At 65.9% G+C, this 57671-nt stretch carries 49 protein-coding genes (2 of these 49 cut by a window edge); 30 read left to right on the top strand and 19 right to left on the bottom strand.

Features of this window, described 5'->3' with window-relative positions:
- Positions 1-1213, top strand: partial view of a methyl-accepting chemotaxis protein gene (locus AM586_RS08870; RefSeq protein WP_047823722.1) — the 3' portion only. The gene continues 497 nt to the left of window position 1, outside the view; 1213 of the gene's 1710 nt are visible here — the last part of the coding sequence; its start codon lies beyond the left edge, outside the window; it ends in the stop codon at positions 1211-1213.
- A gap of 102 nt (positions 1214-1315) precedes the next feature.
- Here AM586_RS08870 and AM586_RS08875 read toward each other — a convergent pair whose 3' ends face one another.
- Positions 1316-4504, bottom strand: coding sequence for an error-prone DNA polymerase (locus tag AM586_RS08875; RefSeq protein WP_082439719.1), 3189 nt, complete (start codon positions 4502-4504; stop codon positions 1316-1318).
- A 92-nt stretch (positions 4505-4596) separates the two neighbouring features.
- On the opposite strand from AM586_RS08875, the gene AM586_RS08880 reads away from it, so the two are divergent.
- Positions 4597-5388 carry a PhzF family phenazine biosynthesis protein gene (locus AM586_RS08880; protein ID WP_047823720.1) on the top strand — a complete coding sequence of 264 codons (792 nt, stop codon included), beginning with the start codon at positions 4597-4599 and terminating at the stop codon, positions 5386-5388.
- Positions 5389-5460: 72 nt separating this feature from the next.
- On the opposite strand, the gene AM586_RS08885 is transcribed toward AM586_RS08880, so the two are convergent.
- A complete protein-coding gene (locus AM586_RS08885; RefSeq protein WP_229412954.1) occupies positions 5461-6150 on the bottom strand; it encodes a FadR/GntR family transcriptional regulator in 690 nt (229 codons plus the stop codon).
- 142 nt (positions 6151-6292) lie between these two features.
- On the opposite strand from AM586_RS08885, the gene AM586_RS08890 reads away from it, so the two are divergent.
- Both AM586_RS08890 and lldD read left to right on the top strand, forming a co-directional pair.
- A complete protein-coding gene (locus AM586_RS08890) occupies positions 6293-7999 on the top strand; it encodes a lactate permease LctP family transporter (protein ID WP_047823715.1) in 1707 nt (568 codons plus the stop codon).
- A gap of 9 nt (positions 8000-8008) precedes the next feature.
- Positions 8009-9142 carry an FMN-dependent L-lactate dehydrogenase LldD gene (gene lldD / locus AM586_RS08895; protein WP_047823713.1) on the top strand — a complete coding sequence of 378 codons (1134 nt, stop codon included), beginning with the start codon at positions 8009-8011 and terminating at the stop codon, positions 9140-9142.
- A gap of 9 nt (positions 9143-9151) precedes the next feature.
- On the opposite strand, the gene AM586_RS08900 is transcribed toward lldD, so the two are convergent.
- On the bottom strand, positions 9152-9562 hold the full coding sequence (locus tag AM586_RS08900) for a DUF1801 domain-containing protein (protein WP_047823711.1): 411 nt from the start codon (positions 9560-9562) through the stop codon (positions 9152-9154).
- A 104-nt stretch (positions 9563-9666) separates the two neighbouring features.
- Between AM586_RS08900 and AM586_RS08905 the strand changes: the two genes are divergently transcribed.
- Positions 9667-10437, top strand: a complete 771-nt coding sequence (locus AM586_RS08905) for a type 1 glutamine amidotransferase domain-containing protein (RefSeq protein WP_047823709.1) — start codon at positions 9667-9669, stop codon at positions 10435-10437.
- Positions 10438-10517: 80 nt separating this feature from the next.
- The gene (locus AM586_RS08910) at positions 10518-13805 is read left to right on the top strand and encodes an EAL domain-containing protein (protein WP_052233396.1); all 3288 of its coding nucleotides are present in this window, start codon (positions 10518-10520) and stop codon (positions 13803-13805) included.
- A 7-nt stretch (positions 13806-13812) separates the two neighbouring features.
- On the opposite strand, the gene AM586_RS08915 is transcribed toward AM586_RS08910, so the two are convergent.
- Positions 13813-14742 carry an ABC transporter substrate-binding protein gene (locus AM586_RS08915; protein WP_197416395.1) on the bottom strand — a complete coding sequence of 310 codons (930 nt, stop codon included), beginning with the start codon at positions 14740-14742 and terminating at the stop codon, positions 13813-13815.
- 156 nt (positions 14743-14898) lie between these two features.
- Here AM586_RS08915 and AM586_RS08920 point away from each other — a divergent pair, with 156 nt between their 5' ends.
- From AM586_RS08920 to AM586_RS08950, 7 genes are all read left to right on the top strand, one after another.
- Entirely contained in the window at positions 14899-15957 is a 1059-nt protein-coding gene (locus AM586_RS08920) for an AI-2E family transporter (protein ID WP_047823707.1), read from the top strand.
- Between the two features lie 79 nt (positions 15958-16036).
- A complete protein-coding gene (locus AM586_RS08925; RefSeq protein WP_047823705.1) occupies positions 16037-16360 on the top strand; it encodes a PilZ domain-containing protein in 324 nt (107 codons plus the stop codon).
- 100 nt (positions 16361-16460) lie between these two features.
- Positions 16461-18854: a TonB-dependent siderophore receptor gene (locus tag AM586_RS08930; RefSeq protein WP_047823703.1), complete on the top strand. Its 2394-nt coding sequence runs from the start codon at positions 16461-16463 to the stop codon at positions 18852-18854.
- Between the two features lie 280 nt (positions 18855-19134).
- Positions 19135-20097, top strand: a complete 963-nt coding sequence (locus AM586_RS08935) for a glycosyltransferase family 2 protein (protein ID WP_047823701.1) — start codon at positions 19135-19137, stop codon at positions 20095-20097.
- Positions 20090-20524 (top strand): GtrA family protein, encoded by a 435-nt coding sequence (locus AM586_RS08940; protein WP_052233395.1) that lies wholly within the window; start codon positions 20090-20092, stop codon positions 20522-20524. The genes AM586_RS08935 and AM586_RS08940 overlap by 8 nt, the downstream gene beginning before the upstream one ends.
- Positions 20494-22083: a glycosyltransferase family 39 protein gene (locus AM586_RS08945; RefSeq protein WP_047823699.1), complete on the top strand. Its 1590-nt coding sequence runs from the start codon at positions 20494-20496 to the stop codon at positions 22081-22083. Before AM586_RS08940 ends, AM586_RS08945 begins: the two co-directional genes overlap by 31 nt.
- A 93-nt stretch (positions 22084-22176) precedes the next feature.
- Positions 22177-23325, top strand: coding sequence for a diguanylate cyclase (locus tag AM586_RS08950; protein WP_156328133.1), 1149 nt, complete (start codon positions 22177-22179; stop codon positions 23323-23325).
- A gap of 4 nt (positions 23326-23329) precedes the next feature.
- Here the strand turns inward: AM586_RS08950 and AM586_RS08955 are convergent, their stop codons facing one another.
- The 4 genes from AM586_RS08955 to AM586_RS08970 all read right to left on the bottom strand — a co-directional run bounded on the left by AM586_RS08955 (position 23330) and on the right by AM586_RS08970 (position 27669).
- The gene (locus tag AM586_RS08955; protein ID WP_047823697.1) at positions 23330-24679 is read right to left on the bottom strand and encodes an ATP-binding protein; all 1350 of its coding nucleotides are present in this window, start codon (positions 24677-24679) and stop codon (positions 23330-23332) included.
- On the bottom strand, positions 24676-25338 hold the full coding sequence (locus AM586_RS08960) for a response regulator transcription factor (protein ID WP_047823695.1): 663 nt from the start codon (positions 25336-25338) through the stop codon (positions 24676-24678). The genes AM586_RS08955 and AM586_RS08960 overlap by 4 nt, the downstream gene beginning before the upstream one ends.
- 105 nt (positions 25339-25443) lie before the next feature.
- Positions 25444-26976 (bottom strand): Do family serine endopeptidase, encoded by a 1533-nt coding sequence (locus AM586_RS08965; RefSeq protein ID WP_047823693.1) that lies wholly within the window; start codon positions 26974-26976, stop codon positions 25444-25446.
- Between the two features lie 216 nt (positions 26977-27192).
- Positions 27193-27669, bottom strand: coding sequence for an Hsp20 family protein (locus AM586_RS08970; RefSeq protein WP_047823691.1), 477 nt, complete (start codon positions 27667-27669; stop codon positions 27193-27195).
- A gap of 230 nt (positions 27670-27899) precedes the next feature.
- Here AM586_RS08970 and AM586_RS08975 point away from each other — a divergent pair, with 230 nt between their 5' ends.
- Positions 27900-29825 carry a M61 family metallopeptidase gene (locus AM586_RS08975; RefSeq protein WP_047823689.1) on the top strand — a complete coding sequence of 642 codons (1926 nt, stop codon included), beginning with the start codon at positions 27900-27902 and terminating at the stop codon, positions 29823-29825.
- Between the two features lie 37 nt (positions 29826-29862).
- On the top strand, positions 29863-30348 hold the full coding sequence (locus tag AM586_RS08980) for a hypothetical protein (protein WP_047823687.1): 486 nt from the start codon (positions 29863-29865) through the stop codon (positions 30346-30348).
- Position 30349: 1 nt separating this feature from the next.
- On the opposite strand, the gene AM586_RS08985 is transcribed toward AM586_RS08980, so the two are convergent.
- From AM586_RS08985 to AM586_RS09015, 7 genes are all read right to left on the bottom strand, one after another.
- On the bottom strand, positions 30350-31000 hold the full coding sequence (locus AM586_RS08985; RefSeq protein WP_047823685.1) for a CatA-like O-acetyltransferase: 651 nt from the start codon (positions 30998-31000) through the stop codon (positions 30350-30352).
- Complete coding sequence (locus tag AM586_RS08990; protein ID WP_047823683.1) at positions 30993-31748, bottom strand: S9 family peptidase; 756 nt, start codon at positions 31746-31748, stop codon at positions 30993-30995. The genes AM586_RS08985 and AM586_RS08990 overlap by 8 nt, the downstream gene beginning before the upstream one ends.
- A 71-nt stretch (positions 31749-31819) precedes the next feature.
- Positions 31820-32101, bottom strand: a complete 282-nt coding sequence (locus AM586_RS08995) for a DUF3579 domain-containing protein (RefSeq protein WP_307163362.1) — start codon at positions 32099-32101, stop codon at positions 31820-31822.
- A 2-nt stretch (positions 32102-32103) separates the two neighbouring features.
- Positions 32104-33165 (bottom strand): porin, encoded by a 1062-nt coding sequence (locus AM586_RS09000; RefSeq protein ID WP_047823681.1) that lies wholly within the window; start codon positions 33163-33165, stop codon positions 32104-32106.
- A 95-nt stretch (positions 33166-33260) separates the two neighbouring features.
- A complete protein-coding gene (locus AM586_RS09005; RefSeq protein ID WP_047823679.1) occupies positions 33261-34277 on the bottom strand; it encodes an ABC transporter substrate-binding protein in 1017 nt (338 codons plus the stop codon).
- A gap of 22 nt (positions 34278-34299) precedes the next feature.
- Positions 34300-35190: an ABC transporter permease gene (locus AM586_RS09010; RefSeq protein ID WP_229411086.1), complete on the bottom strand. Its 891-nt coding sequence runs from the start codon at positions 35188-35190 to the stop codon at positions 34300-34302.
- Between the two features lie 10 nt (positions 35191-35200).
- Positions 35201-35989, bottom strand: a complete 789-nt coding sequence (locus AM586_RS09015; RefSeq protein WP_047823675.1) for an ABC transporter ATP-binding protein — start codon at positions 35987-35989, stop codon at positions 35201-35203.
- 86 nt (positions 35990-36075) lie between these two features.
- Between AM586_RS09015 and AM586_RS09020 the strand changes: the two genes are divergently transcribed.
- The 6 genes from AM586_RS09020 to AM586_RS09045 all read left to right on the top strand — a co-directional run bounded on the left by AM586_RS09020 (position 36076) and on the right by AM586_RS09045 (position 42476).
- The gene (locus AM586_RS09020; protein WP_047824628.1) at positions 36076-36741 is read left to right on the top strand and encodes a response regulator transcription factor; all 666 of its coding nucleotides are present in this window, start codon (positions 36076-36078) and stop codon (positions 36739-36741) included.
- Positions 36738-38138, top strand: coding sequence for a sensor histidine kinase (locus AM586_RS09025; protein WP_047823673.1), 1401 nt, complete (start codon positions 36738-36740; stop codon positions 38136-38138). The genes AM586_RS09020 and AM586_RS09025 overlap by 4 nt, the downstream gene beginning before the upstream one ends.
- A gap of 87 nt (positions 38139-38225) precedes the next feature.
- Complete coding sequence (locus tag AM586_RS09030) at positions 38226-38960, top strand: GntR family transcriptional regulator (RefSeq protein ID WP_047823671.1); 735 nt, start codon at positions 38226-38228, stop codon at positions 38958-38960.
- A gap of 68 nt (positions 38961-39028) precedes the next feature.
- A complete protein-coding gene (locus tag AM586_RS09035) occupies positions 39029-40342 on the top strand; it encodes an MFS transporter (protein WP_047823669.1) in 1314 nt (437 codons plus the stop codon).
- A 22-nt stretch (positions 40343-40364) separates the two neighbouring features.
- Positions 40365-41645 carry an MFS transporter gene (locus AM586_RS09040; RefSeq protein ID WP_047823667.1) on the top strand — a complete coding sequence of 427 codons (1281 nt, stop codon included), beginning with the start codon at positions 40365-40367 and terminating at the stop codon, positions 41643-41645.
- Positions 41646-41666: 21 nt separating this feature from the next.
- A complete protein-coding gene (locus tag AM586_RS09045; RefSeq protein ID WP_229411085.1) occupies positions 41667-42476 on the top strand; it encodes an amidohydrolase in 810 nt (269 codons plus the stop codon).
- A 9-nt stretch (positions 42477-42485) separates the two neighbouring features.
- Here AM586_RS09045 and AM586_RS09050 read toward each other — a convergent pair whose 3' ends face one another.
- From AM586_RS09050 to AM586_RS09060, 3 genes are all read right to left on the bottom strand, one after another.
- Entirely contained in the window at positions 42486-43973 is a 1488-nt protein-coding gene (locus AM586_RS09050) for a DNA polymerase Y family protein (protein WP_052233392.1), read from the bottom strand.
- Complete coding sequence (gene imuA, locus AM586_RS09055) at positions 43903-44631, bottom strand: translesion DNA synthesis-associated protein ImuA (protein WP_047823663.1); 729 nt, start codon at positions 44629-44631, stop codon at positions 43903-43905. The genes AM586_RS09050 and imuA overlap by 71 nt, the downstream gene beginning before the upstream one ends.
- Before the next feature lie 157 nt (positions 44632-44788).
- Positions 44789-46282: a PLP-dependent aminotransferase family protein gene (locus AM586_RS09060; protein WP_047823661.1), complete on the bottom strand. Its 1494-nt coding sequence runs from the start codon at positions 46280-46282 to the stop codon at positions 44789-44791.
- 129 nt (positions 46283-46411) lie between these two features.
- Between AM586_RS09060 and AM586_RS09065 the strand changes: the two genes are divergently transcribed.
- The 5 genes from AM586_RS09065 to AM586_RS09080 all read left to right on the top strand — a co-directional run bounded on the left by AM586_RS09065 (position 46412) and on the right by AM586_RS09080 (position 50668).
- Positions 46412-46981: a DUF1579 family protein gene (locus AM586_RS09065; RefSeq protein WP_047823659.1), complete on the top strand. Its 570-nt coding sequence runs from the start codon at positions 46412-46414 to the stop codon at positions 46979-46981.
- Positions 46978-47508 (top strand): hypothetical protein, encoded by a 531-nt coding sequence (locus tag AM586_RS09070; RefSeq protein WP_047823657.1) that lies wholly within the window; start codon positions 46978-46980, stop codon positions 47506-47508. The genes AM586_RS09065 and AM586_RS09070 overlap by 4 nt, the downstream gene beginning before the upstream one ends.
- Before the next feature lie 336 nt (positions 47509-47844).
- Entirely contained in the window at positions 47845-48432 is a 588-nt protein-coding gene (locus tag AM586_RS28070) for a hypothetical protein (protein ID WP_162600532.1), read from the top strand.
- A gap of 485 nt (positions 48433-48917) precedes the next feature.
- Positions 48918-49691: a hypothetical protein gene (locus AM586_RS09075; RefSeq protein ID WP_060567040.1), complete on the top strand. Its 774-nt coding sequence runs from the start codon at positions 48918-48920 to the stop codon at positions 49689-49691.
- Between the two features lie 548 nt (positions 49692-50239).
- Positions 50240-50668, top strand: a complete 429-nt coding sequence (locus tag AM586_RS09080; protein ID WP_047823653.1) for a bleomycin resistance family protein — start codon at positions 50240-50242, stop codon at positions 50666-50668.
- Between the two features lie 349 nt (positions 50669-51017).
- Here AM586_RS09080 and AM586_RS09085 read toward each other — a convergent pair whose 3' ends face one another.
- Complete coding sequence (locus tag AM586_RS09085; RefSeq protein WP_047823651.1) at positions 51018-53888, bottom strand: TonB-dependent receptor; 2871 nt, start codon at positions 53886-53888, stop codon at positions 51018-51020.
- Positions 53889-54190: 302 nt separating this feature from the next.
- Here AM586_RS09085 and AM586_RS09090 point away from each other — a divergent pair, with 302 nt between their 5' ends.
- The 4 genes from AM586_RS09090 to AM586_RS09105 all read left to right on the top strand — a co-directional run.
- On the top strand, positions 54191-55441 hold the full coding sequence (locus tag AM586_RS09090; protein WP_047823650.1) for a putative Na+/H+ antiporter: 1251 nt from the start codon (positions 54191-54193) through the stop codon (positions 55439-55441).
- 160 nt (positions 55442-55601) lie between these two features.
- Complete coding sequence (locus AM586_RS09095; protein ID WP_047823648.1) at positions 55602-56066, top strand: DUF86 domain-containing protein; 465 nt, start codon at positions 55602-55604, stop codon at positions 56064-56066.
- 63 nt (positions 56067-56129) lie between these two features.
- Positions 56130-56726 (top strand): DUF2760 domain-containing protein, encoded by a 597-nt coding sequence (locus tag AM586_RS09100; protein WP_060567042.1) that lies wholly within the window; start codon positions 56130-56132, stop codon positions 56724-56726.
- An 8-nt stretch (positions 56727-56734) separates the two neighbouring features.
- Positions 56735-57671: the 5' portion of an Hsp70 family protein gene (locus tag AM586_RS09105; protein ID WP_047823643.1), read on the top strand. The gene runs 923 nt beyond the window's last position; the window shows 937 of its 1860 coding nt (coding positions 1-937); it begins with the start codon at positions 56735-56737; its stop codon lies off the right edge, out of view.

Consider the following 57671-nt stretch of genomic DNA (forward strand, 5'->3'; position numbering starts at 1 on the left):
GGACCTGGTCAACATGCAGCGCACCAGCATGAACGATACCGCCGGCGCCATCGACGTTAACGCGGACAGCAGCACGAACCTGATCATGATCCTGTGCGCCTGCGCGGTCGCGCTGGGCAGCGTCATCTCCTGGATGCTCACCCGCGGCATCGTGCAGCCGATCCGCGAAGCGGTCGCCGTGGCCGAGACCGTGGCCGGCGGCGACCTGACCCACAACATCGAAGTTCGTAGCAGCGACGAGACCGGCGCCCTGCTGCGCGCCCTGCGCCACATGAACGACAGCCTGGTGGGCATCGTCAGCCAGGTGCGCGGCGGCACCGACACCATCGCCACCGCCTCGCGCGAAATCAGTGCCGGCAACCTCGATCTCTCAAGCCGCACCGAACAGCAGGCCGGCGCCCTCGAAGAGACCGCGGCCTCGATGGAAGAACTGACCACCACCGTGCGCCAGAACGCGGACAACGCGCGCCAGGCCAACCAGCTCGCCATCGCCGCCTCCGCAGTGGCGACCCAGGGCGGCGCCGTGGTCGGCGAAGTCATCACCACCATGGGTGCGATCAACGACAGCTCGCAGCGCATCGCCGACATCATCGGCGTCATCGACGGCATCGCCTTCCAGACCAACATCCTGGCGCTGAACGCCGCGGTGGAAGCGGCGCGCGCCGGCGAACAGGGTCGCGGCTTCGCGGTCGTGGCCTCGGAAGTGCGCAACCTGGCGCAGCGCTCGGCGGCTGCGGCCAAGGAAATCAAGGAACTGATCACCGCCTCGGTGGCCAACGTCGACGCCGGCACCAAGCTGGTCGACCGCGCCGGCGCGACGATGGAAGAAGTGGTGGGCAGCATCCGCCGCGTGACCGACATCATGGCCGAGATCACCAGCGCCAGCCAGGAACAGACCGGCGGCATCGAGCAGGTCAACAGCGCCATCACCCAGATGGACCATGTGACCCAGCAGAACGCGGCCCTGGTCGAAGAAGCGGCGGCCGCCGCCACCTCGATGCAGGACCAGGCCGCCAAGCTGGCCGACGTGGTCAGCGTGTTCAAGCTGGACCGTGCGCACGATCTCGGCGCCGTGGCTGCGCCCGTGCAGGCGAAAGCCGCCCCGGTCCGCCCGGCCCTGCCGCGCGCCGCGAAGCCGGTGGTGAAGGTGGCTGCGGCCAAGACGGTGAAACGCAACGAGCCGGTGGCTGCCGGGGATTGGGAAGAGTTCTAATCCGTGCCGTCGTTCCCGCGAAGGCGGGAATCCAAGTGCCGCCAGCGCAGTCGAAACGCCGCCGGACTTGGGTCCCCGCCTCCGCGGGGACGACGTTCAAGGCTAACAAAAATCCCTGCTCCGCGTATCCAGACTCCCCAGCAGGTGCGACATGTCCACCAGGCGCTTGGCCACCAGGTGCCTGACCTCTCCCTCCCTCTGCCAGATCCCGTACACGCCCAGCAGGTGCGCATTCAGCACTTCCCTGCGCTGCTGTTCGACCAGGCTGGCCCACACGATCACGTTCACGTTCCCGGTCTCGTCCTCGATGGTCAGGAACAGCACGCCCTTGGCCGTGCCCGGGCGCTGGCGCACGGTGACGATGCCGCAGGCGCGCGCCAGCTGGCCGTTGGCGAAATCCATCAGCACCTCGGCCGGCAGGAAGCGCCTGGCCAGTAGCTGCGGCCGCAGCAGCGCGAGCGGATGGCGGCCCAGCGTGAGCCCCTGCGCGCGGTAGTCGCCGACGATTTCCTGTCCCTCGCTCGGCGCCGCCAGGACCGGCGCCTCCTCTTCCAGTCCGGCCGGACGCAGCAGGTCCTTGTCCGGCACCGCTCCCACCGCCTGCCACAGCGCCTGGCGCCGGTGCCCGGCAAGCAGCGCCAGCGCATTCCCGGCGGCCAGCACCTGCAGGTCGCCGCGGTCCAGGCTGGCGCGCCGCGCCAGGTCGGCCACATCGAGGAAAGGCCGGATCGCGCGCGCCATCTCGATGCGTTCGGCGGCTTCGCGCGCCAGCCCGCGCAGCATGTGCAGGCCGAGACGCACCGCCGGCTGGGAAGCCCCGGTTTCCTTGCCTCGATCGTCGTGCTCCTCCAGCGCCGACTCCCAGCCGCTGACCGCCACGTCCACCGGACGCACCTCGATGCCATGGCGGCGCGCATCCTGCACCAGCTGCGAAGGGCTGTAGAAGCCCATCGGCTGGCTGTTCAGCAGCGCGCACAGGAAGGCCGCCGGCTCGTGGCACTTCAGCCAGGAGCTGGCATAGGCCAGCAGCGCGAAGCTGGCCGCGTGCGATTCCGGGAAGCCGTATTCGCCGAAGCCCTGGATCTGGCTGAAGATCTGCTCCGCGAAGCCGATGTCGTAGCCTTTCGCCAGCATGCCGCCGACGATGCGCTCGTAGTACTTCTCGAGTCCCCCCTTCCTCTTCCAGGCCGCCATCGCGCGCCGCAGCTGGTCGGCCTCGCCGGGTGTGAAGCCGGCCGCCAGGATCGCCACCTGCATCACCTGCTCCTGGAAGATCGGCACGCCCAGCGTGCGCTCCAGCGCCACCTTCATGTCCGGGCTCGGATACACCACCGGCTCCTTCTGCTCGCGCCGCTTCAGGTAGGGATGCACCATGCCGCCCTGGATCGGCCCCGGGCGCACGATCGCCACCTGGATCACCAGGTCGTAGAATGCGCGCGGCTTCATCCGCGGCAGCATGCTCATCTGCGCGCGCGATTCGATCTGGAACACGCCCACGGTGTCGGCCGCGCGGATCATGCGGTAGGTGGCAGGATCGTCGGCCGGGATGTCCTGCATCTCGAACACGGTGCCATGGCGCTGGCCGACCAGCTGCAGGGCGCGGCGCAGCATCGACAGCATGCCCAGCGCCAGCACGTCGACCTTCATCAGGCCCAGCTCTTCGAGGTCGTCCTTGTCCCACTGGATCACACTGCGCTCCGGCATGGTCGCGTTCTCGATCGGCACCAGGCGCGACAGCTTCCCGCGCGCCATCACGAAGCCGCCCGGATGCTGGGACAGGTGGCGCGGAAAGCCGAGCAGGCGCTGCGCCAGCGAAGCCCACTGCTGCGACAGCGGCGCTTCCGGATCGAGGCCGCTCTCGGCCAGGCGGTTCAGGAGGTCGGCCTTGCCGTCGAACCAGTGGTGCTGCTTGCAGACCTTCTCGACGATGGCGAGGTCGATGCCGAGCGCGCGCCCGCTGTCGCGCAGCGCGCTCTTGGGGCGGTAGCTGATGACGACCGCCGCCAGCGCCGCGCGGGTGCGGCCGTATTTCCGGTAGATGTACTGGATGACCTCTTCGCGCCGCTGGTGCTCGAAGTCGACGTCGATGTCGGGCGGCTCGTTGCGCTCCTTCGAGATGAAGCGTTCGAACAGCAGGCTGGCCCTGCTGGGGTCGACTTCGGTGATGCCGAGGCAGTAGCACACCGCGGAATTGGCGGCCGAGCCGCGGCCCTGGCAGAGAATGTGCTGCGAGCGGGCGAAGCGCACGATGTCGTACACGGTCAGGAAGTAGTGCTCGTAGCGCATCTCGGCGATCAGCGCCAGCTCGTGCTCGATCTGCGCCTGCACCCTGGCCGGGATGCCGTCGCGGAAGCGCCGGTGTGCGCCGATCCAGGTCTCGCTGCGCAGGTAGCTGCTGGCCGTATGGCCGGACGGGACCACCTCGTCCGGGTATTCGTAGCGCAGCTCGTCCAGCGAGAAGGTGCACAGCTTCGCCACGCGCAGGGTTTCATCGAGCGCCGCGCGCGGATAGATGTTCGCCAGCCGCACCCGCGAGCGCAGGTGCTGCTCGGCGTTCGGGGCGAGCTGGTAGCCGCATTCGGCAACCGGCTTGCCGATCCGCGTTGCGCTCAAGGTGTCCTGCAAGGGTTTCCTCGAACGGACGTGCATCACCACGTGGCCGAGCGCGACGATCGGCAGGCCGTGCTGCCAGCCGACTTCCTCGACGGTGGCGCGGTGGGCGTCGTCGAAGGCGCGGTGCAGCAGGTTCAGGCCGATCCAGGCACGGCCCGGGAAGGCCAGCGCCAGCCAGGCCGCCTGGGCGTGCAGGCGGTCGACCCCGGCCTGGTCGTGGCCGGGATAGACGGGCAGCAGGATCGCCAGGCAATCCTCCATGCCGCTTTCCAGATCGGCGGGACGCAGCAGGTAACTGCCCTTCTCGCTGCGGGTGCGCCCCAGCGTGATCAGCTCCGACAGGTTGCCGTAGCCATTGCGGTTCTGCGCCAGCAGGATCAGGGAAATCTCCGGCTGCGCCAGGTGGAAATGCGCGCCGATGATGAGCGGCAGCTTCGCCTGTTTCGCTTCCGCGTGCGCGCGCACGACCCCGGCCAGCGAGCACTCGTCGGTGAGCGCCAGCGCCGCATAGCCCAGCTGCACGGCCCGCGCCACCAGCTCTTCCGCATGCGAGGCCCCCTGCAGGAAGGAGAAGTTCGACAGGCAGAACAGCTCCGCATACTGGGGCAGGCCCAGGTGCAGTCCCTGCGGCGCCTGGATCGATGAAGGTGGCGGCGATGGCGGTGGTTCTGATGGCATCGTGCGTCAGGGCAAATGATCTACAATTGTCTTAACAAAAGAGAATACTGTATAAAAACACAGTATAACTGACGACTCGGCAATTGCGAAACATGCACGTACAAACATTCAAATGCTTCGGGGCGCAGCCGGGCGACGGCAACCCCGCGCTGGTGATCGAGAACGACGGCATGGACCTGGCCGCGCGCCAGGCCTTCGCTGGCGCGCGCAACACCACCTGCGTCTTTCTTGCCCAGGCCGGGGATGCGGTCGAGGTCGATTACTTCTATCCGCACATGCGCAGCCCGCTGTGCCTGCATGCGACGCTGGCGGTGGCCGCCCTGCTGCTCGGCCGCGGCTCCGGCCCCGGCCAGGCCGGCGCGGGGATCGCCGTGCGCACCGCCATGACGGGGCAAGTGCTGCCCCTCGCGCGCGAAGGCGCTGCGTATTTCGTGAAGCTGGCGCCGCAGCCGGCGCCGCAGCCCGTGGTCGCGCCGGAACAGGTGGCGGCCCTGCTGGGCGCGCCGGGCCTTGACCTGGCGTCGGCGCCGCGCGTGGCCTCGGTCGGCAGTCCCAAGCTGCTGGTGGAGCTGCAGGACCGGGACACGCTGTATGCACTGGCGCCCGACCTGGCCGGGATCGTCGCCTGGGGCCGGCGGGAGGGCGTGAACGGTGTCTATGCCTGGTGCCGGCTGGACGAGGGCACGGTCGAAGGCCGCAACTTCAACCATCTGGACCCGGCCCTGGAAGACAGCGCCACCGGCGTCGCGGCCGGCGCCCTCGCGGTGGCGCTGGGACGCGGCGTGAGCGTGCGCCAGGGACATGCGACGGGGCGCGACTGCCTGATCCGGACCCGGGTCGAGGATGGCGTCATCCTGGTGGGCGGCGCGGCCGAAGCAAGCTGAACAATAAACGGCAGCGCTCGGGACAAGCTGGTTTTTCGCCCTGGTTGGACCAGTTCCCGCCGATCCGGCGTCCTAGGCAATGCGCTTGCGCACGAAGTCGATATGGCTCTGCATGGCGGTGCGCGCTTCTTCCGGACGGCGTTCGCAAATCGCTTCGCACACGGAACGGTGCTGCGACAGCAAAGCTCCCGACACCTCTTCGTCCAGTTCGAGTTCGCGCAGGCTGGTGTTATTGATCGTGATGTGCTCGCGCAGCATGTTCAGGATGCTGCTGTGCAGGTGCAGGAACATGGTGTTGTGCGAGGCCAGCGCGATTGCCTCGTGCAGCTTCGAATCCACGCTCGCCTCGGCGGCCTTGTCGTCGGCGCGGCGGGCCGACTCCAGCTGGTCCAGCAGGCCGCGGATGCGTTCGTGGTCGTCCGCATTGCCGCGCAGCGCCGCGAAGTAGGCGGTCGCGCCCTCCAGCACCCGGCGAAACTCCAGGATGTCGTCGCGCACGGCCGGATGATCGGCAACCAGTTGGCCCCACGGCGAGGCGCTGCTGGTGCGCAGCTGGTCGGTCACGAAGGCGCCGGAGCCCGACCGGCTGCGCACCAGTCCGCGCGCAGCCAGGCGCTGGATCGCCTCGCGCACGGTGTTGCGCGATACCCCGTACTGCGCCGCCAGCGCGCGCTCGGAGGGCAGCCGCGCATTCGCCGGAAAGCTTCCGTCCAGCAGCGCCATCTCCAGCCGGCGCACGATTTCTTCCACGCGTCCGCGCATGTGTTCCCTCGCATTTCTTTCCATTACCAGCAACTGGTCCAACCAGTTTGTTATGCATCGCAGATGGTGGAATTATGCTGACAACAACAATAAAACGCAAAAAATTAGCAGTGACAATTCAATTTCTTCTGAGGAGACTGGCGTGCACCAAGCATGGAACCAGATTTACGCACCGCTCGGCAGCCTGGGGCTGTCCGCCCTGGCTGCCGGCATTCCCATCATTTTCTTTTTCATCGCCCTGGCCGCCCTGCGCATCAAGGGCCATGTGGCCGCGGCCATTACCCTGCTGCTGGCGCTCGGCGTCGCCATCTTCGCCTACGGCATGCCGGTGCCGCAGGCGCTGGCGGCGGCCGGCTATGGCTTTGCCTACGGCCTGTGGCCGATCGCCTGGATCATCGTCACTGCCGTGTTCCTCTACAAGATCGTCGACAAGACCGGGCAGCTCGAGATCATCCGCGCCTCGATCCTGTCGATCACCGATGACCAGCGCCTGCAACTGCTGCTGATCGGCTTCGCCTTCGGCGCCTTCCTGGAGGGCGCGGCCGGCTTCGGCGCGCCGGTGGCCATCACCTCGGCGCTGCTGGTCGGGCTGGGCTTCAACCCGCTCTACGCCGCCGGCCTGTGCCTGATCGCGAATACCGCGCCGGTCGCCTTCGGCGCGATGGGCATTCCGATGATCGTGGCGGGACAGGTCACCGGCATCGACCCGATGCAGATCGGCGCCATGGCCGGCCGCCAGCTGCCCCTGCTGTCGCTGCTGGTGCCGTTCTGGCTGGTGTTCATGATGGATGGCCTGCGCGGCATCCGCGAAGTCTGGCCGGCGGCCCTGGTCACCGGCGGCAGCTTCGCGGTGACCCAGTATCTGACCTCCAACTTCATCGGCCCCGAACTGCCGGACATTACCTCGGCGCTCGTCTGCCTGTTCTCGCTGACGGTCTTCCTCAAGATCTGGCAGCCGGCCAGCGCCAGGGCCGGCGCCCAGGTGGTCGCCAGCGGCGGCGCCGCGGCCCTCGGCGGCTTCCCCGGTGGTGGAGGCGGCGCCCGTCCGGCCAGCCGCAAGGCCTCGCCGTACTCGGCGGCGCAAACCGTCCGCGCCTGGGCGCCCTTCTTCATCCTGACCGCGGTGGTGACCGTGTGGAGCCTGCCGCCATTCAAGGCCCTGTTCGCAGCCAAGGGCGCGCTGGCCGGCACCATCCTCAAATTCAGGATCCCCTTCCTGGACCAGCTGGTCATGAAGACCGCACCGATCGTCGCGAGCCCGAAAGCCTACGACGCCGTGCTCAAGATCGACCTCGTCTCCGCCGTCGGCACCGCGATCCTGCTGACCGCGATCATCTCGGTCCTGCTGCTGCGCATGAAGCCGCGCGCCGCCCTGGCCGCCTTCGGCGAGACCCTGCTCGAGCTGCGCCGCCCGATCCTGTCGATCGGCCTGGTGCTGGCCTTTGCCTTCGTCGCCAACTATTCCGGCATGTCGTCGACGCTGGCCCTGGTCCTGGCCGGCACCGGCGCCGCCTTCCCCTTCTTCTCGCCTTTCCTGGGCTGGCTGGGCGTGTTCCTGACCGGTTCGGATACCTCGTCGAATGCACTGTTCTGCTCGCTGCAAAGCACCACCGCCCACCAGATCCACGTGTCCGACACGCTGCTGGTCACGGCGAACACCACGGGCGGCGTGACGGCCAAGATGATCTCCCCGCAATCGATCGCGGTCGCCTGCGCCGCCACCGGACTGGTCGGCCGGGAATCGGAACTGTTCCGCTTCACGGTCAAGCACAGCCTGCTGTTCGCCATCTTCATCGGTCTCATCACGCTGCTGCAGGCCTACGTCCTGACCGGCATGGTGCCTCAATAAGCCTCAGCCATGATCATCTCTTCCGCAACCGACTACCGGGAGGGCGCGCGGCGCCGCATTCCTCCCTTCCTGTTCCATTATCTCGACGGCGGCGCCGGCGCCGAGCAGACGCTGCGCGCCAACATCGACGACCTGCAGCAGGTGAAGCTGCGCCAGCGCGTGCTGAAGGGCTCGGAGCAACTGGACCTGTCGACCGAATGGTTCGGCGTGAAATACGACCTGCCGGTCGCGCTGGCCCCGGTGGGGCTGACCGGCATGTATGCGCGCCGCGGCGAAGTGCAGGCGGCCCGCGCGGCCGCCGAGCGCAACATCCCCTTCATCCAGTCGACCGTGTCGGTGTGCCCCCTGAAGGAAGTGGCTTCCGCATCGAAGCGGCCGATCTGGTTCCAGCTCTACGTGCTGAAGGACCGCGGCTTCATGCGCGACGTGCTGCAGCGCGCGCGCGAACTCGGCGCCACCACGCTGGTCTTCACCGTCGACATGCCGGTGCCGGGCGCACGCTACCGCGACGCCCACTCCGGCATGAGCGGCGCGTCCGGGCCGCGCCGCCGCATGTGGCAGGCGATGATGCATCCGCGCTGGGCCCTCGATGTCGGCCTGCGCGGCCGTCCGCACGACCTCGGCAACATCTCGGCCTACCGCGGCCATGCCACCGGCCTCGAGGACTATATCGGCTGGCTGGCCGCCAACTTCGATCCGGGCATCGGCTGGTCCGACCTGCAATGGATCCGCGACGAGTGGCAAGGCCCGATGGTGATCAAGGGCATCCTCGAAGCGCAGGATGCGCGCGACGCGAAGGCCTTCGGCGCCGACGGCATCGTCGTCTCCAACCATGGCGGCCGCCAGCTGGACGGCGCGCTGTCCTCGGCGCGTGCGCTGCCGGCGATCGCCGACGCGGTCAAGGGCGACCTGACGATCTTCGCCGACGGCGGCGTGCGCACCGGCACCGACGTCATCCGCATGCTGGGCCTCGGCGCCGATGGCGTGCTGCTCGGCCGCGCTTTCGTGTATGCACTCGCCACCCATGGCGAAGCCGGGGTGCGCAAGCTGTTCCAGCTGTTCGAGAAGGATATCCGCACCAACATGGTGCTGACCGGCGTGCGCTCGATCCGCGAGATCGGGCGCGACATCCTGGCCCTGTAGGCGCCGCAATCAGGCTGCTTTGGAGCGCTTCGGCTTCGCCTTGTTCGCAGCCGAAGCGGCGTTGAGCGCCGCCGCCGCCCGGATCAGCGCCTTGAAGGCCTCCGCATCGACCTGTTCGCCCTCGCGGATGTCGATCGCGCGCCGCGCATTGCCGTCCAGGCTGGCATTGAACAGCCCGGCCGGATCCTCCAGCGCGGCGCCCTTCAGGAAGGTCAGCTTGACCCACGACTTGTAGGATTCGCCGGTGCAGAGGATGCCGCCGTGCTCCCAGACCGGCGTGCCCATCCACTTCCAGCTTTCGACCACGTCGGGGATCGCTTCGCGGATCAGGCCGCGCATCCGGGCCAGGGCGGCGCCGCGCCAGTCGTCCAGGCCGGCGATGCGTTCGTCGATCAGTTGGGAGGCGCTTGTCGTCGTCATGAAAGAAATATAAGCGCGCCCTTATCAACCGGTCAAGCGGAACTAAAGCGCTGTCAGCCAACTCTGCTAGCAAGGAAGCGACAGCGTAGCAAGCGGAGGAATCGATGAGCGCAAGCGGAAAACTCGCCGGCAGGCGGATTGCCGTGCTGGCGGCGGACGGCGTCGAGCAGGCGGAACTGGACATCGCGCTGGCGGCGCTGAAGGAGGCGGACGCGCAGGTCACGCTGCTGGCCCTGCGCACCGGCCGCATCCGCGGCATGCACGGGCACCAGCCGGGCGACCTGGTGCGGGTCGACAGGAAGGTCGACGGCGCCCTCGCCGCCGATTACGACGGCTTGCTCATTCCTGGCGGCTACATCTCGCCCGACCTGCTGCGCCAGTCGGCCGCGGCGCGCGACTTCGTGCGCGGCTTCGATGCCGCCGCCAGGCCGATTGCGGCGATGTCGCACGCAGCCGTGGTGCTGGTCTCGACCGGCCTGGCCGCCGGGCGCACCCTGACCTCGTGGCCGGGCGTGCGTGACGACCTGGTGAACGCCGGCGCGACCTGGTGCAACAAGGAAACTGTACGCGACGGCCGCCTGCTCACCAGCCGGACCCCGCAGGATGCCGCCGCCTTCGTGCGCGAACTGCTGCCCTTCCTGGCCGGCGAAGGCCTGGCCGCGCCGGCCGCGCTGCAGGCGGATTCCGATCCGCCCCAGCAGGCGCCGTCGGAACTGCCCGACCAGTCGCTGCGCTGGCTGGCCGCGCCCTCGCTGGGCGCCATGCTGAGCCTGGCGATCGTCGGCGTCGGCGTGGTCGCCGCCAACCGCAGCCTGCGCAAGCGCGAATTCCGCGAGGCGCAATCCGCGCAGGCGCCGGCCGCTCCGGACGGCTGAGCAGTCCGCCGTCCTTGCGTGCGCTGGAGCGGCCCGGGAGCTTCATGATATCGTCACGCCAACTCCCGGGAGACGTACCGATGCTTTACGTGCGCCTGATCGTGCTTGCCGTGCTGTGCCTTCCGGGCCTTGCCTGGACGGCGGCGCCCCTGCGCGTCGTGCTCGACGAAAACTATCCGCCCTTCGTCCACCGCAACGCCGACGGCCAGCTGGAAGGCTACACGGTCGACCTGTGGCGCCTGTGGCAGAACAAGACCGGCAGGCAGGTCCAGCTCATGGGCGTCAACTGGGCCGAAGCCCAGCCGATGCTGGCCAGCGGCAAGGCCGACGTGATCGATCCGATCTTCCGCACCCAGGAGCGCAGCGCCATACTCGATTTTTCGAAGCCGTACACGACGGTCGTCACCGCCGTGTATGCCGACGCGTCGATCGGCGGCGTCCACGACATCGCCAGCCTGAAGGGCTTCGACGTGGGCGTCCAGGCCAGCGACGCCTGTGCCGAAGAATTGCGGCATGCCGGCGTCAGCCGCGTGCGCATCTTCCCGAATTACCAGGCCCTGGTCGACGCCGCCGCCAGCCAGACCATCAAGCTGCTGTGCATGGACCAGTATTCGGCCGACTACCGCCTGTACCAGCTCGGCCTGCAGCGCCGCTACGTCAAGGCCTTCGACGTCACCAGCAACAGCCTGCGGCGCGCCGTCAGGAAGGACGATGCCGCCACCCTTGCCATGGTCGAGGACGGCATGGCGAAGATCACGCCGGCCGAACTCGATGCCCTGCACGACAAATGGATGGGCCGCACCCTGCCCTTCGTCCTCTACAGCGAGCGCCTGCTGGTGGCGCTGCTGGCGCTGGGCGGGCTGGTGCTGCTGCTGGTCGTCTGGCTGACCTCGGTGCGCCGCGCGGTCCGCCGCCGCACCGCCGAACTCGAACGCGAGAAGGCGCAGTTGCGCACGCTGGTCGAAAGCAGCCCGGATGCGATCTGGCTGAAGGACCCCGACGGCGTCTACCTGGCCTGCAATACGCGGCTGGAACAAATGGTGGGCAAGCCGCGCCAGGAGATCGTCGGCAGGCGCGACGCCGACTTCTTCCCGCCGGACGCGGCCGGGCAGATGCGCGACACCGACCTCGAAGCGATACGTATCGGCAAGCCTCTCGCCCACGAACAGCGCCTGCTGGTGGCGGGCGATACGAAGGAACGCATCTTTGAAGCCCTCAAGACCCCGATCCTGGAGCCGGACGGGAAGATCCTGGGCGTGCTGGGCGTCGCGCGCGACGTGAGCTTGCGCCTCGAGCACGAGCGCACCATCCGCAGGCAGGAACGGCTGCTCACCGAGATGAGCGCCCTGGCCCGGATCGGCGCCTGGGAGCTCGATCCCGCGACCAGTCACCTGGAATGGACCGACGAGATCGTGCGGATCTACGAACTGCCCGCCGGCAGCCCGGTGACGCTGGCCGCCTGCCTGGCCTGCTACGGCGCGGACGACCGGGCGCGGGCCCAGCAGGCGCTCGACCAGGCCGCGGCCTTCTGCAAGCCCTTCGACCTCGAATTCCGCGTCCTCACTCCCGCCGGCACCCGCAAATGGGTGCGCGTGCTGTGCAAGCCCATGACGATGGACGGCCGCACGATGCTGGGCGGCACCGTGCAGGACGTGAGCGAGCGCCGCGACCTGGAAGAATCGATGCGGATGGCGAACATGATCTACCGCACCAGTTCGGAAGCCGTGGCGGTCACCGACGAAGCGAACCGCATCGTCGACGTCAACCCGGCCTTTACGGCGCAGACCGGCTACACGCTGGAGGAGGTGGCGGGACGCGAGCCGGCCCTGCTCGACTCCAGCATGCACGACCACGGCTTCTATGCGCGCCTGCGCCAGGAGCTGGCGGCCAAGGACCACTGGCAGGGCGAGATCCAGGACCGCAACAAGGACGGACGCTTCACGGCGAAGTTCGTCAACATCCGCGTGATCCGGCATCCGGACGGCCGCGTCTACCGCCACGTGATCCAGTTCCAGGATATCAGCGAGCAGAAGCAGAAGGACGAGGTCATCTGGCGCCAGATGAACTTCGATTCGCTGACCGGCCTGCCGAACCGCCGGCTGTTCCTCGACCGCCTGCAGCAGGACCTGAAGAAGGCCCAGGGCGCCGGCCGCCGGCTGGGCGTGCTGCTGCTCGACATCGACCGCTTCAAGGACATCAACGACGGCTATGGCTACGCGCGCGGCGACGAGGCCCTGATCGAGCTGACCCGGCGCATGGCGCGCCGCATTCCGGCCGATGCGACCATGGCGCGCCTGGGCGGCGGCATGTTCGCGATCGCGGTCGGCCAGGGTGAGCACCGGCTGCACCTGGAGACCATCGCCGGCGCCCTGATCGACGCGGTGGCCGCGCCGCTGCGCCTAGGCGCCGACGAGCTGGCCTACCTGTCGGCCAGCATCGGCATCAGCGTCTATCCGGACGACGTCGCCGATGCCGCCGAGGTCCAGGCCGACAAGCTCCTCGCGAATGCCGAACACGCGATGTACCTGGCCAAGCGCGCCGGCCGCGGCCACTTCCAGTATTTCACCAACGCGCTCCAGCAGCAGGCCGCCGGCAAGCTGCGCCTGACCAACGAGCTGCGCATGGCGCTGGCGCGGCGCCAGCTGCACGTGTACTACCAGCCCATCGTCGAGGCGGCCACCGGGCGCGTGCGCAAGGCCGAGACCCTGCTGCGCTGGGAGCACCCGGAACTGGGCTCGGTCAGCCCGGCCATCTTCATCCCGCTGGCCGAGGAGGCCGGCCTGATCGACGAGATCGGCGACTGGGTGCTGGACGAGGCCATCGCCAGCATCGCGCGCTGGCGCGAGAAATACGACTGCCTGATCGAGCTGAGCGTGAACATCTCGCCGATGCAGTTCGAGCGCCAGCGCCGGCTGAGCTGGCTCGAGCGCATCCTCGAGCTGGAATCGGCGGGCCGCAGCATCACCATCGAGATCACCGAAGGGATGCTGGTGAGCGATGCGGCCCAGGTCTCGCGCTGCCTCGGCGCCCTGCACCAGGCCGGCGCCAAGGTGTCGATCGACGATTTCGGCACCGGCTTTTCCTCGCTGGCCTACCTGAAGAATTTCGACGTCGACTATCTGAAGATCGACAAGTCCTTCATCGACCAGCTGACCGAGGACGGCAGCAGCGACAAGGCGGTCACGGAGGCGATCATCGGCCTGGCGCACCGCCTCGGGATCGAAGTGATCGCCGAGGGCGTCGAGCACGCGGCCCAGCGCGACCTGCTGGCCACCTTCGGCTGCGACTACATCCAGGGCTGGTACTACTCGAAGGCCCTGCCGCGCGATGCGTTCGAAGCGTACATGGAACGCCAGATGGCGTATTGAATGCGTGTCAGCGCGGCGCGGACGGCGTGCAGGGCGGCGGCGTCTCGGCGGCGCCGGGCTTCAACGCGGCCCTGAACGCCGGACGCCGCATCTCGTCGAGCGAAAACCACAGCGACTTGCGCGCCAGCGGCAGCAAGGCCGCGAGCTGGGGGTTCGGCAGTTCGACCACATGCCGCCGCTCCAGGTCGGCGGCCGCGATCTTCGACGCGAAATAACTGTAGAACAGGCGGTCGAAGGAACCGTCGGCGATGGCCGCTTCGAGGCCGCGTCGGATCTCGTCCGCCAGCCCGGCATTCGTGCGGTTGACGAAGAAATACGCGTCGGTCGGATAGCGCAGCACCAGGTGCGGCTCGACCGCCAGGCCCGGATAACGTCCGACCTCGTCGAACACCTGCTGGACGGCGCGCGGGAAATAATCGATCCGGTTCGCCTCCAGCATCTTGAACATGCCGTCGTAGGCCGACGACACATGGACCGGCAGGCCGCTCGCGCGCAGGATGCCGACGTCCGGCCAGTCGTGGCCCTGGCCGGCGACAAAGGCCTTCAGCTGCTCCGCCGTGCGGACTTCTGCAAACTGCGCCAGGCGCTCCTTCCGGACCAGCGCGACGCGCCAGCCGAGCAGGCCCTTGGTGAGCGGGATCGGCACCGCCAGCAGCTTCGCCTCGCGCTCCGCCGAGGTCATGGTGAGCATGATGTCCAGCCCCCCCGTCCCGTGCGCCAGTTCGTACACGGCGCGCCCCTGCTTCATCGGTTCGGCGCTGTACACCAGGGTATGGCAGGCATGGGCCTTGGCGAAGGCCAGCTTCAGCAGCGCCACGCCATAGGGGTCACGGTCGCGGTCGCTCCACTCCGGACGCAGGTAGGTATAGGTGGCGGCACGCGACGGCAATGCACCGAGGCAGAGTGCACACAACAGGAAGGCGATGAATCGGCGCATGGGATGGTCATCAGGACGCACGACGGCCGCGCGAATGTCACGATGCTAACCGCTCAGGCTGCCAGCAGGCAATCCCATGCTTCATGAATGCAACACAGCAAGAGGAACGGTTTTCCTGAACATGCAATCTTTCCAAGATTGCATTATTCTTCGCTCATGACCCAATATACGCTCCAGCAAAAAGTTTTTCTTTTCCTCCTGATTATCGTCACCATCGGTTTCGTCTGGATCCTGACGCCCTATGCCGGCGCGGTGTTCTGGGGGATCGTGCTGGCGATCCTGTTCATTCCCCTGCAGCGGCGCCTGCTGCGCGCGACCAACCAGAAGCCCAACCTTGCCGCCATGCTCACCCTGCTGTCGATCGTGGTGATGGTGATCATTCCGGTCGCCCTCATCAGCGCCTCGCTGGTGCAGCAGGCGGTCGGGATCGTCGACATGATGCGGTCCGGCCACGTCGACTTCGGGCGCTACTTCAGCCAGATCATCGGTGCGCTGCCGGACTGGCTGGTCGGCCTGCTCGATCGCTTCGACCTCACCAGCATGGCCTCGCTGCAGGAAAAGCTCACCAGCGTCGCGTCCCAGGCCAGCCAGGTGACGGCCAAATACGCCCTCAACTTCGCCAGCAACACCTTCGATTTCCTGGTCAGCATGACCATCATGCTCTACCTGCTGTTCTTCCTGCTGCGCGACGGCCATTCGCTGGCGGGGCGCATCAGGACCGCGGTGCCGCTCAGTTTCAATTACAAGAAGCGCCTGTTCAACAATTTCACCACCGTGATCCGCGCCACCGTCAAGGGCAACGTGCTGGTGGCGATGGCGCAGGGCGCGCTGGGCGGGCTGATCTTCTGGATCCTGCACGTGCAGGCGCCGCTGCTGTGGGCAGTGGTGATGGCCTTCCTGTCGCTGCTGCCGGCGGTCGGCGCCGCCATCGTGTGGGCGCCGGTGGCGGTGTACTTCCTGGTGACGGGCTCGGTCTGGCAGGGCGTGGTGCTGATCGCCTTCGGCGTGTTCGTGATCGGCCTGGTCGACAACCTGCTGCGTCCGCTACTGGTCGGCAAGGACACCAAGATGCCGGACTATGTGGTGCTGCTGTCGACCGTCGGCGGCATGGCCCTGTTCGGCCTGAACGGTTTCGTGATCGGGCCGGTGATCGCGGCGCTGTTCATCGCGACCTGGGATCTGTTCTCGACGGCAGAGGAGTTTCATCAGGAATAAGAGCGGCATAAGAGCGCCCGTTACTTGCCGTCGGGCAATAAAGTATATACTCGCGGCCTTCGCCTCCAAAGGAATCACATTGAAAGAACAGCGAGTCCACGCCCGCAAGCTGATACGGGAGCAAGCCTATCTGGCGGACGCGCGCACGAGCTCCTGGACACCGGTGGTCCTGCTCGATATTTCCCAGTGCGGCATCAGTTTTGCGTCCCCGACGGCAATCACCAAGGACGAGCTGCGCCAGCTGCACTTCAGGATGCCCGGCAGCGCGCTGCTGCACCGCGCGCTGGTCCACATCGTGCATCACTCGACCTCCGGCGTGCCGGTCGGATTCAAGGTCGGGGCCAGGTTCGACGAGCTCGGCGCGGACACGAAACAGGCGATCGCAGCATTCCTGGACGCATAAGCTCATCTTATATCCTTACAGTGTTGTAGTTATACGACGAAGCCATGGTTGCCGAAGGGTAAATTGATTAGGATTCAATTTTCCCTAGGAGCAAACCGCTTTGAAACTCACCCCGCTTCGCCACTCGCTGCTGCTCGCCCTGTACGGCGGCGCAGCCCTTGCCGCCCTGCCCTCCGGCGCCTCGGCCCAGACGAGCGCACCGGCCGCCTCGTCCGACACGAGCATCCAGAGCGTGAACATCGTCGGCTCGCGCCGCGTCGGCAATACCTCGGCCACCGACACCCCGGTCCCGGTCGACTACATCCCGCTGACCAAGTCGGCCGAGCAAGGCGGCCAGTTCGACCTGGCCCAGACCCTGGCGAATATTTCGCCTTCGTTCAACTCGACCCGCCAGACCGGCGCGGACGGCGCCGACCTGGTCGACTCCGCCGCCCTGCGCGGCCTCGGCTCGGACCAGACCCTGGTGCTGGTGAACGGCAAGCGCCGCCACACCACCGCCCTGGTGAACCTGTTCGGCGCGCGTAACCGCGGCAATACCGGCACCGACATGAACGCGCTGCCGCTGATGGCCATCAAGGACGTGCAGGTGCTGCGCGACGGCGCCGCCGCGCAATACGGGTCCGATGCGATCGCCGGCGTGATCAACGTCGAGCTGAAGAAGAGCCTGGGCTGCGAATCGATCGTCGGCTTCGGCGAATACTCCAGGCACGACGGCAAGAACTGGCTGGCCTCGGCCTACTGCGGCATCGCGGTGGCGGACGGCGTGCTGGGCATCACCGGCGAATACTACGACCGCGGCCGCTCCAACCGCGCGGACCCCGACAACCCGCGCACCATCGGCGACACCAAGAGCCAGAACAAGACCGTCTACCTGAACGGCGAATTCCCGATGGGCCCTGGCAAGCTCTACCTGACCGCCGGCGCCCAGACCCGCGACGCCTCCTCGGCAGCGTGGGCGCGCGGCGGCATCGGCTCGGACGACATCCCCTCGCGCAACTCGGCGGCGATGTATCCGGACGGCTTCGTCCCCTACATCAACGGCGACATCGACGACCGCTACGCCATCCTCGGTTACCGCACCCGCATCGGCGAATGGGCCGGCGACTTCTCGCAGACCTACGGCTACAACCGCATGCGCTACACCATCGCGCACACGCTGAACGCCTCGATCGCCAACCAGGACCTGCTCAATGGCGGCAAGGGCATCAGCCCCTCGCAGTTCAACGCCGGCGGCTTCTCCTTCCGCCAGCTGACCACCAACGCCGACTTCAGCCGCTACTACGCCGACATCCTCGGCGGCCTGAACGCCGCCTTCGGCTTCGAGTACCGCGCCGAGAACTACCAGATCTTCGCCGGCGAACCGGGTTCCTACAACGACGTCGACGGCCTGGGCGTGGGCGGCAATGCCGGCAGCCAGGGCTTCCCGGGCTTCCAGCCGGGCGACGCCACCAGCCGCGACCGCCACAGCAGCGCCGCCTACCTCGACTTCGAAGCCGACCTGAGCGCCCGCACCAAGCTGCAGGCCGCCCTGCGCCACGAGCGCTACTCGGACTTCGGCTCGACCACGACCGGCAAGCTGGCCGGTTCGTTCCGCGCCACCGAGGACGTGCTGCTGCGCGCCTCCGCCAGCACCGGCTTCCGCGCGCCGTCGCTGCAGCAGGTCTACTTCTCCTCGACCTTCACCGACTTCATCAGCGGCGTGCCGATGGACGTGGTGCTGGCGCCGAACGGCGGCAAGGTCGCCAACGCGGCCGGCATCCCGCAGCTGCATGAAGAGAAGTCGAAGAGCTACACCCTGGGCATGACCTGGACCCCGACCAAGTCGGTCTCGGTGACCGCCGACCTGTACCACATCGACATCGACGGCCGCATCGTGCTGTCGGGCCGCTTCGACGCCGAGAACTACCCGGCGCTGGGCGCGACCCTGGCGTCGCTGGGCGTGGGCCAGGCGCAGTTCTTCGTGAACTCGATCGACACCCGCACCCAGGGCCTGGACCTGACCGCCTCGCACCGCATGGACGTCGGCGGCGGCAAGCTGGTCACCTACCTGGCGATGAACTTCAGCCGCACCGAAGTGACCGGCGTGCACGCCCCGGCCGCGCTGGCCGGCTTCGAGGACGTGCTGCTGTCCGAGCGCGAGCGCCTGTTCATCGAGCAGGGCGGCCCGCGCCGCAAGGCGACGCTGGACTTCGACTACCTCAAGGGCCAGCTCGAAACCGACTTCCGCATCGTGCACTACGGTCCGCAGACCCTGGGCACCTTCTCGGGTCCGCCGGTGCCGAACCAGTACTACAAGTCGAAGACCTCGGCCGACCTGTCCTTCACCTGGGCCTTCACCGACAAGACCAAGCTGACCGTGGGCGGCACCAACATCTTCAACGTGCACCCGACCGTACAGAATCCGGACGAGACCGACAACGGCTTCAAGTACGAGAGCGTGCAATTCGGCCTGAACGGCGCGGCGTATTTTGCGCGCCTGGCGCACAAGTTCTAAAGCGCCCCGGCTCTGGGGGCAGCACCTTGCCGGTCGCCCCCAGACCTTACCCGTCGCCCCCGCGCAGGCGGGGGTCCAAGCTTGTTCGCGTTTCGATAGCGCAAGCAGAACTTGGGCCCCCGCCTCCGCGGGGGCGACGTTTTTGGCGGGGGCGACGTTTTTGGCGGGGGCGACGTTTGTAGCGGTTCTATCGGAACTGGTCCTTACACGAGTTGTGTTAATTTGATGACCGATGACGCGGCTCAATTGCCCCGATGATGTGTAGTCATTCATAACGGCAATGCACAGCATGGACCCTTTACCGTTATTGTCGCTGGTCGTACCGTTCTATAACGAAGAAGAAGTGATCGGGCAGTTTTTCGAGCGGGTCATTGCCGAGCTCGAAGCCATCCCCGGCATCCGCTTCGAGATCGTCTGCGTCAACGACGGCAGCCGCGATCGCACGCTCGATCAGCTGATCCTTGCCTCGCGCCGGGACGGGCGGGTGCGCGTGATCGACCTGACCCGCAATTTCGGCAAGGAGGCCGCCCTCACGGCCGCCATCAACGAGGCGCGCGGCGACCTCATCGTCCCCTTCGATGCCGACCTGCAGGATCCGCCGCAGGTGATCGGCAAGCTGGTCGATAAATGGCGCGAAGGCTACGACGTCGTGCTGGCCAAGCGCGTCGACCGCGAATCCGATTCCCTGCTCAAGAAATGGACCGCGGTCTCGTTCTACCATTTCCACAACGACGTTTCGGACGTCAAGATCCCGGAAAACGTCGGCGATTTCCGCCTGTTCACCCGCACCGTCTGCGACGCCCTGAAAGCGCTGCCGGAATCCTGCCGCTTCATGAAGGGCCTGTTCGCCTGGGTCGGCTACCGCACCGCCGTGGTCGAGTACGTGCGCGAGGCGCGCGTGGCGGGCAAGAGCAAGTTTTCCGGCTGGAAGCTGTGGAACTTCGCACTCGAGGGCATCACCAGCTTCAGCACCGTGCCGCTGCGGGTCTGGACCTATCTCGGGCTGTCGGTGGCGCTGATGGCGATGAGCCGCGCGATCTACCTGGCCGCCCGCACCCTGATCTACGGCGTCGACGTGCCGGGCTATGCCTCGCTGGCCACCGCGATCCTGCTGCTGGGCGGCATCCAGCTGATCGGCATCGGCGTGCTGGGCGAATACATCGGCCGGATCTATCTCGAATCCAAGGGCCGTCCGATCTACCTGGTGCGCCAGCGCTTCGAAGGGACCTCGCCGCATGCATGACGGGACCATCTCGAGCCGGGCCGCGTCCAGCCGCGCGACCCGCGTCATGCTGGGCCGCTTCCTGGTCTACGCGATGGTCGGCGCGGCCGGCACCGCCGGGCACTATGCCTTCCTGATCACGGCCGTCTCGGCGGGGATGCTGGCGCCGGTGCCGGCCTCGGTCCTCGGCGCCGTCGTCGGCGCCATCATCAACTTCGTGCTGAACACCCTGATCACCTTCCGCGGCCGGCTGGCGCTCGGCACGGCGGCGCGCTTCTTCGCCACGGCGGCGCTGGCGGCCGCCGCCAACGGGGCGCTGATGTCGGCCCTGCTGGCGGCCTTCGCCATCGACTACCGCCTGGCCCAGCTGCTGATCACCGCGCTGCTGCTGTGCGCGACTTTCCTCATCAATTCGGCATGGACCTTCCGCGCAGCGAAGACGCGCTGAGCCCGGCCGCCGGTGCGCCACCTCATGCGCCGCCGGCCCGCCCGCCGCTGGCCCGCTCCCGCTTCATCCTGCTGTGCGGCGCGATCGGCCTGCTCGCCCTGCTGCTGCGCCTGCCGACCCTGGCCAGCCGCTCGCTGTGGCTGGACGAGACCTACAGCGCCTGGTTCGCGGCCAGGCCGCTGCACGCGCTGTGGACCGAGGTGCCGCTGTACGAGACCCATCCGCCCTTCTACTACACGCTGCTGAAGGGCTGGAGCGCGCTGTTCGGCCGAAGCGAGGCCGCGCTGCGCAGCCTGTGCATGCTGGCCAGCGTGCTGACCGTGGTCCTGATGCCCGTGTGCGCGCGCTGGGCGCGGCTGGGGGCGCGCGCCGAGCGCATCGGCCTGCTGGCCGCGCTGCTGCTGGCGGTGAACGCGAACAGCATCCTGTACGCCCAGCAGGCCCGCCCTTACGCCATCCACGCCCTGGCCGGGATGCTGGCCGTGTTCTTCTCCTGCATGCTGGTGCTGGAACTGGCGCGGCCGGCGGCGCCGGAGCGCCGCTCGCGCCTGTGGACCTGGGTGGCCGGCCTGGCCGTCAGCGCCAGCCTGGCCCTGTGGCTGCACAACACCGGCGTGTTCGCCGCCTTCGGCATCTGGACCGGCATGACGGCCGGCCTGCTGCTTGCCGCGCCCGGTCCGCGCAAGCGCCAAGCCATCGCGGTCGGCCTGGCCGGCCTCGGCGCCCTGCTGCTGTGGTCGCCCTTCCTGCCGATGCTGCTGCGCCAGAGCGCGGCGATGGCCAAGCTCTCGTACTGGATCCGCTTCAGCCCCGGCAAGATCACCGGCGCCTGGACCGTGATGGCGGGCGGCCAGCTGCTGCACTACCCGGTGCTGGCGCTGGTGCTGCTGGCCTTCGCCTGGCTGTGGAAACGCTCGCGGCCCCACTTCTGGCTGCTGGGCTGCACGATGGCGCTGCCGGTCCTGGCGATGGGCGCCTACAGCCTGCTGGTCAAGCCGGTCTTCCTGTCGCGCCTGTTCGAATGGCTGGCGCCGCTGACCATGGGGCTGGCGGCGCTGGGCATCGCCGCGCTGCGCCGGTCCTGGCGGCTGCCGGCCCTGGTCGTGGTGCTGGCCCTGTCGGCGTGGGAAGTGCAATCCTTCTACCGCTCCCACACCGAGAACTGGCGCGAGATGCTGGCGCAGTTACAGCACGATGCCCGGCCCGGCGACCTGGTGCTGGCCTTCCCGAACGAGGTGCAGATGCCGGCCACCTACTACATGAAGCGCGGCCCGGCCGTGACTTACCTGCCGGCGCCCTTCCCGGCGCTGGGCCTGGCGCGTCCTTACACCGGCAACGCCGGCGCGCCGAATATCGTGCCGGCAGACGCCGCGCGCCTGCGTTCCCTGCTATGGGGCCGGCAGCGGGTATGGCTGATCGAGCGGCGCGCGGATCTGTACGATCCGACCGGGATCGTGGTGAAGGAACTGGCGGCTTGCTGCCGGCTGGTGCGCAAGGCCGATGGGATCGGCGGCAACATCAGCTTGTACGAAGCGAAAAAATTGCCTCTTATAAATTAATTTTCTTAAAAGCACGCTTTATAAATGCTAACATATTTGCACTTTCTCTGAACCCAGCCAACGCGCAGGTATGTCGTGAGCACTACAAAAACCGTGAGCGAATCCGATGTGGCCATTGCACGCGCCACGGGATTTTCGGAATGTGCGATTGCGCTTCGCCGCGCGCTCACCACGACCCCGATCGGGTGGTTGCTTGCCGTATGGTTCTGCTGGGATCATGCCCCCTTGCACTCGATCCTGGCCTGGCTAGGCTGCGCCGCCGCCATCTGGGCTGGCAGCCTGTGGGACTTGCAGCGGGTGATCCGCAGCGGCGCGAAGTTGGCGGTGCATCGGCATCACCTGTACTGGATTGCCGGGCTGGATGGACTTGCGTGGGGTCTGCTGACCTGGTTTCTGATGGGGTACGACCCGGTGCTGGATGCTGTACTGATGGCCCTGCTCTGTGGCGTCACCTCGATCAATGCCCAGGTCTATGGCACCTACGTATCGGCCTACTATTGGCAGATCGGGGCCATCTGGACGGTCTCGGTGCTGGGCTTGCTGCATGCCGATCGGGGTCGGACCGCAATCGATTTCGCGCTTGGCCTGAGCGTGTTCATCGCCCTCACCGCGTATTACACGCGCGCCATCTCAAAACGTTTGTTCGAAGGCATTCGCCTGCAGCATGCCAACGGTTTATTGGCAGCGCAATTGCGCACCGCGCTGCAGAAGGTGGAACTCGATGCGGCTACCGACGCGCTGACGGGGCATGGGAACCGCCGGGCGCTCGACGAAATCCTCAAGCAGCAGCTTGCGCTGCACCGTTACGGCGACAAGCCTTTTTCCATCCTGATGCTGGACATCGACTTCTTCAAGAGCATCAACGATGAATTCGGCCACATGGTGGGCGACGATGTGCTGCGCTCGTTCGCGCAAAGGCTGCGCGAGTTCCTGCGTTCAGGCGATTTTTGCGCGCGCTTTGGCGGCGAGGAGTTCGTCGTCGTCCTGCCGGACACGACCCTGTCCACGGCCGTGGACGTCGCGGAGCGTATCCGCAGGGGCGTTGCCCAGTCGCCGCTCCTGGAAACGCCGAGGGTGCAGGCAAGCACCTCCATCGGCGTGGCGACCATCGAACAAGAGCAGGGTATCGGTGAACTGCTTGCGGCCGCGGATGCAGCGGTCTACCTTGCCAAGAATGCCGGACGCAACCAGGTGCGTTCGTGCGTGCGGATGCCGGCGCCTGTCGGCAGCATGCAAGGCTGAGCGCTCAGACCGGAAAGCGCACCGTCGCCGCCAGCCCCTTCAGGCGCTCGGATTCTCCCAGCACCAGCGTCGCTCCATGCCGCTCGGCGATCGCCTTGATGATGGCCAGGCCCAGGCCCGAGCCGGCGGCCTCGCTGCCGGGCACGCGGTAGAAGCGGTCGAACACGCGCTCGCGCTCCTCGGCCGGGATGCCGGGGCCGCTGTCCTCGATGGTGACGCTCATGGCGCCCTGCTCCGCCGCCACCGACACGTCGACCGTGCCGCCGGCCGGGGTGTACTTGATCGCATTGTCGACCAGGTTGCGCAGCAGGATCATCAGCGCTTCCGGCTGGCCTTCGACCTCGCCGCCGTCGGCGCGCTGCAGGCCGAGGTCGATGTGCTTGTTCTGCGCCACGCCGATCAGGTCGGCCACCGCGCGCTTGGCGAGGTCGGCCAGCACCACCGGCTGGTGCGGCGCGGCGCTGGCTTCCTGGCGCGCCAGCACCAGCAGCTGCTCGACCAGGCGGGTCGCGCGCTCGATGCCGGCCGACAGGCGCGACACCGCCAGCTTGCGCGCTTCGAGGCTGTCGGCGCGGCTGTCGGAACGTTCCAGGCTCTGCACCTGCAGCTTGAGCGCGGCCAGCGGCGTGCGCAGCTCGTGGGCGGCGTCGGCCACGAAAGTCTGCTGGGTGTCGAAGGCCTGGCGCACGCGTCCGAACAGCAGGTTCAGTTCCTGCACCAGCGGCCGCACCTCGTCCGGCAGGCCGGCGTCCGACACCGGCGACAGGTCGTCGGCCTGGCGCGAGGCGAGCTGCTTGCGCACGCGCGCGACCGGCTCCAGCGAGCCGCTGACCACCCACCACACGACCAGCATCAGGATCGGCATCATCACCGCGATCGGCCCCAGGGTGCGCAAGGCCAGGCTGCTGGCCATGCTCCTGCGCACCGCCAGGTCCTGGGCCACCTGCACGGTCTGGTTATTCGTCTGGATCGAGAAGATGCGGTAGGTCGTGCCGTTCGCGCGCACGTTGGAAAAGCCGAGCACCGCGCGCTGCGGCAGGCGCGCGTGCGAGACGCTGCGGAACACCTGCACGCCGTCCGGCGACCAGACCTGCACCACCAGGTCGTCGTTGCCGGTCAGGGGCGTGTCGACATTGCCGGCTTCCTCGCTGTTGGCCAGCGGGACGCGCGAGCGCAGCGACAGCGCCATCTGCTGCATGTGGTAGTCGAAGATCTGGTCGGCGTCGGCCAGCGCGGAGCGGTAGGCGATCGAGGCCTGGGCGACGGCGGCGATGGTGATCGCGGCCAGCAGGTACCACAGCAGGCGGCCGCGCAGGGAATGGGTGAGCTTGACCTTGGTTTTACCGGGACTCATGCCTTCGGCACCATGTAACCCACGCCGCGCACGTTCTGGATCAGGTCACTGCCGAGTTTCTTGCGCAGCCCGTGGATGTAGACTTCCACCGCATTGCTGCTGACTTCGTCGCGCCAGCTGTACAGTTTTTCTTCCAGCTGCGCCCGCGACAGCACCGCGCCCGGACGGGCGACCAGCGCTTCCAGCACGGCCCACTCGCGCGCGGACAGCACGACCGGCTGGCCATCGACCAGGGTCTCGCGGGTGGCGGGGTTGACGGAAATGTTCTTGTATTCGAAGACGGGTTCGGCGCGCCCGGCGGCGCGCCGCATCAGCGCACGGATGCGCGCCAGCAGTTCGTCGAGGTCGTAGGGCTTGAGGACGTAGTCGTCGGCGCCGGCATCGAGGCCGGCGATGCGCTGGGCGACGGAATCGCGCGCGGTGGCAACTAGGACGGGCGTGCGGTCCTTGCGGGCCCGCATCGTGCGGAGCACCTCGAGCCCATCCTTGCGCGGCAGGCCCAGGTCGAGCAGCACCAGGTCGTAGTTCTGGTTCTGCATCAGGGCCGTGTCGGCCATCTCGCCGTCCTTGACCCAGTCAACGGCGTAGTGCTCGGCCCTGAGCAGGTCGAGCACCACTTCGCCGATCATCGTATCGTCTTCCACCAGCAACAGCCGCATCAAATCCCCCGATTCTATGAAACCCATGCGGATAGAAGAAACTTGCGAGCTTTTAGTTTACTGGAGGGACCTTAATCCCCCCTTAAACAGACCCTTAAGCAATCCTTAGCCGATCCGGACGGGGAAGAAGATTTTGTCATCTCCGCGCTGGATCAGCAAGGCGACCGACTTGCTGGACTTGCCGACCGCGTCGCGCACCTGCTCGACGCTGTTGACCGCCTTGCCGTTCACCGACAGCAGCACGTCACCCGGCTGGATGCCGGCCACCTGCGCCGGGCCGCCCGCATCCTCGATCAGCAGGCCGCTGGCGATGCCGGACTGGCGGCGCTCGAGCGGATCCAGCGGACGCAGGGCCAGGCCGAGCTTGGCGCCCTTGTCGACGCTGGCCAGGCTGTCGCGGCCAGCCGGATCCGGCTTGTCGTTGGCATTCGCCAGGGTCGCGTTCAGCTGGACGATCTTACCGTCGCGCCAGACGTCGAGCGCGATCCTGTCGCCCGGCTTGGCAACCGACACGATGCCGGTCAGGTCGCCGCCGGCGACGATCGGCTGGCCATTGATCTTGCGGATCACGTCGCCCGGCTTGAGGCCGGCCTTGTCGGCCGCGCCGCCGCGCTCGACGTTCGAGACCAGCGCGCCTTCCGGCGTCTCCAGCTTGAACGAATCGGCGAAGCCCTGGCCCACATCCTGGATCATGACGCCCAGCTTGGCATGCTGCACCTTGCCGGTGGTGACGATCTGGTCCTTGATGCGTACCGCGACGTCGATCGGGATCGCGAACGACAGGCCCTGGTAGCCGCCGGTCTGGCTGTAGATCTGCGAGTTGATGCCGACCACCTCGCCGCGCGTGTTGAACAGCGGGCCGCCCGAGTTACCCGGGTTGACCGCGACGTCGGTCTGGATGAAGGGCACCTGGTCGCCCGGCAGCGAGCGGCCTTTCGCGCTCACCACGCCGGCCGTCACGCTGCTTTCCAGGCCGTAGGGCGAGCCGATCGCCAGCACCCATTCGCCGACCTGCAGGTTGCGGGTGTTACCGATCGGGACCACCGGCAGGTTCTTGGCGTCGATCTTCAGCACGGCGACGTCGGTTTTCGGGTCCGAGCCCAGGACTTTGGCGCGGTATTCGCGGCGGTCCTGCAGCTTGACCGTGACTTCGTCGGCATCGCGCACCACGTGCGCGTTGGTCAGGATGACGCCGTCCGGGCTCACGATGAAGCCCGATCCAGCGCCGTAAACGAGTTCGCGCCCGCCTCCGTTGCCGCCGCGTGGCTGCTGCGGCTGGAAGCGGCGGAAGAATTCGTAGAAAGGATCGTCCTCGTCGACCTGCGGCATCTGCTGGCGCTGCGACACCTTGGTGGTGCCGACGACGCGCACGTTCACCACAGCCGGGCCGTTGTGCGAGACGATCCTGGTAAAGTCGGGCAAGCCCACGGCGGCCGGATTGCCGGCCACCGGGGCCGGGGTCGCGGCGACCGGAGCTTGTGCGGGCGCCTGCGCCTGCGCGACAGCTTCGGCGGCGGCGACGGCGTTGTTGTGATTGACTGCAACCGCGCCCACCGCTCCGCCAATGACACCGGCCGCGCAAAGGGCCAGGGTGAGACGTTTTGCGGTGATGGCGGTAACTGCACCTTCGGTAGCCATGTACGTACTCCCAGATTGGAAAAGTGGTTTGTGGAGACTGCTTTTTTGGTGCGATCAGTTTCTCGCAGCAGCCTTAAATCACTCTTAAGCTTGAGCTTGGATACGCTTACGCCCAGCTTAAGCAGGGTGGGCACCACGTGCCCACGCGGACGTAAAAAGAGGCGCTCGTGGCGCCTCGTCTTTCATTGGTGGGCAGGGACTGCCCACCTGCGTCGCTTACGCGGCGTGCTGTTGCTGTTGCGGCTGCTCCAGCACTTGCACGTTGTCGGTGTTGCCGTTGGCGTCCGCGATCGCGATCTTGCGCGGCTTCAGGGCCTCGGGCACTTCGCGCACCAGTTCGATGGTGAGGATGCCGTTGTCGAAGCCGGCGCTGACGACCTTCACGTGGTTGGCCAGCTGGAAGCGCTGCTCGAAATCGCGCTGGGCGATACCGCGGTGCAGGTAGTGACGCTGGACCTCGTCTTTCTGCTTGCGGCCGGTCACGTGCAGGGTGTCGCGTTCGGAGACGATCTCGATCTCGTCGCGGCTGAAGCCGGCAAGCGCCATCACGATGCGGTATTTGTCTTCGCTGACCAGTTCGACGTTGTACGGCGGGTAGCTCGGCGCGGCTTCGGCGCGCTGCTCGAGCATATTCACCAGGCGGTCGAAGCCGATGGCGGAACGATACAGGGGAGTCAGGTCAAAAGTACGCATGATGAAATATCCTTTTAAGGTTAAGCGATAAGTTTCCGGACCTCATCGTGAGCATCCGGTGAGACCAATCTAATGCCATCCCCACCCGTTTTCAAGACATACGAAATATCGTTTTTAATTAACTTTTTCGAATTTTATTTGCATCGATGCATCAGAGCATCATCCTCTGCCGAGCGGTGCTACACTCGGCCACTTGTTGCATTTTTGTCCTACATTTAACGCTTTCAGCCATGACCGCACACCACTCGCATCGCCGCTTCAAGACGCTGGCTACCCGCTCCGCTTCCGCGCTCGCCCTGGCGCTCACGCTCGCCTTCCCGGCGCAAGCCGAGGTCCCGGCGCCGGTCGACCAGCCCTACCCCGGCACCATCGTCCTGAACGTCGACGCGACCAACCTGGCGCAGCAGATCTTCCGCATGCGCATGAGCATTCCGGTCAAGCCGGGCCCGCTGACCCTGCTGTATCCGCAGTGGCTGCCGGCCAACCACGGCCCGAACGGCCCGATCACCCAGCTGGCCGGCCTGAAGTTCACGGCCAACGGCAAGCCGGTCGAATGGACCCGGGATCCGGTGCAGGTGTTCGCCTTCCACGTGAACGTCCCGGAAGGCGCGAGCGTGCTGGAAGCGGAGTACCAGTACCTGTCGCCGCTCGACGGCGCGCAGGGCCGCATCACCATGACCGACGAGATCCTCGGCGTGCAGTGGCCCTCGGTGACGCTGTACCCGGCCGGCTATGTGGCGCGCCGCATCACGGTGCAGCCGAACCTGAAGCTGCCCGCGGGCTGGCAGTACGCCAGCGCGCTGGAAACCGACAGCCGCCAGGGCGATGAAGTCCACTTCAAGCCGCACGACCTCGAAACCCTGATCGACTCGCCGCTGTTCGCCGGCCACTACTACAAGCAGTTCGACCTCGACCCCGGCGCCAGGGTGCCGGTGCGCCTGAACGTCTTCGCCGACACGCCGGAGAGCCTGGAAGCCAAGCCGGAGCAGATCGAACCGCACCGCAAGCTGGTCCAGCAGGCGTATAAACTGTTCGGCTCGCACCACTACAAGCATTACGACTTCCTGTTCGCGCTGTCGGACGAATTCGGCGGCATCGGCCGCGAACACCACCAGTCGAGCGAGAACGGCGTCAAGCCGGGCTACTTCACGGAGTGGGCCAAGGGCGAAGCCGGGCGCGACCTGCTGCCGCACGAGTACACCCACTCCTGGGACGGCAAGTTCCGCCGCCCGGCCGGCCAAAACGTCCCCAACTTCAACACCCCGCTGCAGAACGAGCTGCTGTACGTCTACGAAGGCCAGACCCAGTTCTGGGGCAATGTGCTGGCCGCGCGCTCGGGCCTGGTGTCGATGGCCGGCGCGCGCGATGCGCTGGCCGCCACCGCCGCGCGCTACGACAGCGTCACCGGCCGCGCCTGGCGCGCGATGCAGGACACGGTCTACGACCCGATCCTGAATGCCCGCCGTCCGCTCGGCTGGGCCAACTGGCAGCGCAGCGAAGACTACTACTCGGAAGGCCAGCTGATCTGGCTCGACGTCGACACCCTGATCCGCGAAAAATCGGGCGAGAAGCGCTCGCTGAACGACTTCGCGCGCGCCTTCTACGGCATCGACGACGGCAGCTTCCTGCCGGCCTATTACACCTTCGAGGACGTGGTCGCGGCCCTGAACAAGGTCCAGCCCTACGACTGGGCGACTTTCCTGCGCACGCGCCTGGACGGCCACGGCCCGGGCGCCCCGCTGGACGGCCTGGCGCGCGCCGGCTGGAAGCTGGTCTACACCGACACCCCGACCGACTACATCAAGAGCTACGACGAGCGCATCAAGGGCGCCGACCTGAGCTACTCGGTGGGCTTCACGGCGACCGCCGACGGCAACGTCCGCAACGTGATCTGGGACGGTCCGGCCTTCCGCGCCGGGCTGGCCGCCAACACCAGCATCGTCGCCGTCAACAACCACGTCTACAAGCCGGACGTGCTGAAGAAGGCAATCAAGGCGGCGAAGGACGGCAAGGAGCCGATCCAGCTGCTGGTCAAGAAGGGCAATGTGCTGCGTACGATTTCGCTGGACTACCACGGCGGCCTGCGTTACCCGCGCCTGGAGCGCGTCCCGGGCACCAGGGACCGTCTCGAGGAGATCTATTCCGCGCTGAAGTAAGCCTTCGCCAGTAAGCCTTCGCCAGAAAGGAACAGACATGGACGTGATGCCGATTTTGCCGGAAACCGAAGTCGAAGCGGCAGCGGCCCTGCACCTGGGACGCCTGCTGTTCGTGTTCGGCCGGGTGGAACTGGTCCTCGGCCAGGCGCTGGTGCATGCCGCTCCTGCCGAGGCATTCGAGCGCGAGACCGTCAGGGTCGAAAAGCTGGATTTCGACAGGAAGCTGCTTGAATTCGAAGCCGTGGTAAAGCAGCGCCATGCGGACGACGCCGCGCTGCTGGCGCGCTGGGAGCGCTGGTTCGCGGCGGCGAAGACCCTGCGCACACTGAGGAGCGCGTTTGCGCACGGCCGCTGGGGCTTCCAGAACCTGCAGCAGCAGATCATCCATGTCTCCAGCCTGCCGGGCAACCCGAACCAGGACGAGGTCCGCTATACCCTCGCCGGATTCGTGGCGCGGATCGCCGAGGCCGAGGACGTGGCCGAGGAGCTCTGCGCGCTGACCGCTTCCTACCGCCTGGGGTAGCTCAGGCGCCGCCCATGATCTCCGCCAGCTCGGCGGCGACCTGCTGCGCCAGCAGGTGGATGTGGTAGCCGTCGACGAAGCCGTGGTGGGCCTGCACCGAGAACGGCAGCTGCAGGCCACCATCCGGACCGGTGCGGAATTTGCCCCATGCCAGCGAAGGGATGTCCGGCGTGGCCAGCGAGGCCATCGGATGCTGGATCGAGGTGAAGTCCAGCCAGGGCATGCAGGTGACGAAGACCTGGTCCTTGGCATCGCGCGGCGACATGCTGCGGTACTTCTGGTTCAGCGCCGTCATGTTCCCCGCCTCCTCGCGCGCCGCCTGGCCGTTGGCGACGAACCGGCGCACGTCGTCCGACCAGTCGAACTGGGCGAAATTCAGGTCGAAGTGCTGGTTGACCACGGTGAAGGACGGGTGCAGGCGCTCGATGCGGATCACCTCGCCCTCATGCACGCGGTAGCGGAAGTTCTCGACCTTCAGGACCGAGCGCAGCACCGCGAACAGCAGCACGTGGAAAGGCGCCAGCGCCTGCGCCTTGCACCAGGGCCGGAAGTCCGGCAGGTCCATCCGGAAGCACAGGTTGACCGCCGGGCTCTCCATGCGGTCGAAGAACTCGAAGCGGTCGCGCCGCCGTTCAAACCCCCGTTCAAACATAGCGCGCGCTCCAGGCCGCGATCACGCTCGCCACATAGGCCGCGTCTTCCTTGCCCGTGACGAGATGGTCGATGCCGTCCAGCGAGACGAAGCTCTTCGGATGCTGGGCGATGCCGAAGATGCGGCTGGCGTTGTCGACGTCGACGGTGCCGTCCTGCGGCGCATGCATCACCATCAGCGCACGGCCCAGGCCGGCGATCCGCTCGTGCAACTGGTGCCGGGTCGCATCCTCGACGAAGTGCTGGCGGATATTGAAGTCGCGGCCGGCCAGGCGCACGCGCGCCTCGCCCAGCTGCTCGATGGTGTCGACGTGCTCGGACAGCAGCTTGTCGACCACGTAATGCGGATCGCTCGGCGCGGCGATCGTCACCACGGCCGTCGATTCGGGAATGCGGTGGGCCGCCGCCAGCACCGCGGTGCCGCCCAGGCTGTGGCCGATGAGGAGCCTGGGCGCGGCGAATGTCCGGCGCAGGAAGTCGGCGGCGGCGACCAGGTCTTCGACGTTGGACGAAAAATTCGTGTCGGCGAATTTGCCGTGGCTGTTGCCGAGACCGGCGAAGTCGAAGCGCAGCACGGCCACGCCGAGGTCGGCCAGGCCCTGCGAAATGCGGGTCGCGGCCAGGACGTCCTTGCTGCAGGTAAAACAGTGGGCAAACAGCCCGTAGGCGCGCGGCGGGCCGTCCGGCGCGTCGAGCTTGGCCGAGATCTTGCCGTGCGGGCCCTGGAAATCCATGCGTTCGGTGAGCATCTGTTTCTGTACTTGCTGGAGAAGGCGCCACTGTGCACGGAATCAATGAAGCTTGCAACTCGCTTGCGAAATCACTCACGGATCTGCAAGTTGTTGTCCCTGGCGAAATTCACGACAAAGTGATAAGCCAGGGGCTCGACGCTCTTCAAGGCATGGTTGACCACCACGGCCTTGACGCCATTCACCATCGTTGGTTGCACATAGCGGGAATAGCGCAGGTGCGCGTTCGGACCGTTGCCGGCAGGCGGCCCGAAGCAGGACATGACACCGCACAGGCGCTCCGCCCAGTCGCTGGGGCGGAACTGCCTGCCGTCCTGGGTCACGCCCAGGATGATGAACTCGTCGGATTTCAATATCAGAAGCGATGCTGGATGCCGGTGGTGATGCCGGTCTGCGTGCTGTCGAATCCCGCTTCGTCGCGCGACAGTCCGGTCAGCTGGCCGTGATCGGCCCTGGCATGCGCCGCGACGGCATACAGGAAGGTGCGCTTCGACAGCGCATACTTCGCACGCAGCACCAGCATGGTCGGATCGGCGTCCTTCTCTGCAGGCACGTTCAGCGTATTGATATGGTAGACGGCGCCGGTGAGCGTCAGCTTGCCGATCACTCGGTTCACGCCGGCCCAGTAGGTATCGGCGCGCAGGTCGGCGGTGGCGGCCTTGCCGGATTCGAGCTTGTAGCCGCGCATCGCAGCCGTATACTTCCACGGGCCGGAAGTGTAATCGGCACCCAGGTGATAGGCCCGGGTCTCATCGTGGCGCCCGGTGGCGGCCACGTTGTTGCCGTTGATTTGCTCGTAGGTCGCCATGACGCCCAGGCCGTTGCCGAACCAGGTGCCACCAAGCGCATACTTGCGGCCGTCGCTGGCGCTGCCCGGCTGTTCGCCCAGGCCGACCGTCGCGCTGAGGGTGAAGCCGCCCGCATGCCCGGTGTATTTGACCAGGTTGTCGAAGGCCGTTGTCATGCCATATTTCGAGGGGCCGGTGGCGCTGCCGGTGGTTGCCCAGGAATAGTTCGGCGCATAGCCCATCGGATCGAACTTGCTCACCAGGTCATAGGTCGTGGTGAACGAACGGCCGATGATGACCCGGCCAAAACTCCCGTCCAGCCCGACGTTGGCCTGGCGTTTGAACAGCGTGCCGCCGTTGTCGCCCGTGTCCACATTGACCTGGCCTTCCAGGTTGAACACCGCCTTCAGGCCGTTACCGAGATTCTCGCTGCCGCGCAGGCCCCAACGGGACGTGTTGCTGCCGCCCGAGATGACGCGTGTTACTGAACCGCCGTTGGCATCGGCATGGTTGGTGTACGACACGCCGGCATCGAGGATGCCATAGAGCTGTACGTTTTCCTGGGCTGCGGCCTGTTCGCTCAGGCAAAGCGCTGCCAGGACGGCGAGCGCGAGCGTCGCTTTCTTCATGATGTCTCCGGTTATTTCATTGTTATGTCGGCAGGGAATGCATTCCGTTCCCTGATTCCCTGCCGATGGGTAAGCGGCCGATGAGCCGCCTCCGTTCAGCTGCCCTTGCGGGACTTGAACGCGGGAACGAACAGGTCCGTCCAGTTGGCCGGGCTGGTCTTGATCGTGCGTGCCTTGCTCATGAAGGAGACGTATTCCATCATGCCGGTGGGGGTCGTGCTGAACTGGGTGTCCGGGTCGGCCAGGATCTGCTCGACTTCCGCCTGGTTCATCTTGACCTTGGATACGCGCAGGAAGATTTCAGCCGCGCCCTTGCGATTCGCCGCAATGTAGGCATTGGCTTCTTCCTGGGCCGCCATGAAGGCCTGGGTCAGTTTCGGGTTGGTTTCCGTAAAATGCTTGGGAGCGAACACGACATCCAGCGTGATATTTCCCAGCAATTCACTGGAATTGAGGATGCGGTGGATCTTCGGATCTTTCAGTTCCTGGTAGGAGAACGGCGGCGACGTGAAGTGCGCCGTGACCTCGGTCTTGCCGGACAGCAGAGCGCCAACCGCGTCCGGGTGGCTCAGGCTGATCGTCATGGGATCGAGCTTGGCGTAGTTTTCCGCACCCATGGTCTTGGCGGCAGCCATCTGCAGTACCACGGCCGACAGGGAGGTCTTGATGCCGGGGACCGCAATCTTGTCTTTCGGCGTGAAGTCCTTGAGGGACTTGATGGCAGGGTTATTCGTGTTCAGCCACAGCGACGAGGTGCTCAATGCGCCGAGGCTCGTCACTTCCGAGCGCGGGATGCCCTGCGCCTTCGACCACAGGGTGATGAAGCCGGGAGCGCCGGTGCCGGCGATGTCCAGGTTACCCGCCAACATGGCGTCGTTGATCACATTGCCGCCGTCCAGCGTCAGCCAGGTCGTCTTGACCGCGCCCAGCCCCAGCTTTTGCGCCTGCTTTTCGATCAGCTGCTGGTCGCGCATGACCATCAGCGGCAGGTAGAGGATGCCATAGCCGTGCGAGATGCGGACCGTGGAAGCTTCGGCCTGGGCGCTCAGGGGCGCGCCGGCCAGGGTGAATGCGGCCAGCGCGGCGGCGGCCATGAAAGTACGTCGTGTCATGCTTGTCTCCAGTTTTTAATAGTCAGTGCTGCATGCCCCAGCGGCGGATGGTGCGTTTTTCGATCGTGGCGAACACGAGATTTTCCACGACCAGGCCGATCATGATCACGAAGAACAGGCCGGCAAAGACGTTGGCGGTTTCCATCTGGTTGCGGTTTTCGAAAATGTACCAGCCGAGGCCGCCGCTGCCGGATGACACGCCGAACACGAGTTCCGCCGCGATCAGGGTGCGCCATGCAAATGCCCAGCCCACTTTCAGGCCGGTCAGGATGCTCGGGAATGCCGCGGGAATCAGGATCTTCCCGACCAGCGAAAATCCTTTCAGGCCGTAGTTGCGGCCGACCATGCGCAAGGTCGCCGAGACGGCGCGGAAGCCGCCGTGCGTATTCAGCGCCACTGCCCACAGCACCGAATGCACCAGCACGAAAATGATGCTGCCGGTGCCGAGGCCGAACCAGATCAGGGCCAGCGGCAGCAGTGCGATCGCCGGCAGGGGGTTGAACATCGAGGTCATCGTTTCGAGCAGGTCGGTGCCGATGCGCGAACTGATCGCCACCGTCGTCAACAGCGCCGCGAGGGCGATGCCGATGCCGTAGCCGACCAGCAGTGTCTGCATCGAGCCCGCCGCGCGTTCGATCAGCACGCCGCTCAGGATGCCGTCGGCGAAGGCGCTGACGGTTTGCGAAAAGCTGGGGAACAACAGTGGATTGCCGAGCCAGCGGCCGTAGAGTTCCCAGATCACGGCCAGGACGGCCAGGATCACGCACTTGCGCAGCCAGCCCTGGCGGTACACGGTTTCGAACAGCGACAGGGGCCGCAGCACCTGGGTCGTCTCGGGCGCCTGCGTATCGAGCACGAATTCGGGACGCACATAAGGCTCGGTGCGCGGCTTGCTCATGGAAAGCGAAGTCATGATGGTCTCCTCAATGTGCGAACAGCATGTCGTTGATGCGCGTTTCGAGTTGCGCCTGGCTTGCCGTCCCCAGCTCGCCAGGAGGAACGCTATTCAGCTCGGCCTTGACCTGTCCCGGATGCGGCGACAGCAGCAGGATCCGGTTGCCGATGCGGATCGCTTCCTCGATCGAGTGGGTCACGAACAGCACCGTGAAGCGGGTGTCGTCCCACAGGCGCAGCAGCTCGTCCTGCATCTTGCGGCGGGTCAGCGCATCCAGTGCGGCGAAGGGCTCGTCCATCAGCAGCACGTCCGGCTCCATCGCCATGCCGCGCGCGATCGACACGCGCTGCTTCATCCCGCCCGAGAGCATGTGCGGATAGCTGTCGATGAACTTGGCCAGGCCGACCTTCTCGATGTAGTACTCGGCGCGTTCCGCCGCCGCCGCACCCTTCAGGCGTCCGCTCGCATGCAGCGCGAACTCGACATTCTGGCGCACCGTTTTCCACGGCAGCAGCTGGTCGAATTCCTGGAAGACCATCATGCGGTCCGGGCCCGGTTCGGTCACCGTCTTGCCCTTCAGGCGGATGGCGCCGTGCGCCGGTTCCATGTAGCCGCCGATCGCCTTCAGGAGGGTCGACTTGCCGCAGCCCGATGGGCCCAGCAGCACGTAGCGGTCGGACGGATAGACCTGGAAACTGACCTGGCGCGTTGCGGTCACCAGGTGGTCGGCGGTCTTGTACTGCAGGGTCACGCTGTCGATTTCGAGGAGCGGCGCGGGGCCGCCATCGCCCGCAGGCGTGGAGTGATTGCTCGTCATGAGTGTCTCCAATGGATTGGTTTTTTTATGGAATCCTGATCATAATGTTCGTACCTGTAGCGAACCTGACCTCGAAAAAAGCCCGCATGCGTATCCTTGTCGTAGAAGATTCGATCGATGTTGCCGATGCCGTGTGCGCGCATCTCGAACGCCTCGGCCACTGCGTCGACCGCGATGCCAGCGGCGCCAGCGCCGCCGCCAAGGTCACCGCCGACCATTACGACCTCCTCATCCTCGACATCATGCTGCCGGGCCTGGACGGCTATGAACTGCTGCGGCGCGTGCGCGCGGGCGGCCTGCGCACGCAGGTACTGATGCTCACCGCCTGCGCCGAGATCGAGGAGCGGGTCCGCGCACTCGACCTGGGCGCCGACGACTACCTGATCAAGCCCTTCGATTTCCGCGAACTGGAAGCGCGCATCCGCGTGCTGCTGCGCCGTGTCGGCGGCGATTCGACCAACCTGCTCAGCTTCGGCAACGTGACCCTGGACCGCAAGAGCCGTACGGCGCAACTGGGTGGCCTGCCCCTCGAGCTCACGCGCCGCGAAGTGGCGCTGCTCGAGATCATCATCGCGCGCCCCGGGCGCATCTTCGGCAAGGACGAACTGATCGAAAAGCTGTTCACCCTCGACGACAATCCGAACGCCAACACGGTGGAACAGCACATGGCGCGCTTGCGCAAGAAGCTGGCCGGCGCCGACTTCGAGATCCGGACACTGCGCGGATTGGGCTACCAGGCCGTCCGCCCATGAGGGCGCCGGGCCGCTCGCTCTACGCCCGCCTGGCGATCCGGATCGGGCTGGTGCTGGCCATCAGCGGCGTGCTGCTGATTTCCGCCATCGTCCTGTCCACCCGGATGGCGGCGCGCGACGTCTACGACCGCCTGCTGATCGGCAGTGCGCTGCAGGTAGCCGAACGCACCTGGTACGAAAACGGCGAGGTGAACGTGGACGCGCCGATCTCGGCGCTGTCGATGCTGACCGCGGGCGACCAGGTCTTTTATGCGGTGCTCGATCCCGCCGGGCGTGTCGTGGCCGGCGACACCGAGTTCCGCCCGCCGATTCCCTGGAAGGAGCTCGAGAGCGGGCCGGTGGTGGTCAAGGGCAGCTACCATGAGCTGCCCGTCAGGATCGTCTTCGTGGGCCGGCGCATGCCGGTTGCGGGTTCCAATCCGTGGGCGGTGGTGATGCTCGCGCATACCAACAACGCACGCAATTCCTTCGCCGACAAGCTCGGTGCGAATACCGCCTTGCTGGTGCTTGCCGCGGGGGTGCTGACGCTGCTCGCCGCCCTGTTCACGCTGTACCAGGCGCTGGCGCCGCTAAAGCAGATCGTCGCCGCGATCGGTCGGCGCGACCTGAACGACCTTGCGCCGTTCACCGAGGAAGTCCCGGCCGAAATCCATCCGCTGGTGGCCTCGCTGAACGACTTCGTCGAACGGCTTGCGCAGCGCCGCTCCATGATGCGGCGCGTGATCGGCGATGCCGCCCACCAGCTCCGCACACCGGTGGCGGCCCTGCTCTCGCAGATGGAAATGCTGGCGATGGAGCGGGACCAGGCCGGCAGCCGCCGCCACGTGGCGCGCCTGGGCGAGCTGACCCGGAACCTGGGAGAACTGGTGAACCAGCTGATCAACCACGCGATGGTGCAGCACCGCGCCGACTCGGTGCCGCGCCAGGAAATCGACCTGGCGCGCCTGGCGCGCGAAGAGATGGCCGACATGCTGTCGTGCCACGCCAGCCGCATGCTCGACCTGGAATTCGACGCGCCGGATGCGCCGTGCGCCGTCATGGGCGACCCGGTCACGCTGCGGGAAGCGGTCAAGAACGTGCTCGCCAATGCTCTGGATTATGGGGCGCCGGCGCTGTTGCATGTCGAGCTCGCGCGCGCGGGACCGGATTGGGAACTGCGGATCGTCGACGACGGGCCGGGCATCCCTGCGGCGGACCAGGAACGGATCCGCAAGCCCTTTGCCGCCCGTGGCGGCGATCGTTCCGGCGCCAGCCTCGGCCTGTCGATCGTCGAGGAAGTGATGCGCGCCCACGACGGTGTCCTGGAGTTCAGATACACCCCGGCCGGGCACTTCGTCGTGATCCTGCGTATTCCTGCCGCGCGTGGCGAAAGCGCCCCCGCAACCGTTCATCCTTAGACACAGCATCTCAAATTCTTATTGACGCTGCATCAGAAGCTCATTAAAGTTCGCACCACATATTCATATATATGATTAGAGGTATAAATGAACTTTACCCTGAGACACGATGACCGGCTCCCCTTGTATCAACGCCTGCGGGACGAGTTCAGCGAACGGATCGCCAAGCAGCAATGGCGGCCGGGCGAGGCCATTCCGACGGAAGCCGACCTGGTCAAGCAGTTCGGCGCATCGATCGGCACGGTCCGCAAGGCCATCGACATGCTGGTTGCCGAAGGCACGCTGGAGCGTTATCAGGGAAGAGGCACCTTCGTACGGCGCGCACGCTTCGACTCTTCGCTGTTCCGTTTCTTCCGCTTCCAGAAAGACTCGGGCGAACGGAAAGTCCCGGAGGGCCGGATCCTGCGGCGCGAAGTGATGGAAGCGCCGTCGGCAGTTGCGTCCGCACTGCGCATTCCGGCAGGCGCCGACGTCATTCATTTATCGCGCTTGCGTGTGCTGGATGGCACGCCCCTGCTGGCGGAATCCATCTGGCTGCCCAAGGAAAAGTTCGCGGCCTTGCTCGACATCGATACCAGTGAATTCGGTGACCTGCTGTATCCCTTGTATGAAGAATCCTGCGGCCAGGTGATCGCTTCCGCCGAAGAAGACCTGACTGCCGAAGCGGTCGACAAGGTGCACGCACGGCTGCTGCAATTGCCGCCCGGCGCGCCCGTGATCGTCGTCGAGCGCCTCGCGTTTGGCTATGACCGCCAGCCGCTCGAGTGGCGGCGCTCGCGCGGCCCCGCCGACAAATTCCGCTACCACGTAGACATCCGCTGAACAGAGGCCCGCCTGCAACAGACAGGAAGGGCCCGCTTGATTACGCCATTTTTTGAACTGAGGAAGACATGCATTCCACGACTGTAGACAAGACGACCCGCGTCGTCTCGGACCTTGAACGAGAGACCATGCGCAAGGTGGCCTGGCGCCTGCTCCCGATCCTGATGATCGGCTACTTCATCGCCTTTATCGACCGCGTCAATGTCGGATTCGCGGCGCTGACGATGAACAAGGCGATCGGCCTGGATGCCGCGGCGTTCGGACTCGGCGGCGGCCTGTTCTACCTGACCTACGTGCTGTTCGAAATTCCCAGCAACCTGGCGATGCAGAAGGTGGGCGCCAGGGTGTGGCTCGCCCGTATCATGATCAGCTGGGGCCTCGTGTCGGCGGCAACCGCCTTCATTTCGGGTCCGAACTCGTTCTATGGCATGCGCATGCTGCTTGGCGCCGCCGAGGCCGGCTTCTTCCCCGGCGTGATCCTGTACCTGACCCAATGGTTCCCGGCCGCCTACCGGGCCCGGATCATCGCCATCTTCATGGTGGCCGTGCCCCTGTCGAGCTTCATCGGCTCGCCCCTGTCCGCGGCGCTGCTGCAACTGGACGGCCTGTTCGGCCTGCAGGGCTGGCAGCTCATGTTCATCATCGAAGCCGTCCCGGCAGTCCTGCTCGGCCTGATGACGCCATGGCTGCTGACCAACAAGCCGCAGGACGCGACGTGGCTGGATACCGAACAGAAGACCTGGCTCACGCGCCAGCTGGACACGGAAAGTGCAGCGGCCAGCAAGACCGGCAAGGGCAAGCAGCACGGCAGCCTGCGCGACATCCTGCTGAACCGCTATGTGCTCGCGGCGGCCCTGGTGTACGCCGGCGCATCCGGCGCGAGCCAGTGCCTGTCCCTGTGGCAGCCGCAGATCATCAAGTCCTTCGGCCTGTCCACCTTCCAGACCGGCCTGCTGAACTCGATTCCCTTCGGGATCGCCGCCATTCTCATGCTGTGGTGGGGCAAGCACTCGGACCGTACCAAGGAACGTGTCTGGCACAGCGGCCTGCCCCTGGCGGCAGTGGCGCTCAGCCTGGTGCTGGTCCCCTTCGTCCAGAGCTCGCTTGCCTTGACCATCGTCCTGCTGGTGTTTGCCGTCACGGGCACCTATATTTTCAAGGGGCCGTTCTGGGCGCTGGCCAGCGAATGGATGCCGGGCGCGGCCGCCGCGGCCGGACTGGCGCAAGTGAACGCCATCGGCAACCTGGCCGGTTTCGCCGGCTCCTCGCTGCTCGGCGCCATCAAGCACGCCACCGGCAGCTTTGCGCTGGCCCTGCTGCCGATTGCCTTCATTTCGGCCGTCGGCTGCGTGGTCTTGTGGCTGCTCACCCGTAAGCGTTAATCGATCCTACTCCGAGACAGCCATGTTCAACTGGTATCGCGACATTACGCCGCGGGAGAGAAAGACCTTCTGGGCCTGCTTCGGCGGCTGGGCGCTCGATGCACTCGACGTGCAGATGTTCAGCCTGGCCATCCCGGCGCTGATCGCCACCTTCGGCCTCGACAAGACGGACGCGGGCCTGATCAGCGGCGTCACCCTCGTCTCGTCCGCCCTCGGCGGCTGGATCATGGGCGCCGTATCGGACCGTATCGGCCGGGTGCGCGCGCTCCAGCTGACGATTGTCTGGTTTTCGCTGTTCACCCTGCTGTCCGCCTTCGCCGGGACCTTCCACCAGCTGCTGGTACTGAAAGCGCTGCAGGGCTTCGGCTTCGGCGGCGAATGGGCGGCGGGCGCCGTGCTGATGGCCGAGGTCATCCGGCCTGAGCATCGCGGCAAGGTCATGGGGACCGTCCAGAGCGCATGGGCGGTGGGCTGGGGCGCTTCGGTGCTGTTGTATTCCACCGTGTACATGCTGCTGTCGCCCGAGATGGCATGGCGGGTCATGTTCGGCATCGGAATCCTGCCCGCCTTCCTGATCGTCTATGTACGCCGCAACATCACCGAACCGGAACGCTTTACCGAGGCCAAGGCGCTGGCGAAACCGGGCGCGCGCGACCTGCTCGCCATCTTCAGGCCGGACGTGCTGCGCCTGACCCTGGTAGGCGCCCTGGTCGGCGTGGGCGCGCATGGCGGCTATCATGCGCTGATGACTTGGCTGCCGACCTATCTGAAAACCGAGCGCCACCTGTCGGTGCTGGGCACCAGCGGCTACCTGGCGATCATCATCGTCGCCTTCTGGTGCGGCTGCATTGCCAGCGCTTACCTGCTGGACCGCCTGGGACGCCGTCCCAACCTGATCCTGTTCGCAGCCTGCTGTGTCGTGACCGTCCTGGCCTACGTCTTTCTCGACCTGAGCAATACCGCGATGCTGTTCCTCGGTTTCCCGCTCGGCTTTTTTGCCGCCGGCATTCCGGCCAGCCTGGGCGCCCTGTTCAATGAACTGTATCCGAGCGAGATGCGTGGCGCCGGCGTGGGATTCTGCTACAACTTCGGCCGCATCGTCTCGGCCGGCTTCCCGGTGCTGGTCGGCCATATGAGCACGAAGATGTCGCTCGGCGCCGCGATCGGCGTGGACGCCGGCATCGCCTATGCCCTGGTCGTCGTGGCCGTCCTGGCCTTGCCGGAAACCCGCGGCAAGCAGCTGGAAGAAGAAACGCCGGACCAGGAAGGCCAGGCGCCTGCTGCGGTCCGCATCCGGCACTGAATGAAGACAAGTCCGATTCACATGGAAGCCATCGATACCCACGCCCACATCTTCGAACGCGGCCTCAAGCTGGCCAGCGTGCGGCGCTATGCGCCCGCCTACGACGCGACCCTCGCCGATTATCTCGGGATGCTCGACCGGCACGATATCGCAGGCGGCGTGCTGGTCCAGCCCAGCTTCCTGGGGACGGATAACAGCTATCTGCTCGCCGGCCTGCACGCCATGCCGGGACGGCTGCGCGGCATCGCGGTGGTCGATCCGGCGGTTTCCTTGGCGGCGCTGCAAGAGATGGACGCCGCCGGCGTCGTCGGCATCCGCCTGAACCTGGTCGGCAACGCGGCCGTGCCGGACTTGTCGGGCGCCCCCTGGCGTACATTGCTGCAACGCCTGGCGGAGATGGACTGGCAGGTCGAAGTTCACCACGAAGCCGGGCGGCTGCCGAAGGTCCTGGCGCCGCTGCTGGATGCCAGCGTCAAGGTGGTCGTCGACCACTTCGGCCGGCCCGATCCGGTGCTCGGCGTGGACGATCCCGGTTTCCGTGCCCTGCTGGAAGCCGCCGCCAGCCGGCGTGTCTGGGTCAAGCTCTCCGGCGCCTACCGCAATGGCGCTAATGGCCGCGGCCAGCAGATCGCCCTGGACGCCATGCCGCTGCTGCGCGCGGCATTCGGCATGGACCGGCTGGTGTGGGGCAGCGACTGGCCGCATACGCAATTCGAACAGGACGTCGGCTACCCGCAATCCCGCCGGGCGCTCGACACCTGGCTGCCGGATACGGAAGAGCGCCGGATGGTGCTGGTCGATACGCCGGCGACGCTGTTCCGGTTTCGATAAGCACCTTCTTCACCCAAACAAGCCGTGCAGATACCAGCGCGGCTCCATATCGTCCGCCCCGATCCGCTCCCGGTACACCCAGTACAGCGCATGGTCCTGCCCCTCGGCGATGAAGTAGTCGCGCGTCTGCGGGCCGTTCCACCAGCCGGCCTCGATCCGCTCCGCGTTCGAGGCCATGCGCAGCGGCGAGCCGTAGAAGGGCCGGTGGTCGCGCATCAGCAATGCGATCGGCTTGGCCAGCAGCCAGGTCGGGCGCGGCAGGCTCATCACGTCGGGCGGCATCTGCGCATTGCGCGCGCGGTCGCTAAGCTTCTGCTGGACCGGCACCCACATATTCGCCTGCTCCGGCCGGTAGTCGGCCATCGGCAGGGCCTGCAGGACGTTTTCGGCGCCCAGGCGCGAGACCAGCAGCTCCAGCATGCGCATGCGGTCTTCCTCGGTGCCGCCCGGCTCCGGGAACAGTGATTCGTTCAAAGGTGCCATCGGCTGCAGCTGCTGCGCCTCCAGCCCGAGGCCGATCACCGGCGCTTCCAATACCAGCTTGGCCAGGCGTTCCTTCAGCAGGCGCACCAGGTGCTCGTCGCGCCAGGCCGGTTCGGCCAGCGCCACCTCGACGCAGGTGGGCGGGCGCGCCACCCGGCCGCGCTCGTGCTCGAGCTTGAGCACGATGCGCTCGACCGCCAGCTGGCGCGCGCACAGCCAGCCGGTCAGCTGCAGCAGCAGGCGCCGGGCGCCCGCCAGTAACAGTTCGGCGTCGTCGATGCGGTCGAACAGTTCGAGGCGCGCACCGAAGGCTTCGGGGGCGGCGATCCACTCGTGCAGTTCCGGACTCAGGCCGTAGGCGGCATCGACCAGGTCGAGCAACGCCCGCCCGCAGCGCCGCTGCAGGCCGGGCCGCGGCAGGCGCCGCAGCTCGCCGAAACTGGCGCAGCCGATGCCCTCGAACCAGGCCGCGAAGGAGCGCGCGGGCGGCGCCAGCAGCAGGTCGAGCAGGTCGAGGCGGCGCACCAGCGACGGCATCTTGACCGTGCGTTGGCCACGCGCACGTCCACCCGCGCGCGCCAGCAGCCAGGCGCCGCGCGCGGTCGGGGCGCAGCCGAGCGAAACGGTGAAGCCCAGCGCGCGCACGTTCGCGCGCACGCGCCGGCACAGCGCGAGGACGCCGCCGAACAGGCGCAGGCTGGCGCCGACGTCCATCAGGAGCGTCCCCTCCTCGGCCTCGGCCACCTGCGGCGTGTACTGCAGCATCGCCATCGCCACCGCAAACAAGGCTTCGGCTTCGCGCTGCGGCGAGCGCTCGTGGACCTGGGCCTCGGGCATCAGCATCAGCACGCCGCCGCGGCGCATGCCGGGCTGCACGCCGGCGGCGCGCGCCATGCCGGACATCGCCAGCACGCGCTCCTGCTCGAGCACGACGCTGCCGGCGTCAGTGCACCAGCTGGGACTGAATACTTCCAGCGGGAGCCGGGGCAGTGACAGGCCGATCCACAGGCGCATGGCGGTGAACGTGCGTTTGCAGGAGGTTGGAGGAAAGCGGCAGGAACAGCGGCGCATCGCGCTGCGGCCCACGGCGCTTGACGAAGTCGATCTCCAGGCCGCCGGCCTGGGGCCGCAGCGCCAGGCGCAGCGGCGCCGGTGAGGCATCCTGGCCCGCCGCCAGCGGACGCATCATGAAGAACAGGGTCTCGCCGGCCTGCGCCGCCAGGTGCAGGCGGCGCAGGCTGTCGCTGCGTATCTGGTTCTGCCAGACCAGCAGCGCGCCGCAACTGCCGCTGCGCAGCACCTGTTCGGCCGCCCACAGCGCATCGGCCGTGCGGCCGGCGCGCAGCCAGATCAGCTGCGAAGGCGGCACCCCCAGCGCGGCCAGGGCCAGCGCCTGCGGCGGATGGGGCGGCTGCAGCAGCACGATGCGGCGCGCCGCTACCGACGCCAGGGCGGGCCGCAGCAGGCGCATCTCGCCGATGCCGGGCTGCTGCAGCAGCAAATCGACCAGGGCCCCGGCCGGCCAGCCGCCGCCGGGCAGTTGCGCGGACAGGGCCGCGTGACCGGTGTCCACGCAGCGGGTGTGGGAACGCGCCAGCTGCGAGGCGCGCCAGAGCGACGGATGCAAGGATTCCGGCGCTGCCGAGTTGAAATCTGAGCAGTTGTTGTTCATGGTGACGCAAAGAAATACTGTATGTTTATACAGTACTAGCCTCTTCAGGTTTTGGCAAGGTTTATCTTTTGTAACGTGCTTGTGAAGCATGGAAGAAGCTGTCACCGGGTGAATGAAGTCGTCACTAAGTCGGCAGCGGACACCCAACGGGCGGACATCAGGTGATCAGGCGGTCCAGTGCGTTCAGCGCTGATGCGAGCTGGTCCTGGTCGGCAATGCCGCAGCCGATGACCAGCCCTTGCCTGCGCGTCTCGCCCATGTAGTAGCGATCCAGCGTGTGCATGCGAAAGCCGGCATCGCGCATGCGCGCGGCCACGTCGTTCGCATCGTGGTCGCCTAGCAGTGCGGTGATGTGCATGCCGTAGGTGGACGGGATCGCGGTCAGCCTGCCGCCGAAATCGCGCCGCAGCGCATCGAGCACAAGCTTGCGGCGCTGGCGATAGATCTGCCGCATCTTGCGCACATGCCGCGTCAGGTGACCGTCGGCGACGAACGCGCCTACGCCCAGCTGCAGGAAGCTTGGGCAGTGCCAGTCTAGACAGTTCTTCACCGTCACCAGCGCCGGCATCGCCCACGCGGGCGCGATGACGAAGCCCAGGCGCAGGCTTGGCAGCATGCACTTTGAAAACGTCCCGACGTAGAACACGTGATCGGCCGCCTCGTTGGTGCGCAGCGCCGACAGCGGCGCGCCATCGAAGCGGAATTCGCCGTCGTAGTCGTCTTCCACGATGACCGCACCCGCGCCGCGCGCATGCGCCAGCAGCGCCTGGCGCCGTTGCGGCGACATCGCGACGCCAAGCGGGAACTGGTGCGACGGCGTGACGCAGATGACGGCCGCATTGCGCGGTATCGCGTCGACGATGATGCCTTCGTGGTCCACCGGCACCGGTACGACGTGCGCGCCCGCCGCCGCGAATACCGCCCGCATCGGAGGATAGCCCGGATCCTCCACCGCCACCACGGTCTCGCCTGCCACGACCAGCATACGCGCCAGCAGATCGAACGCCTGCTGGGCGCCTGCCGTGACGAGCAGGTCATCGGCATGGCAGCCAATCGCGCGCGCGACGGCGACGTGCCGCGTCACCGCCTGGCGTAATGCGTAGTTGCCCTGGTTGCCCTGCGGGCTGCGAAACGATGGTGGCCTGGTTTCCAGCATGCGCAGCTGGCGCGCCAGCAGCTGACGAAACAGGGCCGACGGGAAAAGGCGCGAATCGACCAATGCCGGACGCAGCTCCACGCCCTGTTCCAGCTGCTGCGCCTGCCCGTCCGACCAGAACCGCATCGGCCCTGTGACCTCATCGCTCAACCATACAGGATTGATTCGCAGCGCGGCCAGCTGGTGCTTGGTGTCATTCGATCCAGCGCGCCCCCCGGTCCTGGGCGCGGGCGCCACGAAAGTGCCGGCGCCCTGGCGCGCAACGAGCAGGCCCTCGTTGAGCAGGCGGTGATACAGCTCCGCCGCGGTGTTCCGCGCAACCCCCAGCACGGCGGGCGCCGAACGGGTCGGCGGCATCCTGGTTCCGGCGGCCAGCCGGCCGTCGCGGATCGCCTCGGCCAGCTGGGCATACAGCAGGTTGACGGCCTGGCGCGAGCCTTTTTCCGGCAAGCGCAAGGCAAGCTCGAACAGGGTGTTGCCGGCGGACTCTCGCATCGAAATGGCCCAGTAGAGTTTTTCGAAATTGGACCTTCCTAGCCGGTCCACTCCAGCCGATGATACTGCAACGGCGGGCGACCTGAACGATTCAGGGGGGGGTGCCGCCGCAACTCCGAGGAGAACACGATGGGCTTGACGATTCACCTTCGCGCGGCCGTCGCCGCGTGCCTGCTGGCCGCCACGGTGGGCCACGCCACGGCAGATACACCGCCGACACCGGCCGCGCGCGACGGGCAGCATGATTTCGACTTCAACCTGGGCACCTGGCGCACGCACATCCGGCGGCTCATCCATCCGCAGAGCGGCGATGCCACCAGCGCGCAAGTCGAAGGCACCGTGACGGTCCGCCCGGTGTGGGGCGGCCGCGCGCAGCTGGAGGAAATCGAGACCAACGGAGCGAGCGGCCGCTGGCAAGGCGCCACCCTGTTCCTGTACAACCCGAGCGCCCGGCAGTGGAGCCAGACCTTTTTCGACAGCGCGCACCCGGGTAGGGGATCGACCACGATTGGATCCTTCGCCAACGGCCGTGCCGACATGTACGCACAGGACGTCATCAACGGCAGGACGGTGCTGGTGCGCGGTACCTGGTCGGACATCAAGCCTGACAGCCATCGCTACGAGGAGGCCGCGTCAGCCGACGGCGGCAGGACCTGGGAAACCTACTTTGCAGCGCGGCTCGAAAGGATTGCACCATGAGCCCGCGCTGGATCCTGGCCATTGCGGCGTGCTGGACCCAGCTCGCTTGCGCGGCGGCGCCGGCGGATGCCAGCCACGCTTTCGACTTCGACATCGGTACCTGGCGCACCCACTCCTCGCGCCTGATGCATCCGCTAAGTGGCAAGTCGGACTGGCGCGACATGGACGGCATCACCACCGTGCGCCCGCTCTGGGGCGGGCGCGGCAACCTTGCCGAATACAAGGCGGATGGCCCCGCCGGCGCAGTCGAACTGCTCGCACTGCGGCTGTTTGACCCGGTGTCAAATCAATGGACCATCCACTTCGCCGTGCCCGGAAAAGGCGAACTCGCCACGCCGGGAATCGGCGGTGTGCACGACGGGCGGATCGAATTCTACGACCAAGAGAGCTTCAACGGCCGCCAGATCCTGCTGCGCTTTTCGATATGGAGCATCAGTCCGGACACTGCTCGGTCCGAACAGGCGTTTTCGGCCGACGGCGGCAAGACGTGGGAGACCAACTGGATCAACCGCTACACGCGCATGTGATCAGATCGGGCGCAGCCTGGTGAACTGCGCCAGCGTCCAATTCCGAATTGCCGGAACAGCCGCTTGTTTGACGTGCCTGATTGATGCGCACAATGCTCTGGCGGAGGCGGTGTCCGCCAAACCACCCGTTAACGAGCGGAACGCATATCGTGCTGCCCCAAAGGCTTGTAACCGAGCGGCTCCCAACTTGTCGTCGAGTCACGATGCCCCGTACACTCGTGGGTAATAGAGGGGCTGCTACCGGCCACGGGCGGCCGTCCAAAACCATGGCAAAATCGCCATCCATGCCGACGATTTCACAATCTGCTGCCGAGCTTCTCTTCCATTTTCGTGACCATGAACCAGCGTGTTGGCGTCGATTTGTGCTCAATAAATCTTGCCATGGATAAAATGTCTGCTAACCCGATAAGCCGGATCAAGCGTTTTCTTAGCCGCAAGTGGCTGTTATTGGGAGGCATCGCCGTGGTGGTAGCGTTCGCAGCAATAGTGACTGTGGGTTGGCTCTCGATAGCGATTACAAGCTATCCATCCTGTTTGACCTATCAATCGAATGAGAACGCTCAACTCGATGGGCTGTTGAAGGCATCCTTCGGTGACTATCTTGTTGCGCACGGCTTTCGAGCCGTTTCTTCAGAAAGCGGGGCAATCAATTGGGATTCCCGTTCGGCATTTGTTCAATGGAGTGGCGGTTGGCTGAATGTGTGCACCAGGAACGAGGAATCCATGGACTGGCTCAACGTTGCGCATGACCTTCAACAGATCAGCTTACGTGCACATTGGTCCCCAGAAGCGTACTTACATGTAAACCCGGACATAACCTCATGCAAGACCGGGAATGGCATGCCGCTTGATTTCCCTATTGATTTCAAGAAGATAGGAATGTTTATCAAAATCGTGAAAGCCACCTGCACTGGTGTGCGATGATTGTAAACCCGGCTATCCGCCAACGGCCAAACGCGGCCCTTGAGCATTACTTGACCATGGGAGTACGGAATGTTAACGGGAAAGAATTGGCCTGCGAGCCGTACGCGTACTACCGCCTTGGCACTGGTGTTACTTGGCAGCTCCTTTGCGATATTGGTGGTGCCGCCGATTTTGCACATTTGGGCCCGCGTTCTCGGTGTAAGCGATGAATCTGCAATGGGTGCTATTTCTGTAGTGTATTTGCTGTTGGCGACGATTGTTTTCCTAAAACTGCGGCGCATGAGGAAGCACTGATCTCACCGTGACCCAGCGTCGATTGCGTCGGTTCAGTTGCGATAGGCCGCTCTGGGTCGGTTGCGGTCTTTCGAATTGAGCTGGGTGCTGCCAAGAACCGTGCTTCGGCAAAGTCAACGGCAGCAGCAGTGGAAAAGCGCGTATTTTCGCGGTCTCGCAACTGCTAAGCTGCAAGGATGAATGCAAAAATAATGAGCCGCCATATTGGTTGGGCTCTTGCCGCCATCGCAGTCGCGCTGCCAATGACCTTCCCCCACGCTAGACCTGCCCCAGGTAGCGTGTCCTGTGGGCTTGGCCTCCCGCCTGGAGCTCCCGGCTTTGCTGAAGCCCAAGCGCAGCTGGCTCTCGAAGCAAAAGCGAACGGCTACCTGAAGGTATGCGAGGCAAACCTGGAGCGCTACCGGATTGCATTCCGGCCGTCTGCCCCGATCATGGCAGATTTGTCGTTCCAGCCAGTGAACCTCTCTAGCACGCAATTCGCCCATTTCAAGAGCTTGGGTGCGATGATCGAGCCCGACAATACCGCTCATACGCGCTTGTATCGCGGATTTCTCATGCCCGACGGCCATACTGTGACGCTATTCGAACAGGATATGTCGGTTGATGGCACCAGTACTTCGCGTGCCCCGGAGGATGAGCCCGAGCGCATCAACGGTATGCCGGCACGGCTCAGCGTGTTTCAGGCGCCTTCGGGCAAAGCGATATCGCACCTGTCCTGGGTCGAGCGGCGACGTGCTTACGAACTCTGGATTGACGCCAACGTCGTAGATACACCGCTGCGCAAGCAATTATTTGCCTTGGCGGCGTCGCTTCCGCCTTCGGTGCCAGCTTGCCCGAACGAAGTGCCGCCGAAACCTGCGCGGATGGGTTCGGATGGTTTTCCGGCAGCTGAACCGATACCAATGACGCTGACCCAGGCGGAAATCGATGCAATGTCTGACCGGAGCAAACGGCCGTGTAAATAACGACTGAAACCGCAAGCGAATTCCCAAGACGTTGATTGTCCGCTAAGGGTCGCTTGCACAGCTTCGGTAGGTCTGCTGTCGGGCCGAACCGGACTTTCAAGTAGTTGAGCTATGAATGGAAAAAAACCAGACTGTTCAATGGGTTGATAGAGAAACGGTGCGGTTTGTCGATGGGAACCGATCAGCACTTATCTGGGTCGATGTCGAGGCCGGCTTTTTCAGTCACGGTCGGATCATTCACGTTGCGTCGATTACGAAATGGGAAGACACGGGGACTGGTAGCGGCGATCCGATAAATTCTGCAGAGAGAGATAAAATCGTCAGCGCCGTCTTAAATTGCTTTCATCGCCAACGCGTCCCCTGCCGCGTTGACGATGAGTCATGAGTGATAACGTCGAAGAATCTCTGCTTCGGGTCGATTGCAGCCGTCCAGGTGTGTCAGCAACCGGCCATAAGCGGCCGGTCATGCCTGAACTTCAAATCGCGGCGACCCATGTTAAATTGGCATTTTGCAGTTCATAAAAAGTTACGCCGCACAGGAGACAGGCATGCTCGTGAAACACCTGACGCCAATATTGAATGTCTCGAATATTGAGCAGTCCTTTACCTGGTTCCAAAAGCTTGGCTGGACAAAAGGCTTGGAGTGGGGTCAGCCGATCACGTTTGGGAGCGTCTACTCCGGGCCATGTGAAGTTTTTCTTTGCCAAGGCGGCCAAGGCGGCCGTGGTGCCAGCGGCTTCCCCGCGACCTTTGGCCCAAACTCTGATGAGTCCGCAGAGAAAGGGGTCTGGATGTCTGTTTGGGTAGAAGACCTTGATACCCTACATCAGCACTGCCTCAACAATGACATCGAGGTGACGTGGCCACCCACGGACATGCCTTGGAACGTCCGCGAGATGCATGTGCGCCATCCAGACGGGCATGTGTTCCGGGTGAGCTGCGGTCTGGAACCGGCAGCTGAGTCGAGTGGCGCCTAACAACTCGTCCAGGCGCCGCTTTGGCGTGGCTTATCTCAGGTGCTGAAAGGTAATGAGACGCACCCTCGCCGTAGATCTGCTCAGGTCGAAAGCGGACGCTACCACCAGCGCCTTGTGACGATTTTATTCATTCACGGCTGCCTTGCCCATAGAAATATTCCCTCACTTAGTGATTTTTTCGGTATGGCGTGCCGATGCCGACGCGTCAGATCAAGGACATACGTGCTCGCGCAGTAACGGTTTTATTCATCGACTACAGCGCTGTGCGGGCGCGGCCACGACAAAAAGCCCGCATTGCGCGGGCTTCCCTGGCATCGAAACGGCAAACCTACCGAGTCAGCAGGCCCGGTCAGAACTTGTAGTTGAGGCCGACGTTGACGAAGCGCCCGACCGCCCCCGCCTGGTGCAGCGCCGGGTTGTAGAAGGTCGACGGCGAGCCGCCATAGGTCTGGAAGTCCAGTGGCGGCGGACTGTTGAACAGGTTCAGGACCGAAGCATGCAGGCTGAGCTTGTTCGACAGGCGGTACTCGCCATAGACGTCGACCGAAGTGAAGGCACGGACCCGGCAGAATTCCGGATTCGGCGTCGCGAACACGAAGGAGATCGCGTCCGCACAAGTGGCGGCGTTGGTCGACGAGGGATCGATCACGGAGAAGCTGCTGACCCAGTTCACCGTGGTGGACAAGGTCAGGGGGCCCTTGTCCCAGCCGATCTTGAGCTGGGCCCGGTCGCGCGGGTTGCCGGTGTCGCCGGAGGTCGCCGACGGACCGTGGGTGCCGGCCAGCTGGATCGCCTCGGCGCCGGCGGTGCCCTGCTTGTACGAGATCATGTGGGTCGCGGTCAGCTGGGCGCTCACCTTGCCGCCGGCCACTGGCCAGTTCATGCGGGCGTCGAGATCGATGCCGTTGGTCATCGTGTACAGCGCATTCTCGAAGGGATACGGCGCAAACAGCGCATTGCCGACCGGCGGCGTGACGGTCGAGAGGCTGCCGTCCGGGTTCACGAAGGGCTGCGCGATCGGCACGCCGCGCACCAGGAAGGGCGTCGCGTCGTAGGCCGGATCGTTGATCCCGCTGATGATCTGGTTGTCGATGCGGATGTGGTAATAGTCCAGCGAGACGTTCAGGTTGCGGACGGGCTCGAGGATCAGGCCGAAGGTATAGGACTTGGATTTTTCCGACTTCAGGTTCTTGCCCGGGGTCTGGACGCCGGCGATCGACACGTTGCATTGCTGCGGGAAGTTGCCGGGCGTCGTGGCGGGATCGTCGCCCGCGTTCGCGCACAGCACCGGGTCGGGTTGGGTATTGGCGAAGAAATAGTTACCGGTGTTGCCGATCTCGGCCGGATTCGGCGCGCGGAAGCCTTCGGTATAAGTGCCGCGCACGGTGACCTGGCGGAGCGGCGACCATTTGAAGCCCGCCTTGGGCGTGACGGCCTTGTCGATGCCCATCACCTTGTCATAGCGCACCGAGGCGTCGAGCTCGAGGTTCTTCAGCACCGGCGCCACGATCTCGCCATATCCGGCGCCGATGTTCTGGGTGCCGATGGCCCAGGCGTTATTGCCGATCTGGGTGCCGTTGGCAACGGTCGGCGGCGCCTGGGCGTCGAGGGCGCGGTGCGTATATTCGAGGCCCAGGTTCAGGGCCAGCGCGCCGCCCGTCAGCTGCATCAGCTCATGGCCGGCGGACACGCGCACGAACTGCAGCTTGCTGGTGGCCTTCGCACGCTGCAGCGGGGCGATGAAGTCGCGCTGGGCCTGGGTATTGCCGCTGGCGGCATCGCCGATCAGGTAGGGATGGACCGGGTCGTTGAAGGCCGCCTGCAGGTTGGTGATATTGAAGCCGTTGCTGATGTCCTGCTTGACCGTGCTTTCGCTGGCGCCGACCGCGGCCGTCAGGTCCCAGCCTGCAAGCGTGCCGGCCAGGTCGGCGCCCACGCGCCAGGTATCGGACTTCACGCCGGCGCGGCTGCCGCCCAGTTCCGGAAAGTTGTATTGCAGGACCTGGGGGCGCCCGGTCGTGTTGCCGGGATAGGTGGCGGGCACCGTGATCAGGATCGGTGCGCCAGGCGGCGTTGCCTGCGGCGGAATGCCCGGCCCATAAGCCAGCGCCGACAGCCCGCCGAGGCCGGCCGTGGTCGCAAAGCGGTTCACCTGCTCCGCCTCCGAGCGGAAGTAGGAACCCTTCAGGTTGACCTGCCAGTCGTCGCCCAGCTTCTGGACATAGGAGCCGAGCAGGTTGATGTTCTTGGTAGCCGGCTGCAACTCCAGACCGCGGTCGCGGTAGGCGCACTGGCCGGCGTTGAACTGGGCGCTGGTGCAGCCCGGCAGATTGGTGATGGCGCCGGTGTCCGGATCGATCAGGTAGCCGGTGATGCTGGACGGCTGGAAGCCATTGGCCGCGGTCGGTACGCCGCGGGTCAGGTTCTTGCCGCCGAAGGCCGTCCAGTCCGTATTCGTGAATGCCCGGTTGCGATTGATCGCCAGGATCTCGTTCTGGTGGCGGTATTCGAGCGCAAGATAGGCGCTGTGTCCGTCGCGGTCGAGGTCGCCCCAGCCGCGGATGCCCGAGGCGTGCGCGGTGACGCCATCGCCGCGCCAGGACTGGCCGACCTCGGCGGTGAGTTCGCTGCCCGAATATTGCTTCTTGAGGATCACGTTGACCACGCCGGCCACCGCATCCGAACCATAGATCGAGGAAGCGCCGTCCTTCAGCACCTCGATGCGTTCGATCGCCTCCATCGGGATCTGGCTGATATCGACGAAGCTGCGCTGGCCGTCGTCCGACAGCGCATAGGGCGCCATGCGCTGGCCATCGATCAGCACCAGGGTCGCCCCGACGGTGAGGCCGCGCAGCGAGATGCCGGAGGCGCCGGCCGCGAAGGCGCCGCTGAACGATTGCGACAGCGTGCCCTGGCCGTTGGCGGTGATGTTGCGCAGTACCTCGGAGACGGAGGTGTACCCCGTCTCCTTGAGTTCCTTGGCGCTGATGATCTGGACCGGACTGGGCGTTTCGATGTCGGTGCGGCGAATGCGCGAGCCCGTCACTTCGACGCGTTGAACCTGCTGGTTGGCCGCAGGACTCCGGGTCGTGTCGGTCGTGGTCGAGGTGGTGGAATCCTGGGCAAGGGCAGCCAGTGGAACGGCCGCCAGGCTGGCCAGGGCAAAACGAACCGCAAGCGTGAGCGGCTTTTGTAGAAAAACCGAATGCAATGTCGCCATGGGAATAAGTCTCCGTGATAGGAATTTGTCGAATAACCTGGCTAGCGGCCTTTCTTTTTTTCCCCGACAGTCAGGCTGATCAATCACATCACCGACGTATTTTTGTGTCAATTGAACGCGAACCAGTCACATCTTTGTGTGGTATTTTTGGTAGCAAATCGCGTTTCAAACTTCGTTTCCTCGGCGGGATCTGTACGCGCAACAATTCCGGCAAGGTCTGCAAAAAATGAAATAATGGCGGCATTGCCATTTCAATGACGCTGCACAATGCCCGCTATCGCACGCTTCACCGGAGTTCCACGATGACCACGACCATGCAAACCATCGGCCTGGTCCTGTTCGTCCTGGCCCTGCTGCACACCTTCTCGACCCACCTGTTCGAAGTCCTGGCGCACCGCCATCCGCGCCACGCCGGCCTGTTCCACCTGCTGGGCGAGGTCGAAGTCGTGTTCGGTTTCTGGGCCTTCGTGCTGATGATCTTCATGGCCATGGTCGAGGGCCGCGCCGCGGCGGTCGACTATGCCGAGTCGCGCCACTACACCGAGCCGCTGTTCGTGTTCGTCGTGATGGTGGTGGCCGCCTCGCGGCCCGTGCTGGAAGCGGCGCGCGCCCTGCTGCGTATGCTGTCCAGGCTGGCGCCGGTACGCTCCGAAGTGGCGCAGGCCTGGCTGGCGCTGGCCCTGGTGCCGCTGTGCGGTTCGCTGATCACGGAGCCGGCCGCGATGACCCTGGCCGCGCTGATGCTGGCGCCTACCGTGTTCCGCCAGGGCATGCCCGAATGGCTCAAGTACGGCGCGCTGGGCGTGCTGTTCGTGAACGTCTCGATCGGCGGCACCCTCACCTCCTACGCGGCGCCGCCGGTGCTGATGGTGGCCGGCACCTGGGGCTGGGACAGCACCTACATGCTGACGCATATCGGCTGGCGCGCGCTGGTCGCCGTGCTGTTCAACGCCACGGTCATCACCTTCCTGCTGCGGACCCACCTGCGCCCGCTCGACGCGTCGGTCGATGGCGAATCGGCGCCGGTGCCGCCGCTGGTGGCGCTGATCCACCTGGCCTTCCTGGCCGCGGTGGTGCTGCTGGCCCACCATCCGGTGCTGTTCCTCGGCCTGTTCCTGCTCTTCCTCGGCTTTACCCAGGCCTATGACCGCTACCAGTCGCCGCTGATCCTGAAGGAAGGCCTGCTGGTCGGCTTTTTCCTGGCCGGCCTGGTGGTGCTGGGCGGCATGCAGCAATGGTGGCTGCAGCCGGTCGTCTCCAGCCTCGGCCCGACCGCGCTGTTCTTCGGCGCCCTCGGCCTGACGGCGATCACCGACAATGCCGCCCTCACCTACCTGGGCTCGCTGATCAGCGGCTTGTCCGCGCACGAGAAATACATGCTGATGGCCGGCGCGGTGGGCGGCGGCGGCCTGACGGTGATCGCCAACGCGCCGAATCCGGCCGGCGCGGCCCTGCTGCGCCATGGCTTCGCCGACGAATCGATCGGCGCCGTCTGGCTGCTGCTGGGGGCGCTCGGCCCCACCTGTGCGGCGGCCATCATGTTCCTCCTGTAACGTGGTGGGGGGCTCGCAAACCTGCTGCGCGTTGCATTTCGGTTCTGCGATGCCCGCTGCACCGTAAGTACAGCTGCGCTTCTCGAACCGAACTGCGGCCGCTCGCGACGGTTTTCGAGCGCCCCTTGTGCGCTAACGTAGTTCAAAAGGATTCTTTTTTATGGACAACGATCTTCTGGTCAGCAAGACGGGCACCATCGAACGCTGCATCAAGCGTGCCCGCGACGAGTACGAGAAGGACCCGACCACCTTTGTCGGCGACATCACGCGCCAGGACGCGGCCACGCTGAACGTGATCCGCGCCTGGGAAGCGGTGGTGGAGATGGGCGACTACGCGCTCGCCCAGCTCGGCCTGGGTCCGGCGCACGACGAGCGTGAAGTGATCTCGCTGCTGGAAGAGAACGGCTGGATCGATCCCGCCCTCGGCGAAGACCTGAAGCGCACCGGCGAGTTCTGCCGCGCCGAATGGGATCACCAGGCGGCGCCGCTGCCGGCCCTGGTCACCATCATCAAGCGCGGCCTCGACGATTTCGACGCCTGTGCGCGCGCTTTGCTGGCGCGGGCCGCGGATATGCCGGCCGCAACGCCTGCCGGGACATCCGCCGCCGGCGATCCTGCCATCTAAGTCTGCGACTTTTTGTCTAACTGGTATCATGCGCGCTTTCATGGACCGGACAACACAAAGAACATGAGCCAACCGACCAACCTGCCCTCCTTCTGGAGCCGGCTTTCCCTCGCCTTCGGCGCCTTCTTCAAGACCCTGGGCGACGCCGAGTTCGCCGCGCGCGTGCGCGACGACCAGATCGGCCCGATCGCCGCACCGGCGCCGGCACCTGCACCTGCACCTGCACCTGCACCTGCACCTGCGCCTGCGCCCGCGCCGGCCGCGGCCCCGCTGCGCGTCGCGACGCCCGACGCCGCCCTGCAGCTGCTGTCCCTGCTGCAGCGTGAGGCGCGCCTGATCGACTTCGCCAACGAGAACATCACCGTGTACAGCGACGCCGACATCGGCGCCGCCGCCCGCGTCGTGCACGAAGGCTGCGCCCGCGTGCTGCGCGAGCACTTCACGATCGAACCGGTGCGCAACGAGCTCGAAGGCGCCCGCGTCACCCTGCAGGAAGGCTTCGACGCCGCCAGCGTGCGCCTGACCGGCAACGTGGTCGGCAAGGCGCCGTTCACCGGCACCCTGAGCCACCGCGGCTGGCGCGCCGCCAAGGTCAGCCTGCCGCAGCTGGCCGACAAGCACGACGCCAACATCATCGCGCCGGCGGAGGTGGAACTGTGAGCGCAAATATGGAAACGGCGCGTTACGCCATCGGCATCGACCTCGGCACCACCCACAGCGCCCTCTCTTATGTCGACCTGCAGGCCAGCGACGGCGAGAAGGCCGACCAGGGCGTGCTGGCGATCCCACAGCTGAGCGGTCCCGGCACCGTCGAGGCGCTGCCGCTGCTGCCCTCCTTCATGTACCTGCCGCACCCGGACGAACTGGCAGCCGGCGAACTGGCCCTGCCCTGGACCGATGGCCAGGCCGCGCCCGCTTCTTTATCCATCATCGGTGAAATGGCACGCAGCCGCGGCGCCGGCACCCCGATCCGCCTGGTGTCCTCGGCCAAGAGCTGGCTGAGCCACCCGAGCGTGGACCGCCGCGCCGCGATCCTGCCGGCGGACGCCCCGGAAGAAGTCGAGCGCGTTTCTCCCCTGAGCGCATCGACCCGCTACCTCGAACACATCCGCAACGCCTGGAATGCTGCGCATCCGGAAGCGCCCTTCGAGCAGCAGGCCGTCACCGTGACGATTCCCGCATCCTTCGACCCGGGCGCGCGCGAACTGACCGCGGAAGCGGCTCGCAACGCCGGCTATGGCAATCCTGTCCTGCTCGAAGAGCCGCAGGCGGCCCTGTACAGCTGGATCGAAGGCAGTGGCGGCCGCTGGCGCAAGCAGGTCAAGGCCGGCGACATCGTGCTGGTGGTCGACGTCGGCGGCGGCACCAGCGACTTCTCGCTGATCGCCATCCTCGAGCGCGACGGCAACCTGGAACCGCACCGCGTCGCCGTCGGCGACCACATCCTGCTGGGCGGCGACAATATGGACCTCGCGCTGGCGCACCTGGTGGCGAGAAAGCTGCAGGCCAACGGCACCCAGCTCGACGCCTGGCAGATGCGCGCCCTGACCTACGCCTGCCGCGGCGCCAAGGAACACCTGCTGGCCGACGCCAACGCCACGGCCT

Origin of the sequence: Massilia sp. WG5 (assembly GCF_001412595.2) — a bacterium.
In the GTDB taxonomy this organism is placed as follows: Bacteria; Pseudomonadota; Gammaproteobacteria; order Burkholderiales; family Burkholderiaceae_D; genus Telluria.

Excerpts from the sequence above, each read along its gene's own strand:
- AM586_RS08875 (WP_082439719.1), bottom strand. The coding sequence starts at position 4,504 with ATGCCATCAGAACCACCGCCATCGCCGCCACCTTCATCGATCCAGGCG.
- AM586_RS08880 (WP_047823720.1), top strand. The coding sequence starts at position 4,597 with ATGCACGTACAAACATTCAAATGCTTCGGGGCGCAGCCGGGCGACGGC.
- AM586_RS08885 (WP_229412954.1), bottom strand. The coding sequence starts at position 6,150 with ATGCGCGGACGCGTGGAAGAAATCGTGCGCCGGCTGGAGATGGCGCTG.
- lldD (WP_047823713.1), top strand. The coding sequence starts at position 8,009 with ATGATCATCTCTTCCGCAACCGACTACCGGGAGGGCGCGCGGCGCCGC.
- AM586_RS08900 (WP_047823711.1), bottom strand. The coding sequence starts at position 9,562 with ATGACGACGACAAGCGCCTCCCAACTGATCGACGAACGCATCGCCGGC.
- AM586_RS08905 (WP_047823709.1), top strand. The coding sequence starts at position 9,667 with ATGAGCGCAAGCGGAAAACTCGCCGGCAGGCGGATTGCCGTGCTGGCG.
- AM586_RS08910 (WP_052233396.1), top strand. The coding sequence starts at position 10,518 with ATGCTTTACGTGCGCCTGATCGTGCTTGCCGTGCTGTGCCTTCCGGGC.
- AM586_RS08915 (WP_197416395.1), bottom strand. The coding sequence starts at position 14,742 with ATGCGCCGATTCATCGCCTTCCTGTTGTGTGCACTCTGCCTCGGTGCA.
- AM586_RS08920 (WP_047823707.1), top strand. The coding sequence starts at position 14,899 with ATGACCCAATATACGCTCCAGCAAAAAGTTTTTCTTTTCCTCCTGATT.
- AM586_RS08935 (WP_047823701.1), top strand. The coding sequence starts at position 19,135 with ATGCACAGCATGGACCCTTTACCGTTATTGTCGCTGGTCGTACCGTTC.
- AM586_RS08940 (WP_052233395.1), top strand. The coding sequence starts at position 20,090 with ATGCATGACGGGACCATCTCGAGCCGGGCCGCGTCCAGCCGCGCGACC.
- AM586_RS08945 (WP_047823699.1), top strand. The coding sequence starts at position 20,494 with ATGGACCTTCCGCGCAGCGAAGACGCGCTGAGCCCGGCCGCCGGTGCG.
- AM586_RS08955 (WP_047823697.1), bottom strand. The coding sequence starts at position 24,679 with ATGAGTCCCGGTAAAACCAAGGTCAAGCTCACCCATTCCCTGCGCGGC.
- AM586_RS08960 (WP_047823695.1), bottom strand. The coding sequence starts at position 25,338 with ATGCGGCTGTTGCTGGTGGAAGACGATACGATGATCGGCGAAGTGGTG.
- AM586_RS08965 (WP_047823693.1), bottom strand. The coding sequence starts at position 26,976 with ATGGCTACCGAAGGTGCAGTTACCGCCATCACCGCAAAACGTCTCACC.
- AM586_RS08970 (WP_047823691.1), bottom strand. The coding sequence starts at position 27,669 with ATGCGTACTTTTGACCTGACTCCCCTGTATCGTTCCGCCATCGGCTTC.
- AM586_RS08975 (WP_047823689.1), top strand. The coding sequence starts at position 27,900 with ATGACCGCACACCACTCGCATCGCCGCTTCAAGACGCTGGCTACCCGC.
- AM586_RS08980 (WP_047823687.1), top strand. The coding sequence starts at position 29,863 with ATGGACGTGATGCCGATTTTGCCGGAAACCGAAGTCGAAGCGGCAGCG.
- AM586_RS08985 (WP_047823685.1), bottom strand. The coding sequence starts at position 31,000 with ATGTTTGAACGGGGGTTTGAACGGCGGCGCGACCGCTTCGAGTTCTTC.
- AM586_RS08990 (WP_047823683.1), bottom strand. The coding sequence starts at position 31,748 with ATGCTCACCGAACGCATGGATTTCCAGGGCCCGCACGGCAAGATCTCG.
- AM586_RS09000 (WP_047823681.1), bottom strand. The coding sequence starts at position 33,165 with ATGAAGAAAGCGACGCTCGCGCTCGCCGTCCTGGCAGCGCTTTGCCTG.
- AM586_RS09005 (WP_047823679.1), bottom strand. The coding sequence starts at position 34,277 with ATGACACGACGTACTTTCATGGCCGCCGCCGCGCTGGCCGCATTCACC.
- AM586_RS09010 (WP_229411086.1), bottom strand. The coding sequence starts at position 35,190 with ATGACTTCGCTTTCCATGAGCAAGCCGCGCACCGAGCCTTATGTGCGT.
- AM586_RS09015 (WP_047823675.1), bottom strand. The coding sequence starts at position 35,989 with ATGACGAGCAATCACTCCACGCCTGCGGGCGATGGCGGCCCCGCGCCG.
- AM586_RS09020 (WP_047824628.1), top strand. The coding sequence starts at position 36,076 with ATGCGTATCCTTGTCGTAGAAGATTCGATCGATGTTGCCGATGCCGTG.
- AM586_RS09025 (WP_047823673.1), top strand. The coding sequence starts at position 36,738 with ATGAGGGCGCCGGGCCGCTCGCTCTACGCCCGCCTGGCGATCCGGATC.
- AM586_RS09030 (WP_047823671.1), top strand. The coding sequence starts at position 38,226 with ATGAACTTTACCCTGAGACACGATGACCGGCTCCCCTTGTATCAACGC.
- AM586_RS09035 (WP_047823669.1), top strand. The coding sequence starts at position 39,029 with ATGCATTCCACGACTGTAGACAAGACGACCCGCGTCGTCTCGGACCTT.
- AM586_RS09040 (WP_047823667.1), top strand. The coding sequence starts at position 40,365 with ATGTTCAACTGGTATCGCGACATTACGCCGCGGGAGAGAAAGACCTTC.
- AM586_RS09045 (WP_229411085.1), top strand. The coding sequence starts at position 41,667 with ATGGAAGCCATCGATACCCACGCCCACATCTTCGAACGCGGCCTCAAG.
- AM586_RS09050 (WP_052233392.1), bottom strand. The coding sequence starts at position 43,973 with ATGCGCCTGTGGATCGGCCTGTCACTGCCCCGGCTCCCGCTGGAAGTA.
- imuA (WP_047823663.1), bottom strand. The coding sequence starts at position 44,631 with ATGAACAACAACTGCTCAGATTTCAACTCGGCAGCGCCGGAATCCTTG.
- AM586_RS09060 (WP_047823661.1), bottom strand. The coding sequence starts at position 46,282 with ATGCGAGAGTCCGCCGGCAACACCCTGTTCGAGCTTGCCTTGCGCTTG.
- AM586_RS09065 (WP_047823659.1), top strand. The coding sequence starts at position 46,412 with ATGGGCTTGACGATTCACCTTCGCGCGGCCGTCGCCGCGTGCCTGCTG.
- AM586_RS09070 (WP_047823657.1), top strand. The coding sequence starts at position 46,978 with ATGAGCCCGCGCTGGATCCTGGCCATTGCGGCGTGCTGGACCCAGCTC.
- AM586_RS28070 (WP_162600532.1), top strand. The coding sequence starts at position 47,845 with ATGAACCAGCGTGTTGGCGTCGATTTGTGCTCAATAAATCTTGCCATG.
- AM586_RS09075 (WP_060567040.1), top strand. The coding sequence starts at position 48,918 with ATGAGCCGCCATATTGGTTGGGCTCTTGCCGCCATCGCAGTCGCGCTG.
- AM586_RS09080 (WP_047823653.1), top strand. The coding sequence starts at position 50,240 with ATGCTCGTGAAACACCTGACGCCAATATTGAATGTCTCGAATATTGAG.
- AM586_RS09085 (WP_047823651.1), bottom strand. The coding sequence starts at position 53,888 with ATGGCGACATTGCATTCGGTTTTTCTACAAAAGCCGCTCACGCTTGCG.
- AM586_RS09090 (WP_047823650.1), top strand. The coding sequence starts at position 54,191 with ATGACCACGACCATGCAAACCATCGGCCTGGTCCTGTTCGTCCTGGCC.
- AM586_RS09095 (WP_047823648.1), top strand. The coding sequence starts at position 55,602 with ATGGACAACGATCTTCTGGTCAGCAAGACGGGCACCATCGAACGCTGC.
- AM586_RS09100 (WP_060567042.1), top strand. The coding sequence starts at position 56,130 with ATGAGCCAACCGACCAACCTGCCCTCCTTCTGGAGCCGGCTTTCCCTC.